This window comes from Pontibacter aquaedesilientis (genome assembly GCF_014773225.1).
GTDB classification, from domain to species: Bacteria; Bacteroidota; Bacteroidia; order Cytophagales; family Hymenobacteraceae; genus Pontibacter; species Pontibacter aquaedesilientis.
The window spans coordinates 1-57,671 of sequence record NZ_JACXAJ010000006.1 but is presented as its reverse complement, the minus strand read 5'-3'; the positions used below and the strand labels follow the sequence as shown (position 1 = coordinate 57,671).

The window sequence follows — 57,671 nt, the reverse complement described above, 5'->3', positions numbered from 1 at the left end:
CAGGCAGAGGCCATGGAGCATGCTGGCGTATTTTTCGGCAAAAGCCATCCCTACATAGCCCCCCATGGAGTGGCCTATGAGCAGACATTTCTTTATTTTCAGCTCGTCTAGTTTTGACTTGACAAAGTCGGCCATACCTTCCATACTGTAGTCGGCTATACCTTGGGTGTTGTCGCCGAAGCCGGGCAGATCCAAGGCAACGGTTCTGAATTTCTGCTGTAATGGTTTTGCAAACTCAGCCCACACGTCTTTGCTCTCGCAGAAGCCGTGCAGGAAAACAAGGGTGTCGCCAGAGCCATGGTCGGTGTATGTATGCATATTGTCAGAATCAGGATTTTCAGGATAAAAAAGAATTTTCAGGATTGAGTTACCTGGTACATTTCAGTAATGTTCGTCTGTAAGGACATCGTGACCGCTCCGCACGTTCTCTCAAAACTATCCGTATTGTGCACAAGTAATTCTTCTGTCTAAAATTAGGGTTTGAAAGGTGTATCGCAAAGGATAATTTCTGGTTTCATTTAATAGGCTATACCTCGTAGAAGTAAATCGCCATCTGTTCATACAAAGTATAAACAAAAACCCCGCAGCACCAGAGGAACTGCGGGGTTTTTCTTATTTCTTTTGTCAAAAAGTCCTTTGTCTTATACCTTCACCCTCACGCCGATCATCTCTCTTACGGTGTTCTCAATGGCGGTAGAGTCAAAGCCGGCGTCGCGGTGTAACTCCAGCTGTGAGCCGTGTTCGAAAATGGCGTCAGGTATACCGAGGCGCTTTACTTGTGCTGTATAGCCGTTATCGACCATAAACTCCAGCACCGCGCTTCCGAAACCGCCCTGCAGGCAGCCGTCTTCCACAGTGATCACTTTGCTATACTTGCTGAAAATGTGGTGCAGCAGTTCTTCGTCCAATGGCTTGCAGTAGCGCATGTCATAGTGGCCCGGGTTTATACCTTCGTAGCTCAGTTTCTGGCAAACATCCACAGCATAGTTACCGATGTGGCCGAATGTCAGGATTGCTACCTCTTCGCCTTCCTGCACCGTGCGGCCCTTGCCAATCTGCTGCAGCTCCAATGGGGTGCGCCAGTTTGGCATCACACCCTCCCCACGAGGGTAGCGGATCGTGAACGGTCCAGCGCCTTCCTGCGAGGCGGTATACATCATGTTGCGCAGCTCTTGCTCGTTCATAGGGGCAGCTACCACCATGTTCGGGATGCAGCGCATATAGGCGATGTCGTAAGCACCGTGGTGCGTCGGGCCATCAGCTCCGGCAAAACCGGCACGGTCGAGGCAGAACACCACATGCAGATTCTGGAGGCACACATCATGTACCACCTGGTCGTAACCGCGCTGCATAAACGTGCTGTAGATATTGCAGAATGGCACCAAACCCTGCGTGGCCAAACCAGCAGAGAACGTAACCGCATGCTGTTCGGCTATACCTACGTCGAATGCACGGTCGGGCATGGCCTTCATCATAATATTGAGTGAGCAGCCAGACGGCATGGCAGGCGTTACGCCCATTATTTTGTCGTTCTGCTCAGCCAGCTCCACCATGGTATGGCCAAACACATCCTGGTATTTAGGCGGCTGTGGCGTATCGTGGTGCTTTTTATAGATTTCACCTGTTATCTTATCGAACAGGCCCGGGGCATGCCACTTGGTCTGGTCTTTTTCGGCCAGGGCAAAGCCTTTGCCTTTGGTGGTGAGCACATGTAGAATCTTCGGCCCGGGTATACGCTTCAGGTCTTCCATCACCGACACAAGGTGGTTGATGTCGTGGCCGTCAATCGGGCCGAAGTAGCGGAAATTCAGACCTTCGAACAGATTGCTCTGCTTCGACAGCGTAGCCTTGATGCCGCTCTCTATCTTAGAGGCGATGTGCTGAGCGTTGGGACCAAACTTGCTGATTTTGCCGAGTACATTCCACAATTCGTCACGCAGTTTATTATAAGTGCGGGAGGTGGTGATGTCGGTCAGATATTCTTTGAGGGCGCCCACATTCGGGTCGATACTCATGCAGTTGTCGTTAAGGACTACCAGCAGGTTGGCGTTCGTTGCGCCGCCGTGGTTAAGGGCTTCAAAAGCCATACCGCCCGTCATGGCGCCATCGCCAATCACAGCGATGTGGTGCCGGTCGTCCTCGCGCTTATATTGCGAGGCCACGGCCATGCCCAAGGCCGCCGAAATGGAGGTGCTGGAGTGGCCTACACCAAATGTATCGTATTCGCTTTCTTTTCTTTTGGGGAAGCCGGAGAGGCCACCGTACTTACGGTTGGAGTGGAAATTGTCGCGACGACCAGTCAGGATCTTGTGCCCGTATGCCTGGTGGCCTACATCCCATACCAATTGGTCGTAGGGTGTTTCGAACACATAATGCAACGCGGTGGTCAGTTCCACCACACCCAGGCTGGCGCCAAAATGACCGCCGTGGATCGATACCACATCGATGATGTATTGTCTTAGCTCCTGGCTTACCTGCAGCAGTTGCTCTGGCTTAAGTTTGCGCAGGTCGGCAGGCGTGTCAATAGAGGCAAGCAGCTCTCCGGGTTTAATGATCATAGAAATGTCTTTATAGACTTCCAACAAATTTTTCCGGCAAAAGTTTGCTAAGTGCAAATGACAGTTGTCCGGACAAAACGTAAAGTTAGTAAAATTCAGAACACAAGCTGCTATTTCTATTCCCTGTCTTGTTGCGGCAGCCAACGTGAAAGTATGCTGGTAGTGGTGTAAGCGGCTGAAAGTCAAGCATGATGACTAGTGTTGGAACTTAACGGCTGGATCTCCACTTGATAATGATATCCTTATACAGTTGCCAGCCTGTTTTGTTCGGTAATCATGGGCCAGCAGGCCTTAACCGAGGCGGATACCCTGCTAATTCATCCGAATAAATTAGTATTTTTGTACATCTGTCGCGCTCAGCGCATTAACCTAAGGCCAGAGAAGTGAGTTTCGAAATAAAATTACCGTTGTTTGAGGGCCCGTTCGACCTGTTGCTCTTCTTTATTGAGCGTGACGAGCTGGATATTCATGATATTCCGATCTTCCAGATCACCAATGAGTTCATGGGCTACCTCCGGCAACTTGAGCAGCTTAACATAGAAGTAGCCAGCGACTTCATACTCACGGCTGCCACGCTTATGCGCATTAAGGCCAAGATGCTCCTGCCCCGCACCGAAAAGGATGAGCAGGGCAATGAGATAGACCCGCGCCAGGAGCTCGTGCAGCACCTGTTGGAGTACAAGCGTTACAAGGCGGTGCTAGGCGAACTGAGTCAGATGGAAGAGACCCGGTTGGCGCAGGAGAACCGTGGCAACATCAACGAGGAACTGCAGCAGATCGCCAATGCCAACCACTTTGAGTACGAGCTGCAGGACCTAAGCCTCTATAAGCTCATGCGCGTGTTCGATAAGGTGATGAACCGCTATGAAGAGGAGCAGAACCGTCCGAAGCATACCGTGCTTACCTATCCGTATACCATCGAAGACCAGCGCGATTACATTATGCGTACACTCGAGGGCAAGCAGCAGGTGGCATTCTCCGAAATCATCCAGGCTTTCCCGGATAAGATCGGCATGATCTTCAACTTCCTGGCCATTCTGGACATGCTGCAACTCAACCTGATTGGTATAGAAGTGGGCGATGGGTTCAACGATTTCACGATCACAGTAGCCGACGGAGAGGCTGCCCAGGTAACGCAGCTTATCCTGGAGTAAACGCTCAACTTCTAAAATCTTCAAAAAGCCCAACTGTTTCCGTCGAGTTGCCGAATAGTTAAGTAGTTTTGCACGTCAGCAACAAGGAGCACCCGCGGAGGAGCTAGGTTACAATAGCCTGCATGGATCAGAACAAGAAGACCATACTTAAGAACTTTAGTCCGATCAAGATCCTGATCCCGGTTTTTCTGGGCTTAGGGGCTACGGCATGGCTATTCATAAAAGATGACAAGCTGGACGACCTGAAAGGTATAACCGAGGCCAATTGGTGGTGGCTGTCGGCGGCGTTGCTGGTGCTTGTGATCCGTGACCTGGGCTACATGTACCGCATCCGAAGCCTGACTGATAAGTTTCTGAGCTGGCGCAACAGCCTCGACGTGATCATGCTATGGGAGTTTGCCTCAGCCATTACGCCATCGGTCGTGGGCGGCACAACCATTGCCACCATCGTCCTCAACAAAGAAGGTATACCACTCGGTAAATCGCTGGCCTATGTGATGCTCACGGCAGTGCTCGACAACATGTTCTTTATCTTAGCGGCCCCTATTGCGCTGTTGGCTACTCAGGGAGAGGTATTCCCAGACTTCGGGCTTTCTGCCGCTGACGTCAACGCACTCAAAACGGCTTTCTATGTTAGCTATTCTCTGATAGCAGTCTATACCTTTGTCATGATCTATGCCCTGTTTGTAAGGCCGCGTGCTTTCAAATGGATTCTACTGAAACTAACCGGAATTAAGTTTTTACGCAAGTGGCGTGTCAACGCCTTTCAGCATGGCAACGAGATCGTGTGGGCTTCACAGCAACTGCGGGGCAAAGACTTTAACTATTGGGCACGGGCCATCATCTCGACCATTTTTGTGTGGAGCGCCCGCTATTTCCTGCTCAACTGCCTGATCGCGGCTTTTACGGACGTAACCCTGAGCGAGCACATGCTCATCATCTCCCGCAACCTGATCTTCTGGATCGTGATGCTGGTAGCCATTACGCCAGGTGGTGCCGGTATTGTAGAGATGGCTTTCCCAAGCTTCTTCGGCCTGTTCCTGGGCCGCTTCAGCAATATTGTAGTGGTATTATACCGATTGATCACCTACTACCCCTACCTGGTGCTGGGCTCTATCTTCCTGCCCCGCTGGATCGCCAAGGTATTTGGCCGGCAGGCTGTGGAGGATGAGGTGAAGGTGTAAATTCAAGCACAAAATAATTTTGATGAAGGGTAAAATACTTTGAGTAGAAGAGGTGGTGCAAGGGAGATTCTTGTGCCACCTTTTTTGTTATCGGAGTATAAAAGAATGATAGCAGGTAGCGTATTATGAAAGCCATAGTCATAGGAGGAGGTATCGGGGGCTTGAGTGCCGCTCTGGCGCTTCAGCGGGGAGGTATAGACACCACGGTATACGAAGCAGCTCCCAAGTTCAAAGGACTGGGAGCAGGTGTTGCGCTGGCGGCCAATGCCATGCAGGGCCTTGCCAGGCTGGGGGTGGCAGATGATGTGGTGGCCCGGGGCAAGCAACTAGATGCGCTGGTTATCTTTGATGAGCATGGCCGCGAGATCAGCAACATGGATACCCGCCAGTTGAGCAACAAGTATGGTATCAACAACTTTGTGATACACCGCGCCGACCTGCACGAAGTACTGCTGAGCTACCTCCAGCCTGAGTCAGTAATACTGGATAAACGCTGCGAGACTGTGGAGCAAAACGGCGATCAGGTGCAGATTATGTTTGCCGACGGTAGCCACGCCAAGGCCGATTTGCTGATTGCCGCCGATGGCATCAGTTCGGTGGTGCGGCAGCAACTGGTACCCGAAAGCATACCCCGCTATGCCGGCTATACCTGCTGGCGAGCCGTCATCGACAATCCCAGTGTGGAAATCAATGACATGATTTCGGCTGAGACCTGGGCACCGCAAGGGCGGGTAGGTATAGCGCCGCTGCAGGATGGTAAGATTTACTGGTATGCCTGCATCAACGCCCCGGAGCGCGACGAGAAGATGCGCCGCATGACCCCCGAAAAGCTGGCCCGCCATTTCGAAACCGTGCACTCTCCCATAGAAGCCATACTAGCCTCCACTTCGCAAGACCAACTCATCTGGAATGACATTGCTGACCTGAAGCCCTTGAAGCATTTCGTGTATGGCCGCATTGTGCTGCTCGGTGACGCGGCGCATGCCACCACGCCCAACATGGGGCAGGGCGCTTGCCAGGCCATAGAAGACGCTGTGGTGCTGGCGCAATGCCTGCAACAGGAGCCGGTGCTGGCCAATGCCCTTAAAAAGTACGAGAAGCGCCGCAAAGTCCGTACTGCCAAAGTGGTCGAGATGTCGCGCAGGCTGGGCGAGGTGGCACACTGGCGCAACCCGCTGTTGGGGCGTGTTCGCAACATGCTCTTCCGGGCCATGCCCAAGTTCGTGACGCAGCGTCAGATGGAGGATCTGTATAAGGTGGATTTTTAAAATAATAGACTCACTTTAGGCTCTCCATTGCCTGTCTCGACTTTTGCTGCACCTTGGCGACTTAACAAAAAAACGGAAGCCCCATTCAGAGCTTCCGTTTTTTTGTTACAATCTTTGTCTAGTGTCTTTTCTTACACCAAGCCCTGCTTCACCAGATACTCAGCAATCTGCACGGCATTGGTCGCAGCGCCTTTGCGCAGGTTATCCGCCACGATCCACATGTTCAAAGTTCTAGGCTGGGTTTCGTCCAGGCGAACGCGGCCAACAAATACTTCGTCTTTGCCATGAGCGTCTTTCGGCATGGGGTATTGCAGGTTTTTTACGTCGTCTACCACTTTCACACCTTCCGTTTCGGCCAGTATGCGGTATACCTCGTCCAGCGTGAAGTCCTTTTCAAACTCCACGTTCACCGACTCCGAGTGGCCGCCCATAACAGGTATGCGCACCGCTGTGGCCGTTACCCGGATGGAGTCGTCACCCATGATCTTTTTGGTTTCGAGGATCATCTTCATTTCCTCCTTGGTGTAGCCGTTGTCCTGGAAAACATCGATGTGCGGCAGCACGTTCAGGTCAATGGTATACGGATAGGCTTTCTCGCCTTCTTTGCCGGCGCGCTCGTTCATGAGCTGCTCCACCGCCTTCACGCCCGTACCCGTTACCGACTGGTAGGTGCTCACCACAATGCGCTTCGCCTTCAGCTCCTCGTGCAGCTTGTTAAGCGCCACCACCATTTGGATGGTAGAGCAGTTTGGGTTGGCAATAATCTTATCTTCTTTGGTCAGCTCTTTGGCGTTGATCTCCGGCACCACCAACTTTTTGGTAGGGTCCATGCGCCAGGCTGATGAGTTATCTACCACCGTAATGCCAGCCTCAGCAAATTTAGGCGCCCACTCCGTAGAGGTGCTGCCGCCCGCCGAGAAAATGGCAATTTGCGGGGCAGCTGCAATGGCATCCTGCATCCCGATCACCTTTATCTGTTTACCCTTAAACTCCATCTGTTTACCAACAGATCTCTCAGAAGCAACCAACAATAATTCCGTTACCGGGAAGTCACGCTCCGCCAGTACTTTCAAAATCTCGCCGCCCACCAATCCGGTGGCGCCTACTACTGCTACTTTCATTGTTTAAGGTATGTATTTAATTGTTAAATGGTTGATTGCTAATTGATGCGGGTTGAAATGTTAAATTGTTAAATAGTTGGTGCATAATTCGGACAGGTCGCGACCTGTCCCTACAGTCGGTTATACCTTTATGCCTTGCCCAGAACGACGTTACGGTGTAATGTCGCTACATTTCAACTTCCTTAACTCTCAAACTTTTAAACTCCCTTAACTAACTGACTTATCGCGCGTAAAAGTTCTAAATTTTACAAAAGCAGTTAGTTTGCCCAGTCTCTTAAAATTTTTCAGGCCCGTGAGTGCCTTTGCGCTTGCTATTCCTGCTGCGGCTGCGAAGTTCGTAAGTTTTCACCACAATATCTGCGCATGAAACAAACTTTACGCCAAGCTATTAGCCAATTTCTTAATGCCTCTCTATACCTTATTCCCCTTCCTGTTTTAGCAACAGGAGCGCTTCTGCTATTTCCGCTGCTCGCCACCGCCCAACTGCAAGACAACTTCTCTGACGGCGACTTTACGCAAAATCCTGCCTGGTCGGGTGATGTGAGCAGTTTCCTTGTCAATGCCCAAAACCAACTCCAAAGTAACGGGCCCGCCATAACAGGTAGCACGCTATACCTGGCCACGCCCTCGCAGGCAGTGGTGGGCACGGTATGGGAGTTCTGGGCTAACCTGCGACTGGCAACTTCATCGAGTAACTACGCCGACGTCTTCCTGATCTCGGACAAACAAGACCTGAAAGCCGCTGACGTGAACGGCTATTTTGTGCGGATCGGGAATACGGCCGACGAGGTGAGTCTCTTCCGGAAAGATGCGGGTAAAACGCCCGTTATGATTATCAATGGGCAAGACAAATCAGTGGCGAGCTCCAACAACACGGTGCGGGTACGGGTAAGCAGGAGTGTGGAGCATGAATGGCAGTTGGAGATTGACGTGGCAGGCACCGGGCAGAGCTACGTCTCGCAGGGAAGTGTTACGGATGCAACTCACAGGCGCTCGGCCTATTTTGGCGTGCTGGTCAGGTATAGCTCGGCCAATAGCCAGAAGTTTTATTTCGATGATTTCAGGATTACCGACACAAACCCACCTGTGCTGGAGAACGCCCAGCCGCTGAGCACGCATACCTTAGAGCTGCGTTTCAACGAACCGCTGGCTCCAGAACAAGCCCAAAACATCGCCAGCTATACCTTAAACGGAAACATCAAGCCTGTCTCAGCGGAACTTACCGGAAGCGGCCTCGTGCTGCTCACCTTTGCGCAGTCGCTTCGAAACGGGGTCAATAAAATAGCAGTGGCAGGTATAGCTGACTTGTATGGCAACGCCTTAGCGAATCCTGTGGAGCTGACCTTTGGATATGCCCTGCCGCCTATGTTGCCAAGGTATAATGAGTTGCTCATCACCGAGATTATGGCCCGTGAGACGCCGACCGTAGGTTTGCCGGCGGTGGAGTACGTCGAGCTGCACAACCCCACCGAGAAGGTGCTGACATTGCAAGGTATACGCTACTCCGATGCCACATCTACCGCTATGCTGCCCAATGTGTTGTTGCAACCCGGCGAGTATGCGGTGGTGGTGCCCAATACACAGGTCAGTAATTTTACACAGTACGGCCGCGTCATCGGGATCAGCAATTTCCCGAGCCTGAACAACACGGGTGAGCTACTGCAACTGCACCAGCCCAACGGCCGCCTGATCTACGCTGTGAGCTACAACGACACCTGGTACCGCGACAATGCCAAACGCAACGGCGGCTGGAGCCTCGAGATGATAGACGTGACAAACCCCTGCGCCGGAGCTGCCAACTGGATCGCATCCAACGACCCGCGCGGCGGTACGCCCGCCCAGCCCAACTCCGTCGCTGCCTCCATACCTGATAACATGCCACCCAGCCTGCTCAGTGTCACTACCATGGCTCCTGACCGCTTACTGCTTCGGTTTAACGAGCGCCTGGACAGTGCGCAGGTGGCCGATGTGAGTCGCTACGCCTTGAACCCGACAGGTATAGGTATAGCTGCGGTACAGGTTATTTCACCCTTATTTGAAGAGGTTATTTTGCAGTTGGCTAGTCCGTTACAGGAAAAGCAGCTATATACCTTAACCGCTACAGGTATACGCGACTGCGCCGGCAACCTGAGTGCAGCGCCGCTTACGGCTATCTTCGCACTGCCCTCCGCGCCGGTTCCCGGGGATGTGGTGATCAATGAGGTGCTTTTCAACCCAAGGCCCGGCGGCGTGGATTTTGTGGAGCTGGTGAACCGCAGTGACAAGTACATCAATCTGCAGAACTGGCAATTGGCCAATATTAGCAATGATAGTGTAGCCAATCTGCGTGTGATCACCACAGCAACTTATGTGCTTTCGCCTGGGCAATACGTCGTGCTCACCTCCAACCCCGATAACATCAGGGCCAATTATCCGGCAGCCCGCGCAGAGGCCTTTCTGCGGATGGCTTCGCTGCCCTCCTACCCCGATGCCGCGGGTTCCGTGGTTGTCTTGCAGCCCGATGGCCGTCTGGCGGACCGCTTCGACTATACCGAGCGCATGCATTTTAGTTTGATGGATGATCGCAATGGGATTTCTCTGGAGCGGATCAGGCTAAAGGGCCCGACCACGGCTGACAATTTCCACTCGGCGGCTACCTCCGTGTCTGCAACACCCGGTTACCTCAACTCGCAGTCGCAGCCAGGTATAGCTGCCCAGCGGCTATTTACCATCGCCCCCAAAGTGTTTTCCCCGGATGGCGATGGCTACGAGGATTTTACCACCATCAACTACAGCACAGACCAAACAGGGTTTGTCGCCAATATCACGGTTTTCGATGCGCAGGGACGAGAGATCAGAAAGCTGGTACGCAACGAACTGCTCGCCGTCAATGGCTTCTTTCGGTGGGACGGCACCCGGCAGGATGGCTCGAAAGCAGGTATAGGTTCCTACCTGCTATACATCGAGCTCTTCGACTTGAGCGGACAGAAAAGCGTGCACAAAGAGCGGGTAGTCGTGGGAGGAAGGCTTTAGGAGTTAGAAAGTTAGAAAGTTTGGAAGTTTGGAAGTTAGAAAGTTAAGTTGTTGCTCAATTTGATGGGTATAGGTATAGGGTTTTGTGGGACAGGACGCGATCTGTCAGAACTTTGCACCCAATGATTCTCACTACTCGCCTTTTCTGTGGTTTCATTTAAGAAATGAGCTGTCCGGTGGAGGCAGTCGGGTTTTATCTGTGCCCATTTCATTCATTGGCAAAAGCGTTACCACATAATCGGTACCCGCAGAGCCCGATGAAAACAAGACATGGACACTGCCCTTTTAAACTAGGTGCGATGAATAGCTATTATTTTTGGAGTTAAGCTAAATGTGTTAGCAACTTTGTTGATAACTGCTACTTATCCACATGGGTTTGCTACATTCTTTAGAAATCCAACCAGTACTTCTATCAACAGATCAACTAAAGCCAGTTTCTATCGCTCAAGCAAAAAGTGTTTGCCTTAACTTAATTTTTAATTTCTAATTCTTAATTCTTCATTCGGCGCAGCCGCTACTCCCGCTGCATATTCCCCGCCGACCAGTAGAGCTGGGCTTTGGTTTTGGCGTACTTACTGCGCAGGTCATAGAGTTTGATCTGGGCCTCCAGTAATTTCTGTTCGCGGGCATTGATCAGGAAGATGGAGCTCTCGCCGCTCTGGAATTTAACCACCTCGCCTGCCTGCAGCACACGGGCATTCGCTACCATCTGCTCCTGCAGCGCAATTTGCTCTTCCAGGGCCAGCCATTCGTTATACACTATCTCCAGGCCATTTTCGATGTCACGCACCGTGTACGACTGTTGCAGTACCACGTCCTGTTGCTTGAGTTTGGTGAGTTGCAGTTTGCCGCGTTCCTGGCGTAGGAACAAGGGTTGGCTGAAACTTATTCCCAGCTTATAATTTTCGCGCATGTATGGTGTCCGAAATGCGTCGCCCGTCATGTAGAAATCGCTTTGCAGGAGGTTGTACTCCACATTGAGTTTGGGCTTGAGCTTGTCGGCGGCAAAGCGGCGCTCCACTTCCAATTGCTGGCCTTTCAGGTCGAGCTTAACAAGGTCTGGGTGGTTAGCTTTGGCTGCGGACAGGAGTTCCTGTAGGTCTTCGGGACTAAGCGGGTCCAGTTCGGTGCCAGCGGCAGATGGGATAACGTTAGGGGATAAGGCAAGGGGCTGGTTATCTTCTCCCCAGAGGTGCATTTCGATACGCAGTTTGCTGTTGTTGTACTGCTGCAGCGCCTGGCTCAAAAGCACACGGCGGTTCAAGGCCTCGGTGCGGGCCTCCACGGTGTCGATTGCTGCCAGATCACCCTGACGGGCACGCTCGTTTACGGCCGTGGTTCTAACCTCAGCCAGTGCCAACGCCTCCTGGTATACCCGAACCTCGTTATAATAGTAGAGCCAGTCCCAATAATCTTTGGCCACATCCAGTAAGAGCTTATTCACCAGTTTGAGACGTTCGGCTTCGGCCATGCGGGGCAATAACTGGGCTTGCCGCACAGTGGCGCGGCGCTCGTCTGTAAACAGGCCTTGCCCCAGTGGGATGGCTATACCTGCGTAACTGAGTCCGTTGGAAGGCGTGTTATTCTCCGGATTCAGGAATTGGCCGCGGTTGCGCTCAAAACCGCCGATCAGCTCAGGACCAAACCAAAGCGGCACGCGCAGGCTACTGTTCCAATAGGTATAGTAGTCTTTGCCCGTGTATTCCTTTTCGCCATACTTGCTGCTGATAACCGGGTCAAAACTGCCACGGGCCATGCGCAGTTCCTGGTCGGCCTGCCGAGCCAGCAAATCAGCCTGGGCCGCCAATGGGTGGTGGGCTAATACCTGCTCATACAGGGCATTCATGGTCAGTACACGCATCGAGTCGCCTGACTGGGCAGTAGCTGGCACGGCTATACCTGCCAGGTATAGCCACCACATAAACGGAATCACAAAAGAACGATACGTGTTCATTTTCAAACTAATATTCCTCCTTCGTTTGTGCCTTGGCTCCATCTACAGGTAGGTCGCCGGTATAGTCAGGCGGGAAGCCGTTGAGCTGTCGCCACAGTTCGTACCAGATCGGCACGGTATTGAGCATAGCCCAGCCCTGCACCCCAGAGCCTATCCGGATCGCCTCCGGCCATTCTTCCTGCTCTGGGTCCTGCACCACCAGCATACGGTATAAGCCGTTGGTAGCGGTGTTGTCGATTACGGCCACTTTGCCGCCAAAAGTACCGAAGCCCAGGTTTGGCCAGCCCGAGAAGACCAGTGCCGGCCAGCCATCAAACTGCAGTCGCACGGGTGCGCCGCGATAGAGCAAAGGCAGGTCCATGGGCTGCACGTAAAGTTCTACCGCCAGTTTCGGGTCATCAGGCATGATGGTCGCGATGGCTTCCCCTTCCTTGATGTTCTCGCCTATACCTGCCCGAAGCGTGCGCACAAGATAGCCGGTCTGTGGGGCCACTACCTGGTAAAAGCGGCTTCGTTCCAGGGTGCCGCTATACTCGCTGCGTAGTTTGGAGGTCTCCCCCATGGTGCTGTAGAGGTAGGCGCGGTTCGAGCTCAGTTCCGACTCGGCTTTGGCTAGTTTATCGCCGTACTCGGCCTGCAGTGAGTTCAGTTCAGTATAGGCGTTGAGCAACTCGGCACGGGAACTGGCCAATTTGTTTTGGATAGCCAGCAGCTTGGCCTGCGCTTCCTGCAGTTTCAGGCGGCGGGTCTCCAATTCTGTCAGGGACTTCAGCCCTTGTGCATACAGGGCTTCCTGTCGGGTAAACTGATTCTGGGCGATCTCTACTTCCATACGCTGGGCCACCACATCCATGCTGTCGCTTTGCACCTTCAGGCGGGTTTGTTCTATTTTATTCCGGCCTTTGGCCAGACTAAACTTTAACCCTTCCCGCAAAGCCTTTATCTGGTTTTCCAGCGCCACTGCCTTGGCTTCTGTCGCCTCTACGGCACCTTCCTTGGCTTCTACCTGCTCATTCAGTCGGTCCAATAGTTGCGGGTCGAAATACTTCTCTTTCACCTCCGATAAACTCACGATGGTGTCACCTTTCTGCACCAGTTGCCCTTCCTGCACATACCAGCGCTCAATGCGGCCGGCTATGGTGCTCTGCACGGTCTGCGGACGGTCCTGCGGATTGAGCGCGGTCAGCGTGCCGCGAGAGGCGATATTCTGCGTCCAAGGTAGGAAAAGGCACAAGATCAGGAACAGGACGATACCGCCAATCCAGTAAGCCAGGGTGCGCCCGAGTTGCGGTGTGCGCACCATCTCCATCGCATCCAGTTCTTTGCGCGACAGGTCCGGGGTATAAGGATCTTTCTCTTTCATGGCTATGTGGTTAGGTTGGCCAGTTGCCTGTAAGACTCGTTATGACGCACTTCCTCAAAGCTACCACTGGCAACCAGCTTGCCGTCTTTCAGTAAAAGCGTGCGGTCGCAGATGGCCATCACTTCGGGGTCGTTGGAGATGATGAGCAGCGTCCAGCCGAACTCCTGGGACGAGAGCATTTGGATAAGGCGTAGCTTTTCGTGCTTCTCCATACCTCCCCAGAAATCGTCGAGCAGAAGCATTTTGGGGCGCAGCACCAGGCAGCGGGCCATGATGATCTTGCGCGACACGCTGGCCGGCAGGCGAACGCTGCCGCCTGTCAGCTCAGTTTTCAGGCCCTCGGGCAGGGTATGTATAAACTTGGTGAGTCCCACGTTATCGGTGGCCCATACCACATCCTCTATCGGCACACCGGGTATGCCCAGCGTGATATTCTCCAGGATGGTGCCGTCAATTACCTGCTCTTTGGAAGTGTTATCCCCGATAAGGCGGCGCAGGCTGTTTTTTTCGAGGTCGCGCAACGAGAGGTTGTTGTAGGCGATGCTTCCCTCATAGTTATCGTATAGCCCAAGCAGCAACTGGCTCAGCGTAGACTTGCCCGAGCGGTTAAAGCCTGCAATGCACACTCGCTCCGAGGGCAGCACTTCAAACGAAATTCCATCGATGGCATTCTCATTGGCACGCGGGTAGCGGTACCGGAGACTGTTCACCTGTATTGAGAGGCCCAGGCCGGCGTTGTTGATGGCGACTCCGCTTTCGTCCTCCAGCGGCAGGTCTGTTACCTGCCCCAGTTTGTCGAGGCTGGTAAGGAGGTCATAAATGGTGTCGAGCTTGATGATGATCTTCTCCACCGCCGTCATAATCAGGATGATCACGATTTCGGAGGCCACAAACTGGCCAATGTTGATTTCGCGCTGTATCACGAGCACACAACCCAGCACCAGCAGGCCACCCGTGATAATGGTCTTGAAACCGACAAAGCTGAAGTACTGCGTCATCAGCACCCCGAAGTGCTGCTTGCGGGCCTTTAAGTAGCTGGTCACAAAGCCGTTGGTTTTCTCGGTTGGCAGACTTGACTGGCCGGCCAGCTTAAAGGTGTTCATGGAGCGGGCCATTTCCTGCAGCCAGGCCACCAGTTTGTACTTGTACTTCGACTCCGTAATGCTGGTGTCTATACCTTTGGGACTTGTGTAATACAGGATGGCAACCAGCACAATGACCAGGATCATGCCGAACACGATGAAGTAGGGGTGGTAGAACGAGAGCAGAATGAGGCCGAACACGATCTGGATCGCAGCAGAGGTGAAGTCGGTAAGCAACTTGGCCATAGACTTCTGCAGCGAGATGGTATCGAAGAAGCGGTTCATGAGCTCCGGTGGGTAGTACTTGTGCAGCGCCTCCAGTTGAAGCCGCGGTACCCGGAAGGCGAAGTCGAAGGCCGATCGGGTGAAAATGCGCTGCTGTATATACTCCACCAGCCAGAGTTGCATAATCTGCATGCCGCCTACAAGGAGCAGGCCCACCACGATCAGGGTAATCAGCACCACCACCGACACCGTCATTTGCCCACTCGACACAAAGGCAATGATGCTCTGTATACCCAAGGGAAGTGAAAGGCTGATAAGGCCGGCTACGATGGCATAGATATACAGGTATACAATCTCGCGTTTTTCGGCGGCCAGCAGCTGCCAGAAGCGCTGCATGGGGGTATAGAGTGCCTTTTGTTTATTTGGCTTGCTCATGGGTTCGGTTCAAGTATAAGTCTTGGGCCGGCATTGGCTATTTTATCAATTGCCGGGTATGTCAAATGTTTAAAAAAAATCGCGGTTACTCCGGAGCAGCTCAACAGTCAGCTTTTGGGGGGTGAACTGCCAAATGCCTGAGCAATCCCTTAAAAGACACTTCCCCTGTTAGCCCTGCGACCCCAGACGGTGCTTTTTGGTTAAGGGAGTATGGCTTTGGCAGGATTGCCACTATACCTGCGATTTTAAATTTTTATCACCTTTTAGCTGGCCACTCACCGCTTGCTAATGGTGCTGCAAAGTTACTGCAACTTCTTATACAATAGTAATACTATTAATTGAGTTTATTTTGCTTTTGATGCTCACCGGGTTTGAGGACGGAAGTTATGTGATTATCGTATAATCAGGTATAGCGTGCCTGTGCCCTTTGTGAAATTTATTTCTTGAAACGATGACTACTATCAACGAGATTGCTCCGGATGTCTACCGTATCAGCCTGTATGTGCCGGACTACAACATGCAGTTCAACCATTTCCTCATCAAAGACGAGGAGCCCATGCTTTACCATGCCGGTATGCGCATGATGTTCCCAATGCTGAAAGAAGCCGTTTCCAGTATTATGAAGATTAAAGATCTCCGGTGGGTGGGATTTAGTCATTTTGAGGTAGACGAGTGCGGCTCCCTGAATGATTGGCTTGCGGTGGCACCCCAGGCAGTAGCCGTCTGCAGCGAGATAGGGGCGATGGTGAACATGGGGGATTTTGCCATCCGCCCGGCCAGGGGGCTGGGTAAGGGAGACCTGCTCGAGACGGGCAAGTATAGCTACCGGTTTATACCTACGCCCCATTTGCCGCATGGCTGGGATGCCGGTGTGCTGTTCGAGGAAAAGAACAGGACGCTTTTCTGTTCTGACCTCTTCCACCAGGATGGCAACGGCATTGCCCTGACTGAGCATGATATTCTGGGTGAGGTGCGCGAAGCATTACGGGCGGGCCAGTCCTCACCGTTGCCTGATTATATGCCCTATACCCACAAAACCAAAGGCATGCTGCAGCAACTGGCAGATTTAAAACCGGCTACACTCGCGATCATGCACGGCTCCTCTTACCGGGGCAATTGTAGCAAAGCCTTGCAGGAGCTGGACGGCATCATGAAAGACGAGCTAGGGCCAGGGCAGCAAGTGGCGGAACAGCAACCGGCTATACCTTAGGTGAAACAGAAAAAGAAGCTGTACCTTTGCAACTCGCTGGGGCCTTACACATTGGTCAGCAGCCAACCAGTAACACAACACCATGAAGTTCGAAGACTACCGCATATCCGACGAAATCAAGAAGAGCCTGGACAAGCTTGGATTCCGGAAACCGACTGATATACAGTTCAAAGCCATCCCGCCCATCATGAAAGGGGAGGACGTGCTGGCGATTGCGCAGACAGGCACCGGTAAGACCGCCGCCTTTGCTATACCTATACTCGACAAGCTGCAGTTTTCCAAAAACCGCCGCCGAGAGGATGGCATTAAATGCGTCGTGATGGTACCCACCCGTGAGCTGGCGGTGCAAATCACGGAAGTCTTTGAGCAGATCGGGCGCCATACCCGTGTGAAAACTTTTTGTGTGTTCGGTGGTGTCGAGCAAGGACCACAGATTGCGAAGTTGGAGGCAGGTATAGATATACTGGTGGCCACGCCGGGCCGTTTATTTGACCTGGTTAGCCAGGGCCACATCCGATTGGAGCGCGTGGAGGTGCTGGTGCTTGATGAGGCCGACCACATGCTCGACCTCGGCTTCATCCACGACATCCGGCAGCTGATCACCAAATTGCCACGTAAGCGGCAGACACTGTTCTTCTCGGCCACCATCAACGAGAAGATAAAAGACCTGGCCTACTCGCTGGTGAACAAACCGGTGCGTATACAGATCTCGCCGAAAGACCCGGTTTCCAAAAACGTGGATCACTCGGTCATGTATGTGGAGATGGACGAGAAGCGCTTTTTCCTGGAGCGTGTCGTGAAGGAGAACCCTGATAAGAAGATACTGGCCTTTGTGCGTACGCAGGTTCGTGCCGAGCGTGTTGTGGCGGCCATGGAGCGTGTAGGTATAGAGGCCCTGAGCATACACGGCGGCAAAGAGCAGAAAGACCGCACTGACGTGATGAAGCGCTTCAAGAAAGGTGATGTGAAGCTGTTGATTGCCACTGACGTGAGTGCCCGCGGGATCGACATACCGCTCGTAGACTATGTGGTGAACTATGACTTGCCCGACCAGCCTGAAAATTATGTACACCGTGTGGGCCGTACTGGCCGAGGCACCGCCAAAGGTATAGCCGTCTCGTTCTGCAGCAAAGAGGAGAAACCCATCCTCGACGAGATTCAGACATACCTCACAAAAGACATTAAAGTGCTGGAGCTAGATCCTGAAGACCGCGAAGCCACCATCGACTTCAGTCCGGAGGCCAAGTTCGACTGGAAGGCATTGATCAAGGAGGCAGAAGAAACGGAAGCCAAGGTGAAAGCCGCCAAAGCCAAGAAGGCAAAAACGAAAGCGAAAAAGAAAAAGTAAGAAGCCCGCCTGTCTACCATATTAAATGAAGCCCTGTACGGATAATCCCTGCAGGGCTTTTTTTATAGATGATCATCCTTGGGCCACCATGGTGCACTTAATGCCTAGATTCAAGCCTTTTATTGTAAGATTTGCGTATAATATATTATAAATCAATAGTTTAACATGAATTCGGGGCGACCCGGTTACCATTTAATAGAAAGGAGTGAGTGAGATGAGACGACATAGAAGAGGCTACCTTTCAGGATTATTTTTTAATACTGGAAATTACGATGTAAGATCAGAGGAAAACAATTTTGGGTTTACCAGGCAGTTTTCCGAAGCCATTAACCAAGAGATGATGGATGATGAAAGGATGGAGCTTGAGCATAAAAAAAAGGCCGAGCTGAATCAGGAGAAACAGGGCGATCAGGTAAATGAAAACCCTTCACCAAGTCAGCCCGCGGCTTAATGTACTGTCGGATAAATTTTAAATCCGGTTTTATTATTAGCAACAATCAATCTGCATCAATAGCCCTAAAACATTAGCATCCATTGTTTAAACAGGAAGCCCCATTCTGTAAATGCAGAGCGGGGCTTCTTGTTGCTAGCAGCTATACCTTACCTGCAGAAAGCCGTTCCGGTAGAGCTTATTTTCGGTTGGGATCAGCTTTAGCTTGTGCTCATTGGCCTCTTCAGAAAACAAACGTATGCCTTTGCCCAAGATAATCGGGATATAGGTCAGAATGATTTCGTCGAGCAAACCGGCGTTGAGTACCACGGAGTTGAGTTGCCCGCCACCGATCAGCCAGATGTCCTTCCCCGGTTGTTCTTTGAGCTTCTCAATAAAGTCTACTACATCATCCTTTATGAAAGATACGCATGCCGTGTCCGCCTGCTCCGACCTGCTGAACACATAGTTTTTCAGGTCAGGGTAGGGGAAAGGCATGTCGAAGCCCATGACTTCCTTGTAGGTATTGTGTCCCATCAGAGTAGTGTCAATGGTCTGCAGGAAAGCAGTGTAGCCGAAGTCTTCATCAGGGATGTTGTATTTTTTGTCTTGAAGCCAGTCGATGTTGCCGTCGGGGCGGGCGATGAAGCCGTCGGTGCTGGCGGCAATGTAAAGGACGATTTTTCTCAAGGTGCTTTAAATAGTGGTGAACGGATTGGATCTTATAAAGCTATAAAATAAAAATCAAGTCTGAAGGGCCTTTAAGAAGCCAACCGGTAAAGACAGGCAGGTCTCGGGTTAGGCTTTTGTCATAGCACGGCGCTTTTAACCTTGTGGTGTGGGTGCACGGCACAGCCATTGTAGCCGATGGCGTGATTAGCAGGGCAGTAACGGAGCATGCCAGTTACGATCGGTATAAGCCCTAGCGCCGCCAGCCCTTTCAGGTTAAAATAGGCACCCACGCCGACTATAGCTATACCTGCCAGCACGCGCAACTTCTGTTCAGTTTGACCTACATTGCATTTCATCGCTCAGTTTCTTCCTCCAGGTTTTCATTCATCATACGTAAATCGTTTATGGGGTTGTTACCCGGACCAAGTGGATAGCCCGGCTAGATAATACTAACCATGTTTGCGGTTATCAGATAATTGACATAACTTATGTGAATTATGCCAGCATCTATGATACATCATGCAAGGCTTTTGCGAACAAACGGATTTCTGGAGGCGGTCTGTTGGGTGGTTGCCATTGTGCTGCTGGCGCTGATGAATCCGATGGAAACGCATCTTTTTAGCCTTTGTCCGTGGAGTTGGGTAACCGACGCGCGATGCCCCGGTTGCGGATTGGGACATAGCATCGCTTTCCTGTTCAGAGGGGAGTGGCGGGCTTCCTGGGAGGCCCATATACTAGGACTGCCGGCACTGCTTATACTTGGCAGGCGTATTTTTTCGCTGCTATGGCTGTGCAGGACACAAATTAGGAATCAACTAACCAATAATCATCATGCCAAACGTTTTTAATTTTATGCCGGAACTGGAGCCAGACGAGATGTCTTACCTGCAAGGCATCTTTAACAACATGTCCGACCAGGAAGCGCAGCAGTTTGCGACTATTTACCGAGCCCGCCGCCGTGACCCGCTGCTGATCCTTATAACAGCCGCAATCGGATTTTTTGGAGTGGCAGGCGTACATCGGTTTATCCTTGGCAGCATCGGCATGGGACTTCTATACCTATTCACCGGAGGCCTTTGCTTCATCGGCACCATTATCGATGTCGTCAATTACAAGCGCCTGGCCTTTGAGTACAATGTGAAAGAAGCACAACAGGTGCATGCTATGATGATGGGGCAATATGGTGGAACAAACGGGTACGGGGTTTAGCGATGCTATTTCCAAGCTCGTCTGACGCTCTATAACATCAGGTGCCCTGGTATATTCTAGTTGAACGAGTTAGCGTGTAATGTGTGAGTTTTTTAAAACAACCTTCATGCCCATGCATAATCTTGCATGGGTATAACAATGGATATGGGTATAGGCTAAGGGGTGATAAGGGGAGTTATCATGGGAATGCATCCTGCATTCAAACTAAATCTCATCTGCGCGGCTCTAAGCATACAAATTTACTCCGGATTTGAGGTTTCTGTGGTCAAAAACCTGGAAATTAGACGCATAGGAAGCTTTGAGAGACTTGTCAGGAAAGTTTCGGGGCGAAAAATTATTTACGAAGATTTTCATTTAAAGGTTTTGCGGTGTTTGTTTTCTCTCTATATTTGGAGAGAAAACTATTCTATTATCTAATCTTTTATCAACAACCTAACAAAACAAGTGTAGTTTATGAAGAAAGTATTACTACTTAACTTCCTGTTTTTGTTTGCGCTTTTGGGCCAAGTGATGGCACAAAGCAGGACAGTAACAGGTAAAGTTACGGGAGCAGGTGACAATTCGCCTCTTCCAGGAGTATCTGTAGTTGTGAAGGGTACCTCTACTGGTACGGCGACTAATGCAGACGGATCATTCAGTGTAAATGTACCAGCAGATGCTAAAGCATTAGTGTTTCGTTACATTGGATACGTGACTAAAGAGGCTGCTATCGGTTCAAACAGCAATATTAATGTTGTGCTTGATCTTGATAATAAGCAACTAGCTGAAGTTCTAATTCAGGTTCCTTACGGTACTGTTACAAAAACAGCCTTTACAGGTGCCGAGTCTACTATCAGTACAAAAGCAATTGAAAGACAGCAGGTAACATCTGTTACACGTGTGCTTGAAGGTCTTGTGCCAGGTATTCAGACTACCAATGGTGGTGGTGCTCCTGGCTCTAATGCTTCTGTGCGTGTTCGTGGTATCGGTTCAATCAACTCTAGCAGTGAGCCACTTTATGTTGTAGATGGTGTTCCTTTCAGCGGTACGCTTCAGTCTATTTCTACTGATGACATTGCGTCTGTAACAGTATTGAAAGATGCTGCTGCTGCTGCCCTTTACGGTTCGCGTGCTGCCAACGGTGTGATCATGATCACAACTAAAAGAGGTAAAACAGGCAAACCTAGCGTTGCTGTTAACCTGAGAAGAGGTGTTTCTGACCGCGCTATACCTGAGTACGAGCGTGTAAATGAGCAGGAGTACTATGAGTTGATGTGGGAAGCTATGCGTAATGCTAAACTTGGAGGAGCTCCTACTGCTGGTAAAGATATCGCTGGTGCAAACAAGTTCGCATCTGATAACATCGCAGGTGGTAACGGCCTTGTTTACAACCCATACAATGTGCCTGGCAATCAGGTGATTGACGCGACTACTGGCCGATTGAACCCAAATGCTCGTCTTCTATACAGCGATTCATGGGCGGATGAATTGTTCCAGCAGTCTAACCGTACTGACGTGAATATGAACGTTTCTGGCGGTGCTGAGAAAAGTGACTATTACCTGTCTGTTGGTTACATCAAGGAAGAAGGTGTTGCTAAATTCTCTGGATACGATCGTGTAAATGCACGTGCTAGCATCAATACACAAGTAACTAACTGGTTAAAGTCTGGTATCAATATCGCTGGTAACATGTCTGAGAACCAGGGTAACTACGCAACAGGTACTGCTACTTCTAACCCGTTCTATTATTCTCGCTACATGGGCCCTATCTATCCGGTTTGGCAGCGTGATGGCGAAGGTAAATTCGTGACTGATCCGACAACAGGTGATCGTGCACTGGACTGGGGTAATGCTAGTCAGATGGGTGCCAGACCATATGCGCCAAACTCTAACTTGTTAGGTTCATTAGCGCTTGACGAAAGATCTATCAGAAGAAGCGAAGCAACTGTGAATACTTTTGCTGAAGTGAAATTCCTGGAAGACTTTACTTTCAAGACTACTTTCGGTGGTAACTACTACAACGGTTTCGGAACTACTTTCCAAAACTCTCTATACGGTGACGCTCAAAACGTAAGCGGTCGCTCTACTAAGTCTGATACCAGAACAACTTCTTATACTTTCAACCAAGTGTTGACTTGGAATAAGCAGTTTGGAAACCATAGCCTACGTGCTTTGGCTGGTCACGAAAACTACGAATATGAGTCTAGAAACGTATCTGCTACCAAAACAGGTTTTGCGTTCCCTGGAACAAATGAACTTGCTGCAGCTGCTACTATTACAGACGGTACTTCAGGTTTCTCTGATCACAAGATCGAATCATATTTCTCTCAGTTAAACTACAGCCTTTCTGATAAATACCTGGCTTCTGCCAGCTTCAGAAGAGACGGTACTTCGCGTTTCTACAAAGATTCACGTTGGGGTAACTTCTACTCTATAGGCGCAGGCTGGAGAATTTCAGAAGAAGATTTCCTTTCTGCTGACTGGATCGATGAGTTGAAGTTAAGAGGTAGCTACGGTGAGCAAGGTAACGAAGCAACTGATAGCTATTACCAGTGGCAAGGTCTTTACTCTCTGGGTTGGAACAATGGAAATGCTCCAGGTGCGATTGTAAGCTCACTTCCTGCTCTTGACCTGATCTGGGAATCTAACGCTAACTTCAACGTGGGCGCTGACTTCAGATTCTTCAACAAAGTAGAGGGTACAGTAGAATACTTCCAGCGTATCTCTAGCAACTTGTTGTTCGCGGTTCCTACTCCTTATTCAACTGGTGGTCTGGAAATGTGGCAGAATATTGGTACGATGTCTAATAATGGCTGGGAATTGCAGTTAGGTTACAATGCAATTAACACAAGTGATTTCGACTGGAGAATGGACCTTAACCTGACAAGCTACAAGAACAAGATTAAGGAAATGCCAAACGGTGACCCGATCATCAACGGCACCAAGCGTCTTGCAGAAGGAAAGGACATCTATGCTTTCTGGCTGCGTGAGTATTACGGTGTAGATCCTAACAATGGTGATGCCCTGTACCGCACAGACAAAACTTTGTACAACCCAGCTTCGTCGGCTTACCAGATCATCGGTCAGGATACAGTAACGAACAACATCAACAATGCAACCTATGCTTACCGTGGATCTGCTATTCCTGATCTGATCGGTGGTTTCTCTAACTCATTCCGCTACAAAGGATTTGACCTTGCAGTTTTGATGACATTCCAAGTGGGTGGTAAATTCTACGACGGTAACTATGCTGGTTTGATGCATAGAGGTACTTATGGTACACACTTCAGCAAAGATATACTGAACCGCTGGACACCAGAGAACACCAATACCGATGTGCCAAGACTACAGCAAGGAATTGCTAGTCAGGATGGTGCTTCTACTAGATGGTTGTTCGACGCGTCTTACCTGAATGTTAAGAATATCAACTTAGGTTATACACTGCCAAACACGTTGACTTCAAGAATTGGTGTAAACAACATGCGTGCATTCGTATCAGTTGACAATGCCAAAATCTTCACTAAAAATGAAGGTATGGACCCACAGCGTAGCTTCACCGGTACTTCAGACTTCTCTTATCCGGTAATGCGTACTTTCACGCTTGGTCTAAACGGTAACTTTTAATTAAGAATATTATCAGTATGAAAAATATAGTTAAAAAACTAGCTCCGCTGGCACTGGCAGTATTAGTGCTGACCGGTTGCGACAAGGAGTACCTGGATACAGCGCCTTCATCTTCAGTGCCAAATGAAATGGTGTTTGGTACAACCGAAGGTGCTACTGTAGCGCTCAATGGTATCTATCGTTCTTTGTGGACAAGTATGGATAACCACGGAAACTATGGTCAGAAGTCATATGACCTGACAATGGACATGATGGGTAATGACGTTATTACTCCTGTGCGTGGTTATGGTTGGTTCGTAGCGGAGTATAACCACTCAGCTTACGCGACAGCTACTACAACATCCCGTTCTGGTGTTGCTTGGAGATACTACTACAGAACAATCAACAATGCTAACCTGATCATTGCCAATGTTGACAATGCTACAGGAACACAGGCACGTAAAGATTATGTTAAAGGGAATGCTTTATTCCTGAGAGCACACTCTTATTTCTACCTGATTAACATGTTCCAGCATACCTACAAAGGACATGAGAATGCTCCAGGTGTGCCTTTGTATACAGAGCCAACAACAGAAGGTAAAGGCCGTGGCACTGTACAAGAAGTGTACAACCAGATTATTGCCGACCTGGATGCTGCTGAAGCTCTATTGGAAGGTAAAACAAAAGACCTGGTTTCTCACATCAACCAGAAAACTGTTAAAGGTCTTCAGGCTCGTGTAGCTTTGCAGATGGAAAACTGGGAGAGAGCTCGCATGAAAGCGAACGAAGCTCGTCAAGGTTATTCTCTGATGAATGCCACTACTTACAAGGCTGGATTCGGTGTAGCTAACAGTGAGTGGATGTGGGGTCTTCAGATTCCAAACGACCAGTCTACAATATATGCGTCTTTCTTCTCGCACATGTCAAACACAGCGGGTGGTTATGCAGGACTTGGTAGCAAGAAGCTTATTACAAGAGAACTTTATGAGAAAATGTCAGCAACTGACGTTCGTAAAGAAATTGTTCAGGCTCCTGTGGCCGACAACAAAGGAACTCAGCCAAACTATACTTCTTTGAAATTCCGTCTACCGGGAGCAGGTTCATGGGCAGCTGACTACGTGTTGATGAGAGCTTCTGAAATGTATCTGATCGAGGCGGAAGCACTAGCCAGACTAGGCAGAGCACCAGAGGCAGTTGCATTACTGGAAACTCTTGTAAGATCCAGAGATGCTGCCTATGTAGCGCCAGCTATTTCCGGTCAGGCACTTATTGAAGAGATTCTGATCCAGAGAAGAATTGAACTTTGGGGAGAAGGCTTCTCTATACTGGACCTTAAGCGTTTGAACAGACCTGTGAAGAGAATCACTGGTACTGCTGCAAATGGTGAGCACGTTGAGGCCCTTATCTTGGTAAAAGAGCGCTCTATCACAGATCCACAAATCCTTTTCAGAATACCTCAGGATGAGATCAATAACAACAAAGCGCTTTCAGCTTCAGATCAAAATCCTTAATAGTAAATTAAGTCTATAGACTTATAAAAAAACCGCCTCGTGCTTAGCATGAGGCGGTTTTTTTTATGTTTTCTCCAAAGGGACAAAGTAGAGATAGTGCATGACCTTGAGACAGATTACAGCTTTAGAATCTAGTGGAAATTGCAAAAGAATGAGTAACTTATAAGCTTTAATTAACCTAATACATAAAGGATAGATGGGGAAAATTGGTACATATGCAATTCTAGGTATTACCGCATTTACAACAGGTGCATTCGTCTCTAAACTGGCAGACGACAAGATAACTGCAGGTATACTTCGAAATGCCCAACAGGTGATCGGACTACAGTTTAATGACGCACAACTGGACTCTGCCACAACTAACCTAACAGAATTCAGGAAAAGCTATCAGTCTATCAGGCAACAGCCCCTGACGAATGATGTAGCACCAGCGCTGCAGTTTAATCCTATACCTGTTGGCTTTCGCTTTGAAGAGAAGCGTGAGAAATTTGAGGTAGAGCGGAAGAAAGGTATAAAGCTTCCTCAGAATCGAGATGATCTGGCTTTTTACACCGTGCCCCAACTGGCAGAGTTGCTGCGCACAAAACAAATCAGCTCTGAGGAACTGACCAAATTTTTTCTGGCCAGATTAAAGCAACATGGCCCCACGCTGCAATGCGTGACAAGTCTCACGGAAGAACTGGCGTTGGAACAGGCACGCCGGGCAGACCAGGAAATAAAGGCCGGGAAGTATAAAGGGATACTGCACGGTATACCTTATGGCGTGAAAGACCTGCTGGCAACAAAAGGTTATAAAACCACTTGGGGATCGGTGCCTTACAAAGACCAGCAACTCAACCTCGATGCCACCGTTGTGGAAAGGCTGGAGCAGGCAGGAGCAGTACTAGTCGCCAAACTGACATTGGGCGAACTGGCGATGGGCGATGTTTGGTATGGCGGAAAAACCAGGTCGCCCTGGGATATAACAAAAGGATCGAGCGGCTCATCAGCAGGGTCTGCTGCTGCAGTAGCGGCTGGTTTGCTTCCTTTCGCGATCGGCACGGAGACGCTGGGTTCTATAGTTTCGCCTTCCACGGCATGTGGCACCACCGGACTGCGCCCCACCTATGGCAGGGTGAGCCGACATGGAGCAATGGCCCTGAGTTGGTCGATGGATAAGATCGGGCCGATTGCCCGCTCGGCTGAGGACTGCGCCATTGTGTTCAATGCGATTCACGGTACAGATGGCAAGGACTTGACAGTAGTAGATGCTTCTTTTAACTATAACAAGAACATTAACCCCAAGAAACTAAGAGTCGGCTATCTGCACAAAGACTTTGACCGCGATTATCCATTTAAAGATAACGACAAAGCTACACTGGAAGCCCTGAGGCAAGCAGGTATAGAGCTGGTGCCGATTGAGTTGCCTAACTTGCCTGCACGCGACCTGACCCTGACCATTTCTGTGGAAGGGGCTACGGCCTTCGACGAATTGACACGTAGCGGTCGTGATAGCCTCATGGTGCAACAGCACAAAAATGCCTGGCCCAATATCTTTAGAGCGGCCCGCTTTGTTACCGCAGTAGAGTATTTACAGGCCCAGCGCGTGCGTACCCTCATAATACAGCAAATGCACGAGAAGCTTAAAGGTATAGACGTTTACATCAGCCCTTCTTTTGCAGGAAGCAACCTGGTGATGACTAATCTGACGGGCCATCCTTGCGTTGTGCTGCCAAACGGTTTTCAGAAGAATGGCATGCCGACCACCATTACGTTTATGGGGCAGCTATACGGCGAAGCAAATGTGCTTGCCCTGGCCAAGCTTTACCAGGATCTGACCAATTTCGATGAACAGCATCCGCCGATGGCGTTAAGCAATGCTAAATTGAAGTAGACGAAGCTGATGCCAATCTGCTGGCAGGAGATAATTTGGCATATTCAGGAAGAATCGCTTATTTTCAGGTACAAACATCTATCTAATCAAGACAACCTATTTAATTATGCTTCTTAAGAAGAGAGCCGTGCTGCTGATGTCGTGGCTGATGCTGGCCGGAACAACAGTGCAGGCCCAGCAGGATAACACCAAACTGAGCGTGGAGAAGATCATGCGCGACCCAACCTGGATCGGCACTTCACCGAGCAACGTATTTTGGTCCGAAGACGGCAAAAAAATCTATTTCAACTGGAACCCGGAAGCGAACCGGAAGGATTCCCTGTATAGCGTGTCGGCCGACGGGAAAAATATCCGGAAGGTGAGTCCGCAGGAACGACGCTCACTGCCTAGTCCATTCGGCAGGTATAACCGGGCACAGACCCAGAAGTTGTTTGAAAAGAACGGCGATATTTACCTGCTTGACCTGAAGAGCGGCAAAACCCAGCAGGTAACCAACACGGTGGAGCGTGAAAGCAGTCCTTCTTTTACCCACGACGAGAAAAAAGTAGCTTACATTAAAGATGGGAACTTATACCTGTGGACCATCAGCAGCGGGCAGGTCGCGCAACTCACGGATTTCAAAAAAGGAACAAAGGCTGGTAACGGAGACGCCAAAGATCCGCAGCGCGACTGGTTGAAAGAACAGCAGCTGGCCTTGTTGCAGATCGTGCGGGAACGTGAAGCGGATAAGGCCGCTGCCCAGAAACAGCAGAAGGCAGACAGTCCTTCTCGGCCCAAAGAAATATACCTGGGGGAGAAATCCGTGGACAACATGGTGCTTAGCCCGGATGAGCGGCATATTACTTACCGTCTGGTCACGCGGCCCAAAAACGCCAAAGTAGCCATCGTGCCTGATTTTGTGACTTCATCGGGTTATACTGAAGACATCAACACCCGCACCAAAGTAGGCGATGCACAGGCTACCTACGAGTCCTTTGTGTACGATATCCGACGCGATACAACTTATGCCCTGCAAGTCAAAGATCTGGAAGGTATAAATGATCAACCTGCCTACCTGCTGGATACGGACACAAAAGCCAGTGCGGCAAAAGAGAAGGCCGCGAAACCTGCCAAGCAGGAAATGCGCAGCGCAGTGCTTTTCGGCCCAATCTGGTCTGATAACGGTAAACACGCTGTCATGGTGGCCCGTGCCACTGACAACAAAGACCGATGGATCCTGAAGCTCGATCCGGCTACAGGCAAACTAACCACGCTCGACCGCCAGCGCGATGAGGCTTGGATTAACGGACCAGGTATAGGCTATGGTACGGGTGATATTGGCTGGATGCCGGACAACGAGCATGTATGGTTTCAGTCGGAAGAAAGTGGCTATTCGCACCTGTACACCGTCAATGTGAGCAACGGCAACAAAAAGGCCCTGACCAGCGGCAAGTTTGAGATTTCAGGACCACAACTGTCGAAGGACAAGAAAAGCTGGTACTTCACGGCCAACAAAGTACATCCAGGCGAAAAGCATTTCTATAAAATGCCTTTACAGGGCGGTGAGTTGACGCAACTGACCACCGGAACAGGAGCGCATGAAGTGGCTTTGTCTCCAGATGAAAGGACCCTGGCTATACGCTACTCTTACAGCAACAAGCCCTGGGAACTTTATGTGCAGGACAATAAAAAAGGAGCCAAGGCAAAGCAGATTACGGAGTCATTGACGGATGAGTTCAAAGCCTACAACTGGCGTGAACCAGAGGTAGTATCCTTTAAGGCAAGCGATGGGGTAGATGTGTATGCCCGTCTGTATCAGCCTAAGAACAAAGTGGCCAATGGCCCGGCTGTGATTTTCGTGCACGGAGCAGGTTACCTGCAAAATGCGCACAAATGGTGGAGCTCTTACTTCAGAGAATACATGTTCCACAATTTCCTGGCTGACAACGGCTATACCGTACTCGACATTGACTACAGAGGCAGCGCCGGCTATGGTCGGGACGTGCGTACAGGCATCTACCGCTTCATGGGAGGTAAGGACCTGAGCGATCACGTAGATGGAGCCAAAATGCTTGCGGATAAGTATAACGTAGATCCTAAGCGAATCGGCATCTATGGCGGCTCATATGGCGGCTTTATTACCCTGATGGCCATGTTCACTGAGCCCGATGTATTTGCGGCTGGCGCAGCGCTCCGTTCGGTAACCGACTGGGCGCATTACAACCATGGCTATACCTCCAATATCCTGAATGTTCCGCAACTGGATAGCTTGGCATACGCCAAGAGTTCTCCTATCTACTATGCTGAAGGTCTGAAAGGGGCACTGCTGATCTGCCACGGTATGGTGGATACCAATGTGCACTTCCAGGACGTGGTACGCCTCACGCAACGGCTTATTGAGCTGGGCAAGGACAACTGGGAACTGGCTGTTTATCCTGTAGAGGACCATGGTTTCACAGAGCCAGCCAGCTGGACGGATGAGTACAAACGAATCTACAAACTCTTTGAGGAAAACCTGAAAAAGTAACAAGAGCTGATTTAAATGAAAAAGCGTGTGGCATTGAATTGTCACACGCTTTTTTTGTTAGAGTGCTATACCTGAAGGAATAGCATGATCAGAAAGTATAGTTGAGATTTACGGCTTGGAAGGCAGGCCCAATATCCGTTGGAATAAGGGTGGGATGAATAGATAATCCTGTTCTGTTGCTTTTCTTATGCAGCTGCGGCACTAATATACCGACGCTTGCCCCCAAGGTATAGCCAATGATATTATCCGTCAGAAAATGCTTGCCGGCCCTAAGTCTCAAATAACCTACTGTGGCTGGTGTAATGGCCGCTGCCGCCCAAACAAAATGCCGGGCAGGAGAGTCGGGGTTAAAATCGTGGAAAACCTTGGCGGCAAAGAAAGTGGCTGTAGCGGTAGCAGCAGTATGGCCGGCAAAGAAGGAATTGGTGGCGTACTTGTGCAGCCTCGCTTCCAAAGGTGCATCGGTAGCATACACATTCGGCCGTTTTCGTTCGGTAAGCCCCGCCGTCATGCTGAACAGGCCACCAGTAATCGACATGGCCTGTGCGTACAGCAGGTATACCTGCGGAGCCTGCAAGCGCACGTCATCATCCAACAACAGGAACAGGGGAGCCACAAAAGAACCATAAAACGGGAAGTCACTGGCCTGCTCCGCCGATGCGCTATAGTTGCCTGCCGCAAATCTATCGAACCTGTTCACATCGGCTATGCGGATGATCTGAAGATCTGCTTCTGTCAGCCGGTCCTTGTTGAGCAGGATAGTGCTTCCCACGACCGTCAGGCCTATACCGCCTGCCGTGATGGCCCCATCTTTTACCCAGTCTGTTTTGTAAGGGAAAACAGACTGGGCCTGACAAGTTATTGACAGGCCCAGGTATAGGACAAAGCTCAAACTTAGCAGCGACCCTTTCATGGTACTGATTAGAAGGTATAGCTCACGTTAGCCCCTTGCGACGCCATGCCGTTGAAGGTCGGAATGATGGTGGGATTAATAGAGAAACCTGAGTTGTTGCTTTTCTTGTGCAACTGCGGCACCAGTATGCCGGCAGCGGCTCCCATGGTATAGCCAATAAGGTTGTCACTAAGGAAGTGCTTTCCAGCTTTCAGTCTGTAGTAGCCTACCACAGCAGGCACTGCTGCGGCACCTGCCCACACATAAGGCCGAAGCGGCGAATCAGGGTTGAAGTCATGGAAAACCTTGGCGAAGAAGAAACTCGCGCTTGCCGCCGCAGCCGTATGGCCTGCATAAAAAGAGTTTCTGGCATTAGCGCGTGTTTTCTCAGAAAGCTCCACATCCGGGCTGTACACCAGAGGTCTGATGCGCGGGTTAAGTCCATTGGTCATTGTGAAGAGGGCGCCTGTCACGGCCATGGTCTGCACATAGAGGCCAAATACCTGGCCCGCATTGCTTCTTACGTTGGCATTGCTGATGAGCGAGAACGGTAGAAGGAAAGAGCCATAGAACGGGAAATCACTTATAAATTTGGCACGCTCTGAATCGTAGCCTGCCGAAAAACGGTCGAAGCCGTTCACATCGTTCCTGTTAAGCCTGTTGACTTCTTCCTCTGTCAGTCCGTCTTTGTCCTGCATGAGCGTCAGGCCATAGTAGCTAAGGCCCATGCCTGCCGCCGTAATCGGGCCGTCTACTTTGAAGCTAGTTTTATAAGGGGATTCGCGTTGTGCTTCTGCCACTCCTGTAACGAAGGTCAGGCACCATATCATCATGATAAACTTTTTCATATGTCTGATTTAAAAACGTGCAATTTTTATGATAGAAACGCTGCTATATATAAAAGGTTTTCTATTCCTATTTTCCCGAAGCAACGCCTTTATTGATGTCTTTGAACCACAAGGTCTTTGAAATGAGCAGTAAAATATTTATGTGTTAAATGCAAGAATGTGCTAACTTGCGGAGAGCGAAACTTCCTTTTCAGTCTTCTGCAGGCGATCGTTTTTAAGTGTGCAGGAATTGCCGTAGCTTTGCAGGCGCTGTAGTTTCCTGCAGCAGGTTTATACTTTGTACCTAAACCCACTATTGTAATGCCATATTTGTTCACATCCGAGTCTGTATCAGAAGGACACCCGGACAAAGTAGCGGATCAGATCTCTGATGCCCTCTTAGATGAATTTTTGAAGCAAGACCCACAGTCTAAGGTGGCTTGCGAAACACTGGTAACGACAGGACTAGTTGTGCTGAGCGGCGAAGTGAAGACCGAAGCATACGTGGATGTGCAGAAGGTTGCCCGTGAAGTGATTAAGCGTATTGGCTATACCAAGTCAGAATATATGTTTGACGCCGACGCATGCGGTGTCATATCTGCTATACACGAACAGTCCAGCGATATCAACCAGGGTGTGGAACGCGCCAATCCAGAGGACCAGGGCGCTGGCGACCAAGGGATGATGTTTGGCTATGCTACAAGCGAGACAGACAACTACATGCCATTGGCACTCAGCATATCGCACCTTTTACTGCAGGAACTTTCGGCTATTCGCAAAGAAGGCAAGGAAATGACTTACCTGCGCCCTGATGCCAAGTCGCAGGTAACCATTCGTTACAGCGATAATCATGTGCCTGAGAAAATCGATACAATCGTGATCTCTACCCAGCACGATGAGTTTGTGCTGCCGGAAGGAGACAGCAACGAGGCCAAGCTGGCTGCTGAGAAGCAGATGGTGCAAAAGATTAAAGAGGATGTGGACAGCATTCTGATGCCACGCGTATTACAGCAATTGCCAGAGCGTATCCAGAAGCTGTTCAATAACGAGATTGTATACCACATTAACCCAACTGGCAAGTTTGTGATTGGTGGGCCACATGGAGACACTGGACTGACCGGCCGTAAAATCATTGTGGATACCTACGGTGGCAAGGGAGCGCACGGTGGTGGTGCTTTTTCAGGCAAAGACTCGTCTAAGGTGGACAGGTCTGCTGCTTATGCGGCGCGTCATATTGCCAAAAACCTGGTGGCAGCCGGAGTATCTGATCAAGCACTGGTGCAGGTGGCCTACGCTATTGGTGTAGCCAAGCCAGTTGGCCTGTATGTTACAACTTATGGCTCCACAAAAGTGAAAGACGCCAATGGTAACATCATGAGTGACGGTGAGATCGCGGAGAAAGTGAATAAGCTGTTCGATATGCGTCCATACGCGATTGTGCAGCGCTTCGGTCTTCAGAACCCGATCTTCTCTGAGACGGCGGCTTATGGCCACATGGGCAGAACACCGGGCATCAAGCGAGTAGAAATGACTTCCAATGGTCAGACCACTGTGAAAGAGTTTGAGACGTTCACTTGGGAAAAGCTGGACTACGTAGATAAAATTAAAGAAGAGTTCGGTTTATAACTGACCAAATTCGCTTATAAAAAAGGCCTGCTGGATTTCAGCAGGCCTTTTCTTATGAATATCACCTTACAGTGAGGTGTGTTTTTCGGCTTAATGATGCGCCATCTGCTTGTCTTTGAACTTTTTGAGCTGTCGGCGCATAGCCTCTACTGCGGCATCGGCGGCGGCTTCAAAGGACGGGGCTTCTTCTTTGGAGAAGAGGGTGCTGCCCGGTACATAAAGCTTTATCTCTACTGTTTTGGTCTCGGTTCCGTTATTATTATGTTTAAGAAACACTTCTCCTTCCACTACACGGTCGTAGAATGTTTCCAGTTTATCTACTCTCTGCTGGATGAAATCGGTCAGCTGTCTGTCAGCCTCGAAGTGAATTGAATGCATTTGTAGCTTCATAATCGTAACATTTTATGGTTAAACTTATGCTTTTGGGTGAGCCTTCTCAAAAATCGATTTGAGTTTCTCTATTGAATTGTGAGTATATACCTGCGTGGCCGCCAGACTGGCGTGCCCGAGTAGATCCTTAATGGCATTGAGGTCAGCACCTTTGTTGAGCAGGTGGGTTGCGAAGGAGTGTCGCAGCACATGCGGGCTGTTATGTTCGGAGGTAGTAACCAAGCTGATGTACTTTTTTGCGACGCGATAAACGAATTTCGGATATAGCGGACGTTCCTTATTAGTAACGAGTAGCTTTTCTGAATTGTTATTGCCAAACTGGCTTTTCTTGTACGCCAGGTAGTGTTTGATGGCGGCAACCAGGGTGTCGTTCAGGGGAATGATGCGCACCTTGTTGCCTTTGCCCAGTACGCGCACTGTGCCTGCGTGCAGGTCTACATCTTCATGAGCTATACCTATCAATTCGGAAAGACGGATGCCGGTACCATACAAAAACTCCAGAATCAGCCTGTCTCGTTGCCCTTCAAAGCTGTCTTCAAATGTAAAGCTGTCCAGGAAATGATTGAAAGGTTCTTCGGCCACAAAGGCAGGGAGTTTTTTTGACACCTTGGGCGCTTTGATGCGCAGCATCGGATTAGCCGCGATACGCTGCTGGCCCAGCAGGAATCTGTAGTAGGAGCGGAGGCAGGCGATTTTCCTGTTAACGGAACGGGCCTCCAGGTTTTTGTGCACGAGTGTCAGGATCCAGGACCGGATGATGGAATGGTCTGCCTCAGCGGGATCGGTAATCTGGTAGGTGTCCTGCAGGTATTGCGCGAACTGTCCCAGATCGGTGTGGTAAGAAGTAAGGGTGTGCGGGCTGTACCGCTTCTCGTATTCGAGATACTTAAAAAATAATTCCATACATTGGTATACCTGATGTGTGTCTCAGATATACTAATGTATGGAAAAATAAAATATCTTTAAAGAAAGACTAGTAATTATCGTTCGCGAAAAGCTGCTGCTTGTACTTCGCTCTTTCTTTTTGCTTTCTCTTAGAAACAGATGGTTTTTCGAAGAACGTTCTCGCTCTCAGTTCTTTCAGAACACCAGTTCTCTCGAATTTCTTCTTGAATCTCTTCAAGGCACGGTCTACAGACTCGTTATCTTTTACGTTTACAATAATCATATTTTTGCTCGCTTCTTCTGATATTTAGGGTTGCAAATTTACTTAATGTTTTAATTAAAAATCAACAGATTGGGAAAATATTTACGCAATCTTCTGAAAAAAAGGCTTCTGCAGGGTATAAAATTGCCTGCAGGCACATTTTGATGATCTTTAAAAGGCAATTATTTTAAGATTGCTCTTGAGATCACAAGCTTTTGTATCTCACTCGTTCCTTCACCAATGGTACAGAGTTTGGCATCGCGGTAGTACTTCTCGGCTGGGTAGTCCTTCGTAAAGCCGTAGCCACCAAAGATCTGAACTCCCTCGTTCGCCACTCTTACCGATACCTCTGAGGCATAGAGTTTCGCCATGGCCGACTCCTTGTTCACATTCAGGCCGCGGTTTTTCATATCGGCCGCCTGGTAAGTGAGAAGCGATGCCGCCTCAATCTCCGTTGCCATGTCTGCCAGTTTAAAAGAAATACCCTGGAAGCTGGAGATGGGCTTGTTGAACTGGCTGCGTTCCTGCGAGTAGGCCAATGCTGCCTCAAAGGCACCCTGCGCTATACCTAGCGATAGAGCCGCAATAGAGATCCGCCCACCATCCAATACTTTCATTGCCTGAATAAAGCCTTCGCCCACATTACCCAGCATTTGGTCTTTGTGCACACGGCAGTCTTCAAATATCAGCTCTGTGGTTTCGGATGCACGCATGCCCAGTTTGTCCTCTTTGCGTCCAGCGCTGAATCCTGGTGTGCCCTTCTCTATCACGAAAGCTGTCATTCCGTGAGAATCACCTACTTCGCCCGTGCGAACAATTACCACGGCCACATTGCCGCTTTTACCGTGCGTGATAAAGTTCTTAGCCCCGTTGATCACCCAGTAGTCGCCGTCCTGCACAGCCACGGTGCGCATGTTGCCGGCGTCAGAGCCTGTGTTCGGTTCCGTCAGTCCCCAGGCACCGATCCATTCGGCGGTAGCCAGCTTAGGCAGGTATTGCTTCTTCTGCGCCTCGTTGCCGAACTGCAGGATGTGACCCGTACAGAGAGAGTTGTGTGCTGCCATTGACAAACCGATGGAACCGTCTATTTTAGACAGCTCTGCGATGGCCGTCACATACTCCAGGTAGCCAAAGCCCGAGCCACCGTATTCTGTAGGCACCAGTACGCCCATCAGCCCCAGTTCTCCCAGTTTCTTAAATACCTCAATCGGGAACTCCTGGCTCTCGTCCCACTCCATCATTTTTGGTTTGATATGCTTCACGCCAAAGTCCCGAATCATATCGGCAATCATGCGCTGGTTTTCTGTGTAGTTAAATTCCATCTAAGTTTAGTTTTTTATAGTCGAGTGTTATACCTGAATAACCGGTAACTATTGATAAAGGGTTTACAAATCTAACCAAATAAGGCCGCTTGGCAAATTCAAAGTTTAATTTTGATTTAATTGATGTTCAAACAACAAATAGATTGGCCGCATATGCTATTGGCTACTATGACGGACAGCTAAGTCCAGTAGTCTCCGTATCGCTTTTTCCAGTTGTCTCCATTTGGCCTTTTCATATACAAACCGGTAACGGCTTCGTTTATTTTGATAGCGTGCAATTATTGCGTTATTTTGATGTTGCGTTGTTGCGTTTGGCAATGTTGGTGTTAGGTGCCGTGTACGTACGGTTTAAATAGGCAAATGATAAAGTTTTTCCAGAATTTGTTTGGCAGGGAAGAAGTGCAAGTTGAGTCGCTGAATATACTCGGCGTGGACATGCACTCACACATTTTGCCAGGTATAGACGATGGTGCCGCTACAGTGGAGGAGTCGCTGGAACTGGTGCGCGCCATGAAGGAAATGGGCTATCGCAAACTCATCATGACGCCGCACATCATGAGCGATTTCTATCGCAACACCCCTGAGATAATTCGGGAGCGCCTGCAGGTGCTGCAGGAGGCCGTAACAGCCGAAGGTATAGACATAGAGTTGGCTTGCGCCGCCGAGCATTACCTGGATGAGGCTCTTTTGCAGAAGCTGGAGGACAAGGAGGAGTTACTCACATTCGGAGATAATTACCTGCTGTTTGAAACGTCCTTCCTGAACGAGCCGCTCAACCTGCGCGAGGCCATTTTTCGAATGCAGTCGCTGGGCTACAAGCCGGTGTTGGCCCATCCAGAGCGCTATACCTATTTCTATGGCAAGTTCGATGATCTGGTGAGGCTGCGCGAACAGGGCGTACTGTTACAGCCAAATCTCAACTCACTTACAGGTTACTATTCACCGGGCGCTAAAATGGTGGTCGAAAAACTGATAGACGCCGGACTGGTAGACTTTCTGGGTTCCGATGCCCACAGCCTGAAGCACATCGCCAACATGCAAAAAGTACTTTACTCTAAGTACCTCGTGAAGGCGCTGGAACTCCCACTCCTCAACAGCAAGCTATAATCCACTAATCACCTTTACTCATGGCCACAGTTTTCGTGACAGGCGGCAGCGGCCTGATTGGCAGCTACCTTATACCGGCACTTCTGGCGCAGGGGCATCAGGTGCGTGCGCTGTATCGTGGGCGGGTACCTGCCATTCAAGGCACGGATCGGGTAGAGTGGGTTGAAGGAGACATACTGGATGTTGCCCTGCTGCGAAAATCATTGAAAGGGATCAACTATGTGTTTCACAGTGCTGGCTTGGTGTCGTATGCGCCACAGGACGCCGGACTGCTTCAGCAGGTCAATGTAGAAGGCGCTGCCAACATAGTAGATGCCTGCCTTGAGGCCGAGGAGCCTATTAAATTATGCCATGTCAGTTCTATCGCCGCCATAGGACGCGGCAAAGGTATGGATGTGCTGAATGAAAACAGTAAATGGGATGCAGGCGAGAAGCAATCAGTCTATGCCGAGTCGAAGCATTTTGGTGAGCTAGAGGTATGGCGAGGTATAGCCGAAGGCCTGCAAGCCGTGATCGTGAACCCATCGGTTGTGTTGGGGCCGGCCAATTGGAACCGCAGCAGTACACGCTTGTTTAAATATGTATACCAGGAACGTGCTTTCTATACCGGTGGCACTGCCAATTTTGTGGACGTGCGCGATGTGGTAGAGGCTATGTTACAACTCACTTTCTCGGAAATATCCGGCGAAAGATTTATATTGAATGCAGGGCAGCTTACCTACAAGGCATTCTTTGAAGAGGCCGCCCGGTGCTTTGGCAAAAAAGCCCCGTCCTTCAAGGTATCTCCGGCGCTGGCCGAGGTCGTATGGCGGTTGGAGCATGTCCGGGCCTGGCTAACGGGAGGCCGCCCGCTGATCACCAAGGACACAGCCCGTGTATCAGCCAAAAGCCACTTATTTGACAGCCAAAAGGTTAGTAAATCAGTGGGGCTGGCCTTCAGGCCACTCACCGAAACCATTGCCTGGACGTGTGATGGATTACGGCAAATAGCACAGGATCAGAGTGGTCTGGAAGTGGCCCGTTCAAACTAAACTATTTGCAGTTTATAAATGTAGTAAGAAGACAAAAGCTGCTTTTCGCAGTTTGTGGGATATAGGAGATGAAAGAGAATTTTGACGAGCACAGCGAGGATTCTGAACTGATTATAAGGTTCGAACAGATGCTGGGAACAAACGAGACCGTTTTTTTTGACCTGACCGATTTTGAATATATCATAGACCACTATACCGCCAACTTTGACTATAAGAAGGCATTGCTGGCCTGTGATTCTGCCATCGCACAATATCCTTTTTCGACCGGGCTTCAAATAGACAAGGCGCAGTTGCTGGCGATGTCCGGCAACTTCGAGGACGCCATGGTGCTGATCGATCAGGTGGCCGAAGTAGAGCCGCAGAACCCTGACGTGCTCCTGACTCGTGGCATTATCTTTACGCAGCGTGGCGAGTACCGCGACGCCGTAGACCATTTCAAAAAAGCGCTGGCCTTTGCCGAGGACCGCGACGATATCTATTTTAACATAGGATTGACGTACCAGAGTTGGGGCAAGTTTAGCTCGGCCATCAAGTATTACAAGAAATGCATTGAGCTGAATGTGGAAAACGAGGCGGCCATGCAGGAGATCATCTATTGCATGGAGATAACAGGCTCTATGCGCGAGGATTTGCCCTTTTTTCAGGCTTTTATCGACAAAGACCCTTACTCGTATGTAGCGTGGTTCAATTTGGGCAACGTCTATAACAAGCTGGGGTCTTATGACAAAGCCATCGCCGCCTACGATTATGCTACTATCATCAAGCCTGACTTTATCACAGCCTATAACAACATGGCCAACGCCTATGTGTTTTTGGGTGAATATACCAAGGCGGTAGAGGCGTTCAATGCCATGCTGGAGCACGGTTCCCCGTCGGCGGAGGTGTTTTGTAACATAGGGGAATGCTACGAGAAAATGCAGCAGTGGGACCTGGCCCGCCGCTACTACCAGAAATCCATCGACCTTGATCCGGATATGGATGAGGCTTGGTTTGGTATTGGCGTGGTGCTGGATGCGCAGGGCAAATGGTATGAGGCCGTGCACTTCTTCAAGAAAGCCGTGAACCTGTACGACGACAGTGTAGACTACTGGGTAGCGCTGGCTTCGGCGGAGTATCATGTGGGCCATGTGGTGTCGGCACTCGAAAGTTACGCCCGTGCCGCCGAGATTCAGCCAGAGGACAAGGACATCTACCTGAACTGGTCGATCATTCTGTATGAGCAGGGCAATTTTGAGGAAGCCACCGATATTATTTTAAACGCGATAGAACTGCAGCCTGACGAGGCAGAGCTGTATTATAGAGCGTGCGCCTACATGCTTTCGGCAGGAAAATACCGGGAAGCTTACAATTATCTGGAAAATGCTTTAATTTTGGACTTCGACAAACACAAGCTGCTGTTTGAGTTCTTTCCAGAACTGGAGTCGCAGCGTGCATTATCCCGATTAATTGACCAATACCGCAAATAATGATCAACAACTATAATCTGAACAGCCTGCCAGAGCGTGAGGCGAAGCCGCGTGAGCGTGGTTTTACCATGGCCATGGATAAAGGCTTGAGCATCCGTGAGGTAGAAGATTTCCTGGAAGTAGCAGGTGACTACGTAGATATCGTGAAACTGGGCTGGGCCACTTCTTTTGTGGTGCCTAACCTGCAGAAAAAGCTGGACGTGTACAGAGCAGCAGGTATACCGGTATACTTTGGTGGCACTTTGTTCGAGGCTTTTATTGCCCGCAACCAGTTCGACGACTACCGCCGCGTGCTCGACAAGTATAACATGACCTTTGCCGAGGTGTCTGACGGATCGCTGGAGATGTCGCACGAGAAAAAGTGCGGCTATATTCAGACGCTGGCTGAGCAGGTGACCGTATTGTCCGAGGTTGGCTCCAAAGACGCTGAGAAGATCATCCCGCCCTACATGTGGATCAGGCTGATGCAGGCCGAGTTGGACGCCGGTGCCTGGAAAGTGATCGGGGAGGCCCGTGAAGGCGGCAATGTCGGCTTGTTCCGTTCAACCGGCGAGGTGCGCAGCGGCCTTGTAGAAGAGATTCTGACGCAGGTGCCCTTTGAGAAGATACTATGGGAAGCACCGCAGAAAGCACAGCAGGTATGGTTTATCAAGCTGCTGGGTGCGAACGTGAACTTGGGCAACATTGCGCCAAGCGAGGTTATTCCGCTCGAGACGATCCGTTTGGGCCTGCGCGGCGATACCTTTTCACACTTCCTCAACAACGGAGCACCCATTATTGACGCTTAATACGTCCGGAAAACATTGAATTGCCCGTCAGCAAAACTGAGGGGCAATTTTTTTGTGCTTATCCAAAATCAGATCAAAAAAGCATGAAACGAAGATCTTTAAAAGAGTACCTGCTGCTTTTCTCCAAAGGTATGGGCATGGGAGCGGCCGATGTTGTACCGGGTGTGTCCGGTGGTACGATTGCCTTCATCACCGGTATTTACGAAGAGCTGCTTGACTCCATTCGCTCCGTCAACGGCGAGGCGTTGCGCCTGCTGTCCCGCTTCGACTTAAAAGGTTTCTGGAGCCATATCAATGGCACGTTCCTGGTCGTACTGGTCACTGGTATTCTGTTTTCCATCGCTTCCCTTTCCAGGTTGGTGCTGTTCCTGTTGGAAAACTACCCGATCATGCTGTGGGGCTTCTTCTTCGGCTTGATCGTGGCTTCGGCGCTGGTTGTTGGCAAGAAAATAACCAAATGGCGGCCCATCGTGGTGTTGGCAGGGTTGGCAGGTATAGCCGTTGCCTACTGGGTGACGATTGCCGTGCCGATGCAGACGCCGGAGGCCTATTGGTTTGTATTCCTTTCCGGCGCTATCGCCATCTGTGCGATGATTCTGCCCGGCTTGTCTGGCAGCTTCCTGCTTTTGTTGATGGCCAAGTATGAATTCATGATGAATGCGCTCAAGGAGTTTAAGGTTGATATGATTCTGGTGTTCGCTGTGGGTTGTGTGACAGGTCTCCTGTCCTTTTCGCACGTGCTCAACTGGATGCTCAAGAACTATTACAACATCACGGTGGCCCTGCTGACGGGCTTTATGGTAGGCTCCCTGAACAAGGTATGGCCTTGGAAACAAACCGTGCAGACCTACACCGACCGCCATGGCGTGGTGAAACCGCTGATTCAGGAAAACGTCTCTCCGGGCACCTACGCGCAGCTAACAGGTCAGGAGCCATACCTGCTCTACGCCATCGGCTTGGCTATTTTCGGCTTCCTGCTGGTATACCTGATCGACCGCCTGACCGACGACAACACAGCCGAAAGGGTATAGGTATGCGCAGGTTCGGACTCATCGGCCAAAAGCTCGGGCATTCCTTCTCAAAGCGCTACTTTACCGAGAAGTTCGAGACGGAAGGCATAGCCAACGCCAGGTACGAACTCTACGAACTACCTGAGATCACGGCTTTTCCTGCTTTACTGGCTCGCGAACCTGAGTTGGTTGGGTTAAACGTGACCGTGCCCTACAAGGAGGCGGTTATACCTTATCTGGATGCGCTCGATGAAAGTGCTGCGCAGATCGGGGCCGTCAATACCATTTGCGTTTCGGGTGGCAAGCTCAAAGGCTACAATACTGACTTCATTGGTTTTCGGGATACCCTGCAACAATTCTATCCGATTGAAGAACTGAGCAAGGCGCTGGTGCTGGGTACTGGCGGGGCAGCCAAAGCGGTATGGGCTGCCCTGAGTTCATTGGGTATAGGCTATACCTGCGTTTCAAGAAATCCTTCTGAAAATGAGCTGGCTTATGCGGCTATAACACCGGAAGTACTGCAGGCTTATCCCTTGATTATCAACACGACACCCTTGGGCATGGCCCCTGATATAGAGCGGGCTCCTGCCATACCTTATGAGGCGCTGACCGAGGGGCATTTCCTTTATGATCTGGTGTACAACCCCGAGGAGACCTTGTTCCTATCCAAAGGCCGTGTAGCCGGTGCCAGGACGATCAATGGCATGCCGATGCTGTATGCCCAAGCCGAGGCTTCCTGGGAAATCTGGAACAACGAGCGGCTGTTCTAATATATTGCGGTTATATTCTGTTGCGTGCAACATTATGATGGGGACTTTGCGTAAGGTATAGCAAACGCACGCCTTACCCTAATACCCATGATGCAGTTGACTTACCTACGCCAGAAGGCGCATGAGATGAATGCAGAGATATATGCCTTGTACCTGTCTGCCCGCCACCCGGAGGTAAGATGGTATGTCCCATTTCTTTTAGCTGTTGTGATCGGGTATGCAATCTCTCCAATAGACTTCATACCTGACCTGGTGCCCGTTTTCGGTTTTATAGACGACGTGGTGCTGGTTGCATTGGGGCTGCATATGGCCTACCAGCTGGTTTCCAAAAATGTGTTAGGGCAGGCAAGACTAAAAGCCTATGAAGTGCTGAGCCATGAAAGCGACGCTGCTACAAAAGCTTATCAAGTCATAGGTTATGCCTGGGTGCTGGCGGCGGCGGCAGTGGCCATTCTGTTCTACAAGCTACTGTTCATTTCAATTTTGTAACGAATTTCTCACCTCAAATATACCAACGAAGGCCTTTCCATTGTGGAAGGCCTTCATTGGTTTCAGGCCCATGCCACCATGCCCTCCTGGCGTTAGTGGTCCCATTAAGTGCCCAATCCCAAATAGGTAAGGATTGTCATGTTCAAACACTAAATTTTACTAGCTTTACCTGGCAGGTAACTTGTTCATGCTTCAGGGCACCTGCTGAGAGCGCCTTAAAAAATATTTTATAGGGCTTGCAACCATTGCCTGTCTATGGGACTCATAGAGGTGAAGCTAACAGAAAAGGCGTTTGAAGCTTTTTACAAAACCTAAGTCAGACGAGGATAAACTCATAGAGGGGTGCATGGCCGGCAAGCGGGACATGCAACGGCTCCTGTATGACCTTTATTCCAAGAAGATGATGGTGGTTTGTCTGCGCTACGCGCCTACCAGCTTTGAGGCAGAGGATATGATGCAGGAGGGGTTTGTGAAAGTGTTCGCCAATATTCAGAATTTCAAGCGGGACTGTCCGCTGGAGTTTTGGGTACGGCGCATCATGATCAACACGGCCCTGAAACAACTGCGCCAAAAGTCGCTTATGACCGTTTCACATGAAACGGAAGAGGCGGGCAATATCGCATCGGCAGATGTCAACCTAACCGGCTACTCCATGGATGAGTTGCTGGGCATGATCCAAAGCCTCGCCCCACGTTACCGCATGGTGTTCAACCTGTACGCCATCGAGGGTTACAATCACAAAGAAATAGGGGAGATGCTGGGCATTTCCGAAGGAACCTCCAAATCACAATATTCACGCGCCCGTGTCATACTGCAAGGTATGCTCGAGCGCCAGGATAAAATATATCAAGAGCATGTCATCAGCCAATAACCAAAAGCGCCATACCCTGGAAGAGGAGTTCCAGCGCCGCCTGTTCGACGCTGAGGCCAATCCTGCCCCAGACCTGTGGGCCCGTATAGACCACGACCTGACAGTGCAGGAAAATAAGGGCTACAAGAAGAGCGCACAATTCTACCGTCAACTCGCGGCGGCCTGTTTCGTTTTGTTTGCCTTAACGGGCTCCCTGCTAGCCTTCTACTACAACCGCAACCTGCCTATGGGTGCTTCGCCGCAAGGTATAGCCGCCCGGCCTGAAGCAGGCCAAGCCTCCCTGGCACCGGTAACGCCAGAAGCGGCCATGCAAGCTTACCTGGAACAGCGCGCGGAGCCGGCAGGCGCTGCGCAGCCCCAAACTGCTCAGGCCATACCAAAGCCCGGCACACGTGGTGTTGCAGGCTCCGAAGCCAGGCATTCAGCTCAGGCAGTTGCCATAACAGGCGGGCAAGGCGAAATGGGTACGTACTACAACGCCGGAGCCGGGTATAGCCCCTTTCTGGGATACAGCGTGGCGCCTACAGCCAGGCAGGGCAAAGGTTTTGTGTCAGGCGGTGTTCCGGGTAGTATAGGCTCAGGTATAAACGGGCCCTGGGCTACAAGCGGCAACAGGTATAGCCAAATCATAAGTTGGGAGCGCATCACCATTACCTTCGGCATCGAATCTAATGCAGGGCAATCAGTACCGCAGCGTAACAGTGGCCTGGCAGCCGAGTCCAGGTCTTTTGTGGAAATGAGCGAGCAGCAAAATGCCGTGCGCCAGCAGCAGAGTCAGCAGCAGGCAACGGTGCTTGCCAGCACACTCAACAAAGAGAGCGACAAAGCAGCAGCGCATAACAGCCGCGACAATCGCTGGAGCCTGAGCCTGGCCTATGCGCCAGGCTATTTTGAGCAGAACATCGGTTTACCCGAGCCATCCCGAGTGAGCTCCAGCAGAATGGGGATTGCTTCTTCCTCCTCCGACGTGAATGCCTCTCAGGAGTCGTTCCGGAACATGAGTGCGGCTCGCAATGAGTATCAGGACATGACTGCGCCTGCCTTCTCTTATACCATGGAAGTGAAGACTGGCTTCAAGCTCAAAGAAAAGCTCAAACTCCTGACTGGTATTGGGTATAGTGAGAACACGGCCCGTACTAAATCAAATTATGTGGTGCGCCAGTTCTGGTTTAAGCCGCGTACCAAAGAGCAGTTCGAGATGAGCCCTTCTACCATCTTTCTTTCCTCTCTTAAAAACGATTTTGCGTCCGACTCGATCAGTGTGGCCAGAACCGGTGAGGCGTTTGACGTGGATTACAAGTACCGTTACCTGTCCATACCTGTCGGCTTGCAGTATGAGCACGGCATTGCCAGAGACTGGTTTGTGTATGTGGCAGGCGGCGTAGCGGCCAATTTTATGCTGGAGTCCAGTGTGTCCGCATCGACCAATGAGGTGCAGGCGGTGAATTACTCGCCCAAAGATGAGGAGTCTCCCTTCCGTCAGGTGCAGATGTCAGGCAATGCATCGGTGGGCATAGGCAAGCGGCTGACGCCAAACCTGACGCTGGCGCTCGGCCCTGAGGTGCGAAACTACTTCAGCACGCTTGTAGCCGATCCCGAAAATGCCATGGCCCCTCAAGGCAGACCATACGCGCTGGGCTTGAATGTGGCGCTTAACTATCAATTGGGAGCCGGCAGAAAATAATTGTTTTATTTTTCCATGGGCTTGCAACCCTTTGGCGCAATTAAGAATCATGTAATTGTAAAAAGATTGATTTTTAAAGCGCTATGCAAATGATGCTGTTCATGAGATCCGTTCTTCAATCGTTGATGGCCTTTGTGGCCGCTGGCCGGGAAAACTTATCGGGGTGGTATGTATTGCTGGCGCTTTTGCTCCTGTCAGTCATATTGTCCGGTTGCTCGGGCTTGGTGGTTGGTTCTTAAACGCAGCGTTTTTTCATGGTTATGAAATCCAGAATAGGGCTAGTGGTGCTGGCCGTTTCCTTTGTTGGGCTGACGGCGGGTTGTAACAAAACAGACGAAGACATGCAGCCGATGTTTGAGGAAATGGAAATACAGCAGGCCGTGCAGGGCAAATGGCGCATCGAGAGGGTTAATAACAGGTTGTGCAGAAGCGGCAACTGTGTTTCGGTTGTGTACTACGGGACAGATGACGATTACTTCGAGTTTAAGGCAGACAGTGCTTTTCTGCAGCGCAGGAGCACACAAAGTGCAAACAGTTTATACCGCGACAGTTTCAAGGCGGACTATACCCGCTTAAAAGGAGGCTTTGTACTGCGCAATTTCGGATGGTCTGCGCAGGTCCGGCTCATGCAGCGCCAGGGCAACAAGCTGGTGCTGGAAAGTACCTACAGCGGAACGGAACCTAGCGCCGTGTTCACCGATACTTATTTTTTATACAAGTAAACCAGACTTTCCAAACACAGGGTATATGGAGCTTGCCATGCAGAAGACTGCTACCGCATGGCATCGCACAAAATCGGTACCCTGCTGTTAGGCTGTTACAATCATAATAAAGTTCACCAGTACAATCTACAACTATGAAAAGCACCTTGTGTATCGCCATACTCTGTCTGCTGCTGTCGCTGCTTGCGGTGAGTTGCACAGAGGAGGAGGCGGTGCCTTCGTGCGTGCAGGTGGAGGTAATAGGACCTGACTGTGCAGGGGGCTGGGTTGTACTGAAGGTGCTTGGAGATGAAACAGCACCCGGTCAGCGCAGCAAGGAGTACGTGGGCCAGCTGCAAAGCGGGTTCGTTACGACCGATAACCTGCCTTTGGAGTTACGTAAAGCCGGTCTGTTATTGCACCTTTCACTGGAACGGAACGGCGATTACGGCCCTTTTTGCGCCGCCATATATATGATGTACCCACCCGTCAGAGTAAAGCAGGTATGCCCTGCCAACACGGTGGGGCACTAAGGTTTTGAATGTTTTTGTTAGGAATAGTTAGACGTACAAAGACCTGCTTTCAGAGCAGGTTTTTTGTTTTTCCATACCTTGGCTTTTCCAGCTTTAATATCAACAAAAGCTAAACTTCCAGTTCATTTTTCATGTTATAGTATATCTTTACATGTCGTAAAACCATCGAATGGATTTTAAGCTAACATCAGAATTTCAACCAACCGGCGATCAGCCGAAAGCGATAGCCCAACTCACGAAGGGTATACAGAGCGGAGAACCCGCACAGGTGCTGCTTGGCGCCACGGGTACGGGCAAGACCTTCACGATGGCTAATGTCATCAAGAATGTGGGCAAACCGACCTTGGTGCTGTGCCACAACAAGACCCTGGCGGCCCAGCTCTACGGAGAGTTCAAGCAGTTCTTCCCCGACAACGCGGTAGAATACTTTATCTCTTACTACGACTACTACCAGCCCGAGGCTTACATTGCGTCGTCGGATGTATTCATAGAAAAAGACCTGCAAATTAACGAGGAGATTGAGAAACTGCGTCTACACACGACGTCGGCCCTGCTGTCGGGTCGCCGGGATGTGATTGTGGTGGCGTCGGTGTCTTGTATCTACGGTATCGGTAACCCGGAGGAGTTTGGCAAGAACGTCGTATACCTGGCGCCGGGCCAAAAGTATAGCCGCAACAACCTGCTCTATACCTTTGTGCAGATTCTCTACAGTCGCACTGAGGCGGAGTTCACACGTGGAACATTCCGGGTGAAGGGCGACACGGTCGACATCTTCCCAGCTTATGCAGATTTTGCTTATCGCCTGTACTTCTTCGGCGACGAACTGGAGCAGATACACCGCATCGATCCGCAATCTGGCAAGAAGCTAGCCGACGAGAAAACCATCACACTGTACCCGGCTAACCTCTTCGTGACCGGCAAAGACACGCTGCAGCAGGCTATCCATGAGATACAATACGACATGGTGGCCCAGCACGACTATTTCCTGAAAGAGGACCGACCGGTGGAGGCGAAGCGCATAAAGGAGCGGACCGAGTTTGACCTGGAGATGATCCGCGAATTGGGTTATTGCTCAGGTATAGAGAACTATTCCCGCTACTTCGACCGCCGTGCCCCAGGTGCGCGCCCATTCTGCCTGCTCGATTATTTTCCGGATGATTTCATGATGGTGATTGACGAGAGCCACGTAACCGTACCGCAGGTACGCGCCATGTGGGGAGGCGACCGCTCGCGCAAAGTGTCGCTGGTGGAATATGGCTTCCGACTGCCTGCCGCCATGGATAACCGACCGCTCACGTTCAACGAGTTTGAGAGCCTGATGCATCAGGTAGTGTTTGTGAGCGCCACGCCGGGCGACTATGAGATTCAGAAATCAGAAGGTGTGATTGTAGAGCAGATCATTCGCCCGACCGGCCTGCTGGATCCGGAGATTGAGATACGGCCAAGCGCCAACCAGGTCGATGACCTGCTGGACGAGGTGGACGAACGCATCAAACGAAACGAGCGCGTGTTGGTGACCACACTGACCAAACGCATGTCCGAGGAACTGGCCAAGTACATGGACCGCCTCAACATAAAGGTGAAATACCTGCACTCCGAGGTAAAAACCCTGGACCGTGTGGAAATATTGCGGGAACTGCGCCTGGGTATTATCGATGTGCTGATCGGTGTGAACCTGTTGCGCGAGGGACTTGATTTGCCGGAAGTGAGTTTGGTGGCCATCCTCGACGCTGACAAAGAAGGCTTCCTGCGTGACCAGCGATCCCTTATCCAGACGATGGGGCGAGCTGCCCGTAACGAGCAAGGGCGCGTGATCATGTATGCCGACCGCATTACGGGTTCTATGCAGCGTGCCATCGACGAAACCACCCGCCGCCGCGCCACCCAGATGGCCTACAACGAGGAGCATGGCATTACGCCGCGCACAATCCTCAAGACCAAGGACGAGATATTTGAGCAGACATCGGTTGCTGACTCCAAGAAAAAAGAGGTGAAGATGTACGCCGGTCCGGAGGATGTGTCGATTGCGGCTGAACCGGTGATCCAGATGATGAAGCGCGACGAGCTCGAAAAGCTCATCAAGAAAACCGAGAAGCAGATGGAAGCCGCCGCCAAAGACCTCGACTTTCTGCAGGCTGCCAAGTATCGGGATGAACTCGCTGAGCTGCGGCAGTTACTCAAATCGAAGCGGGATTAAGGTATAGGCAGGTATATGATTTAGAGGCACCCAGGGCTCAGGCTATGGGTGCCTCTTTGCATGATAATTTCTGATATGGCCTTCAAATTTGTAGCTTGCAGCTCAATCAAGGTGTCACTTCGAACCGTAATAACATGGAAACCAAAGACAGCAACGGCAACATCCTCAACGACGGCGACTCCGTGCACGTGGTAAAAGACCTGAAAGTGAAAGGGATGTCTACCACCCTGAAGCGAGGCAACGTGATCAAGGGCATCCGTTTGACAGGCAGCCCCCATGAGGTGGAGTGCCGGATGGGCAAGAGCACAGTGGTGTTAAAGACGGAATTTTTGAAAAAGGCATAAGGGAGCATTACAGGTATAAAAAGGAAAAGGCGCCTCAAAAGCGCCTTTTCCTTTTTACAGTCTTATTTTAGAACTTGAATTTTTAAATCCCAACTTACAGCAACAACAAGCCCTTCTCCCGCAGCTCAAACCAGACCGGCGAGGCCAAAAACTCTACGAAATTCATATGCGCGTCTGGTGGGTAGGTCGCTTCCAATTGCTGTAGCGTTACAGATGGAGCCTCTTCCGTGCTCAACAAAGTCAACTGCTCCAGTAGCCACTGGCCGATATTAGCCGTGGTTTTGATCTGGAAATCTTCGGCTTTCTCGTAAAACGTCAGGACGCAACGCTCAATGGTTTGACCTTTCTTTGCATACATCATAAAGTCGATCTCGGGCACGTTACCCAGCCAGAACACGCGGGCCAGCTTGCGATCGCTGTCCGGTTTGGCGGGTTCCTGTATGGCTTTGGCGATCAGGTTACGGTCGGTGGTGACACGCGGCACCTTAAAATCAAACCAGAAGGAAAGTGGCTCTTCCAATGCAACACCGTGCATGTAGTTGTAAATGGCTTTCGCCAGACCCGGACCGAACATCTCGTGGTCGGTGCCCTGCGGGTCGTCGTGCCAGAGGTCATTGTTGGCAAAGTCACCTTCCGGTGGTCCCACTCTTACCACACCAAACTTCTCGGGGTGCTTGCCCACCGGACTGTGCGCCGTCATGCTGAAACGGTGCCAGTAGCCGGACTGGATTACGCCATTCAGGAAAAGTTGCCGCACCACTTCCAGCGAGTCAATCGTCTCTTGTGCCGTTTGCGTCGGGAAACCATACATGAGGTAGGCATGCACCATGATGCCGGCCTGGGTAAAACCATCTGTCACGCGGGCCACTTGTGCGATGCTCACGCCTTTTTGCATCAGGCTAAGTAAGCGGTCAGAGGCTACTTCCAAACCACCCGATACAGCAATGCAACCCGAAGCGGCCAGCAAGCGGCAGAGGTCAGGCGTAAAGGTTTTCTCGAAGCGGATATTGCCCCACCAGGTGATCTTGACACCACGTCGGATCAGCTCAATGGCCAGGTCGCGCAGGGCAGCAGGCGGTGCGGCTTCGTCTACAAAATGGAAACCAGTTTGACCTGTCTGGGCGATGATCTGCTCGATGCGGTCGACCAGCAAGGTGGCAGGAGCCGTTTCGTAGCGAGAAATATAATCAAGGGTGATGTCGCAGAAAGAGCAACGCTTCCAGTAGCAGCCGTGCGCCACGGTGAGTTTGTTCCAGCGGCCATCGCTCCAAAGGCGGTGCATCGGGTTGATCACGTCGATCACCGACAGGTAATCCTGCAGTGGCAGGTCGCTGTAGTCGGGTGTGCCGACCTCGGTGTGCGGAATGTCCTTGTCCAGGCAGCCGTTTATAAACTCCACTTTACCATCCTGCAGCATAAAAGTGCGCTGCAGAAAATCCACCTGGCGCTCGCCTTGTAGGTATTCCAATAGTTTCAGCCACGGGCCTTCGCCGTCATCCAATGTCACAAAATCAATGTATTGGAACAGGCGCGGCTCACGCAAGCTGCGCAGCTCTGTATTTGGGTAGCCGCCTCCCATCAGGGTATGGATGTGTGGATAATTTGCTTTAATATACTGGGCTAGCCTCAAGCCACCGTAAAGGTTACCCGGGAAAGGTATAGAAAAGCCCACGACATCCGGTTTCACTTCTTGCAAGCGCTCTTCCAGCAACTCCAAAAGCATTTGGTCCACCAGGTTGGGTTCCGTCTGCAAGGCTTCTTCCAGCGGGTCAAACGAGGTAGCCGACATGGCCAGTTTATCGGCGTAGCGGCTGAAGGCGAAGTAAGGGCAAATGGTCTCTTTGATCAGGTCGCCGAGGTCTTCCAGGTATAGCGTGGCCAGGTAGCGGGCCCGGTCAGTAATACCCATACTGCCGAATGCCCAATCGATGTCTTCCACCTGGTCGAAACGGGAGGCTTCGGGTAGGTAGCGGCTGTAGCTGATCTGTTGGGCCAGGGTATTGTCCTTGTTCTGCAGAAAATGGATGACCGGTTCGATCGTGTTCAGGTATTCCCGCTTAAGGCGCACCATGCGGCGGCTATTGTCCGATAGCTCGAAGGCACCTGCTTCGATCGCCTCGAAAATTCTGCCCAGGCCCGCCTTCGTGAACATACGCAGCACCAACTCAATGCCAAAATCGGCTTGCGTGAGGGTATAGCCTTGTCCCTGCAGGAAGCCTTTGATATAGGCGGTAGCAGGGTATGGCGTGTTAAGCTGCGTGAGCGGCGGCGTAATAAGCAGTATAGTTGGTTTCTTCAAGTCTGAGGATTCTTATAATAACAGGCACCTGAATAAGGCGCGGACTACAAAACTACTGATTCTGCAGCGCTTTCGAAATAAATACTGCCCCTTCAACAGTGCCGAGTCGAGGCGGGTTCAATTGTTAGATACTGGTGATGAGCGGCTTATATTAAGTTGACAGGAAGGGGAGAGAGAATAATGCACTTTAATCATATTTATTGATATAAATCAATCTAAATATTTATATATTTGTATTATAATCATCAAAAGTTGAATGCTTCAGGGCTGGTGAAATAGTCTAAGTTTGGTTAGAGCTTTTTCAGGTCGCGGAATGCGGCGCAAAAAAAATCGCCTGAAGCAGTGGCTTGTGATGGTGTAAGTGTTTCAATTGTTCCCGATATGAGAAAGGCCCGTGATGTTGTCACGGGCTTTTCCAGTTTAAAAACTTACCGCAGTAGCTTCTATAGTTTGTTAACGAGGTAGTTGACGCCCGGCACAATAGCGAGCACGGTGGTGCCCACCAGTATAAACAGCACCGAAAACATACGAAACCAGTTCAGGAAGAAGTTGTCGGCGAACCCAAAAGTATAGAGTTGCAGGGCTGATGCCGAGAACAGGCAGAGCAAAAAGATAACCAGCAGCTTGCGCTTAACGGACGGCTTCAGAATAGCTTTTTTCATAAAAAAAACGTGAAGCCGCAAAGGTAAGGTATAGCGGCGTAGCTTACTATCAGGCATGGCCTTTTTGTGCCTCTGCGTCAGAACTGTCGTCTTTTGTGTTTGTAGGATCATTTTCGCCGGTGCCCTGCGGTGGTGGCGATTGCTGTTGTCCTTTTACCTTGTTTACATCCGTGGACATCTCCTTGGTTGTTTTTGGGGGCTGGTGCTTATCTTGTTTCTTTTCCATAGCGTGATTCATTAGTCTTGTAGAATCATACGTTGAGCAGGGTTGTTGCAGTGTTTTTTCAACTCAATTTGTGGGCTGGTCGTACATTATCATGCGAGCTGCCGAAGGAGTGCTCCGCTATTAAAACCGTAAAACGAATCAAACTATGAAATCGATAAAGAAGAAAGCCTACCTGTTTGCCATAGCTCTGTTAGGTGTAGGTATGGCCGCCTGCAGCACAGGCACCGACCCAGGCGAAACCAATGTAGAGCGCAGCGATATTGAGGAGACCGAAGAAATGGACCGTACCGGTAGATACAGTGATACCACTGCGGAATATGAGGAAATATATGAAGGCAGAGAAGAAACCGCCATTGGCGACAGCGCCTACAACCAGGAGGGCAAACGCGATAAACGCTACGACAAAAACCTGAACCAGAACCCTAAGAAACAATAAGGGAACAGTATAAACCAGAACTGCCCGGCTTCCGCAAAGAGGCTGGGCAGTTCTGGTTTCAGGTATAGCTAAATTAGGGTATAAGCCTAGCGGAAGACAAAGCCGTTGGGAGCAATCCCCACCTGAAAAGAATCGACTGCTGCGCCGCTTTGGTTGTTGTAGCGCACCACCCAGCCATTTGAAGTAAAGTTCGGGGCTTTTCCTGCGTAGATCATACCTGAGCCCGGGTCTATACCCAAGCCGTTGAAGCCATAAGGCACATAAGTGCCACGGTCGATGAGCGGCTTGGTTGCTAAGGAGTTGCTATTCACCTGCTGCTCATATACCCTGTTATTGTACACATAGTAAAGCTTATCGCGGCTATCGTTAACCGTCAGTTTGCTTGGAGAAGGCGCATTGCGCGAAAAAGTCAGGACACTGCTAACCGAATTGTTGCCAGGATTGATTTTGGTAAGTGTACCAGGGGTGCTGTTCTCCTCGCTCACGGACCAGTCTGCCGGGTTGTATACTTTCTTGCCTCGGCTGCTCACCCACAGCACATTGTTGCGGTCCAATGCCAAACTGTTTGGGCCCTCATTCACCGTGACGGAAGTCTCCACAGCATCGGTTGCCGTGTTGATTACCGATACGGTACTGCCGCCACTGTTAGCAACAAACAATTTACCACCGCTGATGACCAATTGCTCCGGCTGCACGCCTACCGTGATCGTACGGGAAACCGTGAGTGTTTTCAAGTCGATCACCGCTACCCGGCCGTTGCCATACGCATAAGTCACTGGGTCGTAATCCAGCCACTCGGTTACATAGCCTTTGTCTTCGTTCAGGGCCGTGAAGTAACGCGGCGCGTTTAAACCCGTGATCTCGCCCTCGGCTTTCAGGGTGTTGGCGTTGGCCACGGTCACTTTGCCACTGTTATTCATCACCAGGAAAGCCCGATCGCCGTGCACAGACAGGTGCTGCAAAACATCGCCCAGCACCAGCGGGTTGTTCACCTTCTTGAAGGCCTCATTCTCAACCGAACGGCTATCATGGCTATAAAAACTAACCGAGGCATTTGATTTTGTAAAGGCTCCCTCGTTAGAGATCAGCACGCCGTTGCGGGCATACTCGCCTGTCGGTCCGTCGGAAGCTTTATCGCAACTGGCAAAAACTACGGCACAGGAAGCAAAGGCAGCGGAAAAAAGCAGGCTGCGGAAGCGGGTAATCTTTTTCATGTTTATATGTTTATTGAAATATGGTTAGAGTATGATAAAGCGAAGACTGGCTGCAAAACTGCGGGGTGGCATGGGCATGTTTTCCAGGACATGGTAATCGGTGTTGGTGGCATTGTCGGTGCGTAGCGAGGCAATGAGTTGGTATGGACCAACACCAAATTTCTTGTTCAGTGCCAGGCTCAGCAAGGTATAGGCCGGCAGACTGGAGGTGTTGCTGTTGTTGGTATAGCGTAAACCGTTGTAAGTAATATTGCCCAGCAAAGTCCAGGAACGGAAAGCCACATCAGTGCCTAGTTGAGCCTTGTGCAGCGGGACATGCGCCAGCTGTTGATGCAACTCTTCGGGACCTTCATAAGCCTTCACCTGCTCGGAGGCGGTATAGGTATAGCCGGCGGTGGCTGCGAGATCAAACTCGCCTAGCTTCTGGCTGGCACGGCTACTCATTTCTATACCTTGTGACCGCACTTTTTGTAGGTTGCGGGGCGACCAGTAACCGGATTCGAGGGGCATCCACTGCACCCAGTTGTCGACGAGCATGCGGTACAACGATGCTTCCGTTTCTATCAGGATGGTGCCCTGGGAGTATACATGCCGCAAGCCGCCTTCGAAGCTCCAGCCTTGTTCGGGTTTGATGTCGGGGTTGCCGCCCGGTCGCCAGAAGCGCTCGTTCAGCGTCGGCACCCGGTAGCTGCCCGAAATGTTGCCTTTCAGGTATAGCCGATGATCGCCTTGTTCCAGCATGAGCCAGTTGGCACCGAGGGTTGGGGCAGGAATGGGGTTATAGCCTTTCACAAAAGCCTGCCGCAGATTCAGGCTCAGATCCAAGCGACGAGCCGGGTCAAATCGGAAAAGCAGGAAAGCGGCGGCCCGGTCTTCGGTCACCTTTCTGCCATAGCCCTGCACATCGGCGGCAAAGTGCTGCAGGTTCACGCCACCGCGCAGACTCCAGCGACTGGCGTAGGAATAGGTTTGCTCTGTCTGCAGTTGAAAAGTGTTGATATCGGTGACGGAATGGTTGCTGTTGTCAGTGAAGCGGAGGTAGTCGGAGAACCAAGCGGCCTTCACACTGGTCTGGCCCCAACGGCTGTCATGCCCCAAGTCGGCCATCAGGCGCAGGTTCTTATCGAGTTGCTGGGCATTTGTGCTGGCGGCGCCCAGCGCTGACTGCACTTCGCGGTCGGCATAGGTATACCAGCCGTGTAGTGCAAGGCGCGTTTTTTCAGTTAGTTGCCAGGTCACATCCTGCGTGAAGCCGTGTTGCTCCACCCGGGCCTGCTCCTGCCGGCGGGTAGGTGCTCCGAAGCTGCCGTAGTCGCGGTAAGGAAAATCGTTTTCAGCCGCCAAGCGGTAACCACTCAGCCCTACGGAAATTTTCTGGCCACCATACCTTGCCCCGGCGCTGGAAAAGTAACGCCCAAAACTGCTAAGCTCCTGTTGCAACTCTGCCCCGAAGCCGGGTTCATTTAAAGTGGGTGAATGCAACAGGATGGCTCCGCCAATGGCACCGCTGCCATAGGTAGCGCCAGCGGCACCGTGCTGCACGGCCACCTCTCCTAAACTTGTGACTGGCAGGGTGGAAAAATCGCTTTGGCCCAAGGCAGGCGAACTAATGTTGAGTCCGTTCCAGAGCACGGCGGTGTGGGTGGCGCTGGTTCCCCGGAAGGTAGGGGTGGCAATGCCGCTGGCTCCGTAGGTTTTCAGGAAGATGGGGGTACGGGCCTGCAGCACATCGGCCAGCGAACCGGAAGCATAGGTTTTCAGGAAGCTGCTGTCCAGGCTGCTCACGCGACTACCCGCTGCAAAGACTTCGGCGGGTTTGCCAAAGACCTCCACTGTTTTCAGTTGATACACAGCTGTATCCTGCTGCGCCAGGGCTGCCGGGGTTATACCTGCCAAAAGGGACAGGCAACAAAAAAGACGGTAAGATAAAGGTACCACGTATACGCTTGCTTAAATCCCGAAGCATGCCAGCAGATATAGGGCAGGAACAGCGCGCGCAGGTATAGCGAAGGCCGTGCAGCTTTTTACCCGAAAGCATACGACTATGTGTTGTCGGACTGGCAGGTCTCCTGGCTCTCTTCAGTCAGCCGGCCTTCCCATGCAGCGAATGCTGCACAGTGGCGTTGGTGTTGGCTAACCCTCTATCGAAGATCACAGTTGCGGGAACAGCATAGGTCTTACACCTATTTCCCTTTTAAGGCATTTACCACGAAAGCAGTAAAGGCCACCAATCTGGCGTAAAGATAATGACTATTTATGAATGCGTCACGAATAATGCATGATTATGAGTAGAGGATGAAAGCGTGGTACATATACCTGTCTTTCTCCGTAATATATTATTTGTGAATCAACTGTACCACTCATTACACAATAACCAATATTCATCACGTGAAGCTCGAAAAATCATTCTATACCCGCCCCGATGTCGTGCAGGTCGCGCAGGATTTGTTGGGGAAGCACCTGTACACGCAGCATAACGGTATCCTGACCGGGGGCATCATTGTAGAGACGGAAGCCTATTCGGGGGTAGGGGACAAGGCTTGCCATGCGCATCTGAACCGACGGACCAAGCGTACCGAAATCATGTACCACGAAGGCGGTGTGGCTTATGTGTACTTGGTGTACGGCATGTATAACCTGTTCAACATCATCACCAACGTGGAAGGCCAGGCCGATGCCGTGCTGGTGCGGGCTATCGAGCCCACCGAGGGGATAGAGGAAATGCTGCTGCGGCGCAACATGGCCAGCCCAAAGCCCAATCTTACGGCCGGCCCCGGCGTGCTGAGCATCGCCCTGGGGATAGATCGGAAGCACTATGGCACACCGCTTACCGGCGACACAATTTGGGTAGAAGATAGAGGTGTAGAAGTGCAGGCCGAAGGTATAGCTATTGGCCCGCGCATAGGGATTGACTATGCCGGAGAGGATGCCCTGCTGCCCTGGCGCTTCTGGCTGAAAGGCAACAAGTGGGTGAGCCGTAAGAAATAAAGCCTACCGGATGCGCTGGCTGCTTATTCCTTGCACCCAGCGCATGCGATAGGCGTTCATGGCTGTGTTGCCCAGTTTGTTGATGAGCCTGTAGTTGACCACCGCGCCAATCGGAGCCCCAATAATAGGTATAAGCTGTGCCATTTTAGCCAGATCGATGTAGTCGCGGTACTCCTGCTGGAAGGTGCGCCAGTCAAACTGGTGAATGTCCTGCGGCAGGTGTTGGGCCTGAACTTCCCAATTTTCGAGGAGCTGGTATACCTGTCGGCGCTGTTCCTGGCTACTGAAAGCCAATTGGAAGATATGCAGCAGGTATAGGCGCTCCCGGTAGTCGTCGGCTGAGTAGCCGTAGAGCGCGGCTATCTCGAAAAGCATTTTTAGCTTGAGGCCCAACAGCAACGGAAAGTCCGCGAAGCCCAGCAGAATGCCGCCTGCTCCGATAATGCCGCCTTCTGCCGCTGCCGCTCTTTTGTAAAATTTTATACGTTCCTGAATCAGCGCCTCGGTAAGCTGCAGCGAGGTAAAAGGGTGGGGCTTGCGGGTAGTCAGTTCGGAGCCGAACAGCACGGCCCGCACCATTTGCTTGATGGTGCCTGTGATCGCCTGGTGTACCTTCTCTGGAATGTAACTGTTCAGTTTTCGCTGCGCTCTCATGGCCAGCGTGTTGGCAAAGGAGGGGGACCTTTGCATTTGGTGCTGCCAGATTCTTAACTCCTGTGTCGCGTATTCTTCGTATGCAGTCATGGTGCGCTCAATCGATACTGGTTGAAATGAATCTGGTTAAACTGCAGGCATCTGCAGGATTGTCTTCTAAATATAAGGTAAAAATTAGGTTGTGGTCTACAATGTATGATGCGGGAATAAGTATGGCAGCAAGGGTGTTTACAGGAAGTTATGTGCGAGATAACTATCCAGGTAAATTGCCCCTACTGCCACAGTATGAAGGTAGTAAAA

General features: G+C 50.7%; 51 protein-coding genes and 1 riboswitch (1 of these 52 running past the window's edge). Of the genes, 31 read left to right on the top strand and 20 right to left on the bottom strand.

All coding sequences use genetic code 11. From position 1 onward, the window contains the following. Together H9Q13_RS12610 and dxs are read right to left on the bottom strand one after the other, a co-directional pair. A protein-coding gene (locus tag H9Q13_RS12610; RefSeq protein ID WP_191184171.1) for an alpha/beta fold hydrolase crosses the window boundary here: on the bottom strand, positions 1-318 show its start. Its footprint begins 453 nt before the window's first position; the window shows 318 of its 771 coding nt (coding positions 1-318); the start codon lies at positions 316-318; its stop codon lies off the left edge, out of view. 323 nt (positions 319-641) lie between these two features. Next, the gene (gene dxs / locus H9Q13_RS12605) at positions 642-2,558 is read right to left on the bottom strand and encodes a 1-deoxy-D-xylulose-5-phosphate synthase (RefSeq protein WP_191184170.1); all 1,917 of its coding nucleotides are present in this window, start codon (positions 2,556-2,558) and stop codon (positions 642-644) included. A gap of 383 nt (positions 2,559-2,941) precedes the next feature. Between dxs and H9Q13_RS12600 the strand changes: the two genes are divergently transcribed. The 3 genes from H9Q13_RS12600 to H9Q13_RS12590 all read left to right on the top strand — a co-directional run bounded on the left by H9Q13_RS12600 (position 2,942) and on the right by H9Q13_RS12590 (position 6,164). Continuing rightward, complete coding sequence (locus H9Q13_RS12600) at positions 2,942-3,712, top strand: segregation and condensation protein A (protein ID WP_317173901.1); 771 nt, start codon at positions 2,942-2,944, stop codon at positions 3,710-3,712. Positions 3,713-3,834: 122 nt separating this feature from the next. After that, positions 3,835-4,896 carry a lysylphosphatidylglycerol synthase transmembrane domain-containing protein gene (locus H9Q13_RS12595; RefSeq protein ID WP_191184169.1) on the top strand — a complete coding sequence of 354 codons (1,062 nt, stop codon included), beginning with the start codon at positions 3,835-3,837 and terminating at the stop codon, positions 4,894-4,896. Between the two features lie 125 nt (positions 4,897-5,021). After that, complete coding sequence (locus H9Q13_RS12590) at positions 5,022-6,164, top strand: FAD-dependent monooxygenase (RefSeq protein ID WP_191184168.1); 1,143 nt, start codon at positions 5,022-5,024, stop codon at positions 6,162-6,164. 131 nt (positions 6,165-6,295) lie between these two features. On the opposite strand, the gene H9Q13_RS12585 is transcribed toward H9Q13_RS12590, so the two are convergent. After that, complete coding sequence (locus H9Q13_RS12585; RefSeq protein ID WP_191184167.1) at positions 6,296-7,285, bottom strand: aspartate-semialdehyde dehydrogenase; 990 nt, start codon at positions 7,283-7,285, stop codon at positions 6,296-6,298. Between the two features lie 363 nt (positions 7,286-7,648). Here H9Q13_RS12585 and H9Q13_RS12580 point away from each other — a divergent pair, with 363 nt between their 5' ends. Beyond that, the gene (locus H9Q13_RS12580; protein WP_191184166.1) at positions 7,649-10,297 is read left to right on the top strand and encodes a lamin tail domain-containing protein; all 2,649 of its coding nucleotides are present in this window, start codon (positions 7,649-7,651) and stop codon (positions 10,295-10,297) included. A 514-nt stretch (positions 10,298-10,811) separates the two neighbouring features. On the opposite strand, the gene H9Q13_RS12575 is transcribed toward H9Q13_RS12580, so the two are convergent. From H9Q13_RS12575 to H9Q13_RS12565, 3 genes are read right to left on the bottom strand one after another with little or no spacing between them, the layout of a single operon-like run. Further along, positions 10,812-12,251 (bottom strand): TolC family protein, encoded by a 1,440-nt coding sequence (locus H9Q13_RS12575; protein WP_191184165.1) that lies wholly within the window; start codon positions 12,249-12,251, stop codon positions 10,812-10,814. Between the two features lie 7 nt (positions 12,252-12,258). Next, positions 12,259-13,614: an HlyD family secretion protein gene (locus H9Q13_RS12570; RefSeq protein WP_191184164.1), complete on the bottom strand. Its 1,356-nt coding sequence runs from the start codon at positions 13,612-13,614 to the stop codon at positions 12,259-12,261. Positions 13,615-13,616: 2 nt separating this feature from the next. After that, positions 13,617-15,356: a peptidase domain-containing ABC transporter gene (locus tag H9Q13_RS12565; protein ID WP_191184163.1), complete on the bottom strand. Its 1,740-nt coding sequence runs from the start codon at positions 15,354-15,356 to the stop codon at positions 13,617-13,619. Between the two features lie 451 nt (positions 15,357-15,807). On the opposite strand from H9Q13_RS12565, the gene H9Q13_RS12560 reads away from it, so the two are divergent. From H9Q13_RS12560 to H9Q13_RS12550, 3 genes are all read left to right on the top strand, one after another. Then, complete coding sequence (locus tag H9Q13_RS12560) at positions 15,808-16,566, top strand: oxygen-binding di-iron domain-containing protein (protein WP_191184162.1); 759 nt, start codon at positions 15,808-15,810, stop codon at positions 16,564-16,566. An 82-nt stretch (positions 16,567-16,648) separates the two neighbouring features. After that, complete coding sequence (locus tag H9Q13_RS12555; RefSeq protein WP_191184161.1) at positions 16,649-17,914, top strand: DEAD/DEAH box helicase; 1,266 nt, start codon at positions 16,649-16,651, stop codon at positions 17,912-17,914. Positions 17,915-18,128: 214 nt separating this feature from the next. After that, positions 18,129-18,365 (top strand): hypothetical protein, encoded by a 237-nt coding sequence (locus tag H9Q13_RS12550; protein ID WP_191184160.1) that lies wholly within the window; start codon positions 18,129-18,131, stop codon positions 18,363-18,365. 135 nt (positions 18,366-18,500) lie between these two features. Here the strand turns inward: H9Q13_RS12550 and H9Q13_RS12545 are convergent, their stop codons facing one another. Together H9Q13_RS12545 and H9Q13_RS12540 are read right to left on the bottom strand one after the other, a co-directional pair. Beyond that, positions 18,501-19,034 carry a dihydrofolate reductase family protein gene (locus tag H9Q13_RS12545; protein ID WP_191184159.1) on the bottom strand — a complete coding sequence of 178 codons (534 nt, stop codon included), beginning with the start codon at positions 19,032-19,034 and terminating at the stop codon, positions 18,501-18,503. Positions 19,035-19,153: 119 nt separating this feature from the next. Continuing rightward, the gene (locus tag H9Q13_RS12540; protein ID WP_191184158.1) at positions 19,154-19,372 is read right to left on the bottom strand and encodes a YgaP family membrane protein; all 219 of its coding nucleotides are present in this window, start codon (positions 19,370-19,372) and stop codon (positions 19,154-19,156) included. A 141-nt stretch (positions 19,373-19,513) separates the two neighbouring features. On the opposite strand from H9Q13_RS12540, the gene H9Q13_RS12535 reads away from it, so the two are divergent. The 6 genes from H9Q13_RS12535 (at position 19,514) to H9Q13_RS12510 (ending at position 29,697) form a co-directional block, all read left to right on the top strand. Beyond that, complete coding sequence (locus H9Q13_RS12535) at positions 19,514-19,864, top strand: DUF2752 domain-containing protein (RefSeq protein WP_317173900.1); 351 nt, start codon at positions 19,514-19,516, stop codon at positions 19,862-19,864. Further along, on the top strand, positions 19,848-20,225 hold the full coding sequence (locus tag H9Q13_RS12530) for a TM2 domain-containing protein (RefSeq protein WP_191184157.1): 378 nt from the start codon (positions 19,848-19,850) through the stop codon (positions 20,223-20,225). Before H9Q13_RS12535 ends, H9Q13_RS12530 begins: the two co-directional genes overlap by 17 nt. Positions 20,226-20,678: 453 nt before the next feature. Continuing rightward, on the top strand, positions 20,679-23,828 hold the full coding sequence (locus H9Q13_RS12525) for a SusC/RagA family TonB-linked outer membrane protein (RefSeq protein ID WP_191184156.1): 3,150 nt from the start codon (positions 20,679-20,681) through the stop codon (positions 23,826-23,828). Between the two features lie 17 nt (positions 23,829-23,845). Continuing rightward, entirely contained in the window at positions 23,846-25,318 is a 1,473-nt protein-coding gene (locus H9Q13_RS12520) for a RagB/SusD family nutrient uptake outer membrane protein (RefSeq protein ID WP_191184155.1), read from the top strand. A gap of 196 nt (positions 25,319-25,514) precedes the next feature. Next, positions 25,515-27,191, top strand: coding sequence for an amidase (locus tag H9Q13_RS12515; RefSeq protein WP_191184154.1), 1,677 nt, complete (start codon positions 25,515-25,517; stop codon positions 27,189-27,191). A 106-nt stretch (positions 27,192-27,297) separates the two neighbouring features. Then, positions 27,298-29,697 (top strand): prolyl oligopeptidase family serine peptidase, encoded by a 2,400-nt coding sequence (locus H9Q13_RS12510; protein ID WP_191184153.1) that lies wholly within the window; start codon positions 27,298-27,300, stop codon positions 29,695-29,697. A gap of 88 nt (positions 29,698-29,785) precedes the next feature. On the opposite strand, the gene H9Q13_RS12505 is transcribed toward H9Q13_RS12510, so the two are convergent. Beyond that, positions 29,786-30,610 (bottom strand): phosphatase PAP2 family protein, encoded by an 825-nt coding sequence (locus H9Q13_RS12505; RefSeq protein ID WP_191184152.1) that lies wholly within the window; start codon positions 30,608-30,610, stop codon positions 29,786-29,788. An 8-nt stretch (positions 30,611-30,618) separates the two neighbouring features. Next, positions 30,619-31,437, bottom strand: coding sequence for a phosphatase PAP2 family protein (locus tag H9Q13_RS12500; protein ID WP_191184151.1), 819 nt, complete (start codon positions 31,435-31,437; stop codon positions 30,619-30,621). A 300-nt stretch (positions 31,438-31,737) separates the two neighbouring features. Between H9Q13_RS12500 and metK the strand changes: the two genes are divergently transcribed. After that, complete coding sequence (gene metK / locus H9Q13_RS12495) at positions 31,738-33,042, top strand: methionine adenosyltransferase (RefSeq protein ID WP_191184150.1); 1,305 nt, start codon at positions 31,738-31,740, stop codon at positions 33,040-33,042. 90 nt (positions 33,043-33,132) lie between these two features. Here metK and hpf read toward each other — a convergent pair whose 3' ends face one another. The 4 genes from hpf to H9Q13_RS12475 all read right to left on the bottom strand — a co-directional run bounded on the left by hpf (position 33,133) and on the right by H9Q13_RS12475 (position 35,901). Beyond that, complete coding sequence (hpf, locus tag H9Q13_RS12490; protein ID WP_191184149.1) at positions 33,133-33,432, bottom strand: ribosome hibernation-promoting factor, HPF/YfiA family; 300 nt, start codon at positions 33,430-33,432, stop codon at positions 33,133-33,135. A 24-nt stretch (positions 33,433-33,456) separates the two neighbouring features. After that, positions 33,457-34,335, bottom strand: coding sequence for a tyrosine-type recombinase/integrase (locus H9Q13_RS12485; protein ID WP_191184148.1), 879 nt, complete (start codon positions 34,333-34,335; stop codon positions 33,457-33,459). Positions 34,336-34,405: 70 nt separating this feature from the next. After that, the gene (rpsU, locus tag H9Q13_RS12480; RefSeq protein ID WP_191184147.1) at positions 34,406-34,600 is read right to left on the bottom strand and encodes a 30S ribosomal protein S21; all 195 of its coding nucleotides are present in this window, start codon (positions 34,598-34,600) and stop codon (positions 34,406-34,408) included. Between the two features lie 161 nt (positions 34,601-34,761). Further along, positions 34,762-35,901 (bottom strand): acyl-CoA dehydrogenase family protein, encoded by a 1,140-nt coding sequence (locus H9Q13_RS12475; RefSeq protein ID WP_191184146.1) that lies wholly within the window; start codon positions 35,899-35,901, stop codon positions 34,762-34,764. Between the two features lie 89 nt (positions 35,902-35,990). Here H9Q13_RS12475 and H9Q13_RS12470 point away from each other — a divergent pair, with 89 nt between their 5' ends. The 14 genes from H9Q13_RS12470 to H9Q13_RS12405 all read left to right on the top strand — a co-directional run bounded on the left by H9Q13_RS12470 (position 35,991) and on the right by H9Q13_RS12405 (position 48,892). Further along, positions 35,991-36,257, top strand: coding sequence for a hypothetical protein (locus H9Q13_RS12470; RefSeq protein ID WP_191184145.1), 267 nt, complete (start codon positions 35,991-35,993; stop codon positions 36,255-36,257). Positions 36,258-36,261: 4 nt separating this feature from the next. Further along, the gene (locus H9Q13_RS12465) at positions 36,262-37,008 is read left to right on the top strand and encodes a tyrosine-protein phosphatase (RefSeq protein WP_191184144.1); all 747 of its coding nucleotides are present in this window, start codon (positions 36,262-36,264) and stop codon (positions 37,006-37,008) included. A gap of 20 nt (positions 37,009-37,028) precedes the next feature. Further along, positions 37,029-38,039, top strand: a complete 1,011-nt coding sequence (locus tag H9Q13_RS12460) for an NAD-dependent epimerase/dehydratase family protein (protein ID WP_191184143.1) — start codon at positions 37,029-37,031, stop codon at positions 38,037-38,039. Between the two features lie 68 nt (positions 38,040-38,107). After that, positions 38,108-39,505: a tetratricopeptide repeat protein gene (locus H9Q13_RS12455; protein ID WP_191184142.1), complete on the top strand. Its 1,398-nt coding sequence runs from the start codon at positions 38,108-38,110 to the stop codon at positions 39,503-39,505. Continuing rightward, a complete protein-coding gene (locus tag H9Q13_RS12450; RefSeq protein ID WP_191184141.1) occupies positions 39,505-40,293 on the top strand; it encodes a phosphosulfolactate synthase in 789 nt (262 codons plus the stop codon). The genes H9Q13_RS12455 and H9Q13_RS12450 overlap by 1 nt, the downstream gene beginning before the upstream one ends. A gap of 83 nt (positions 40,294-40,376) precedes the next feature. Continuing rightward, complete coding sequence (locus H9Q13_RS12445; RefSeq protein WP_224744267.1) at positions 40,377-41,324, top strand: DUF368 domain-containing protein; 948 nt, start codon at positions 40,377-40,379, stop codon at positions 41,322-41,324. A gap of 2 nt (positions 41,325-41,326) precedes the next feature. Beyond that, on the top strand, positions 41,327-42,073 hold the full coding sequence (locus tag H9Q13_RS12440) for a shikimate dehydrogenase family protein (protein ID WP_191184140.1): 747 nt from the start codon (positions 41,327-41,329) through the stop codon (positions 42,071-42,073). Between the two features lie 87 nt (positions 42,074-42,160). Continuing rightward, positions 42,161-42,562: a YkvA family protein gene (locus H9Q13_RS12435; RefSeq protein ID WP_191184139.1), complete on the top strand. Its 402-nt coding sequence runs from the start codon at positions 42,161-42,163 to the stop codon at positions 42,560-42,562. Between the two features lie 292 nt (positions 42,563-42,854). Further along, positions 42,855-43,433: an RNA polymerase sigma factor gene (locus H9Q13_RS12430; protein WP_191184138.1), complete on the top strand. Its 579-nt coding sequence runs from the start codon at positions 42,855-42,857 to the stop codon at positions 43,431-43,433. Then, a complete protein-coding gene (locus tag H9Q13_RS12425) occupies positions 43,417-45,117 on the top strand; it encodes an outer membrane beta-barrel protein (protein ID WP_191184137.1) in 1,701 nt (566 codons plus the stop codon). The genes H9Q13_RS12430 and H9Q13_RS12425 overlap by 17 nt, the downstream gene beginning before the upstream one ends. Before the next feature lie 260 nt (positions 45,118-45,377). Further along, a complete protein-coding gene (locus tag H9Q13_RS12420; RefSeq protein ID WP_191184136.1) occupies positions 45,378-45,839 on the top strand; it encodes a hypothetical protein in 462 nt (153 codons plus the stop codon). Between the two features lie 134 nt (positions 45,840-45,973). After that, the gene (locus tag H9Q13_RS12415) at positions 45,974-46,351 is read left to right on the top strand and encodes a hypothetical protein (RefSeq protein ID WP_191184135.1); all 378 of its coding nucleotides are present in this window, start codon (positions 45,974-45,976) and stop codon (positions 46,349-46,351) included. Positions 46,352-46,520: 169 nt separating this feature from the next. After that, entirely contained in the window at positions 46,521-48,548 is a 2,028-nt protein-coding gene (gene uvrB / locus H9Q13_RS12410) for an excinuclease ABC subunit UvrB (protein ID WP_191184134.1), read from the top strand. 134 nt (positions 48,549-48,682) lie between these two features. After that, positions 48,683-48,892 carry an alkylphosphonate utilization protein gene (locus tag H9Q13_RS12405; protein ID WP_191184133.1) on the top strand — a complete coding sequence of 70 codons (210 nt, stop codon included), beginning with the start codon at positions 48,683-48,685 and terminating at the stop codon, positions 48,890-48,892. Between the two features lie 94 nt (positions 48,893-48,986). Here H9Q13_RS12405 and H9Q13_RS12400 read toward each other — a convergent pair whose 3' ends face one another. The 3 genes from H9Q13_RS12400 to H9Q13_RS12390 all read right to left on the bottom strand — a co-directional run bounded on the left by H9Q13_RS12400 (position 48,987) and on the right by H9Q13_RS12390 (position 52,079). Then, positions 48,987-51,191, bottom strand: coding sequence for a B12-binding domain-containing radical SAM protein (locus H9Q13_RS12400; RefSeq protein WP_191184132.1), 2,205 nt, complete (start codon positions 51,189-51,191; stop codon positions 48,987-48,989). Positions 51,192-51,634: 443 nt separating this feature from the next. Continuing rightward, positions 51,635-51,853: a DUF2798 domain-containing protein gene (locus tag H9Q13_RS12395; protein ID WP_191184131.1), complete on the bottom strand. Its 219-nt coding sequence runs from the start codon at positions 51,851-51,853 to the stop codon at positions 51,635-51,637. Positions 51,854-51,902: 49 nt separating this feature from the next. Then, the gene (locus H9Q13_RS12390) at positions 51,903-52,079 is read right to left on the bottom strand and encodes a hypothetical protein (RefSeq protein ID WP_191184130.1); all 177 of its coding nucleotides are present in this window, start codon (positions 52,077-52,079) and stop codon (positions 51,903-51,905) included. Positions 52,080-52,224: 145 nt separating this feature from the next. Between H9Q13_RS12390 and H9Q13_RS12385 the strand changes: the two genes are divergently transcribed. Beyond that, positions 52,225-52,515 (top strand): hypothetical protein, encoded by a 291-nt coding sequence (locus H9Q13_RS12385; protein ID WP_191184129.1) that lies wholly within the window; start codon positions 52,225-52,227, stop codon positions 52,513-52,515. Positions 52,516-52,601: 86 nt separating this feature from the next. Here H9Q13_RS12385 and H9Q13_RS12380 read toward each other — a convergent pair whose 3' ends face one another. Together H9Q13_RS12380 and H9Q13_RS12375 are read right to left on the bottom strand one after the other, a co-directional pair. Then, positions 52,602-53,729 (bottom strand): DUF5074 domain-containing protein, encoded by a 1,128-nt coding sequence (locus H9Q13_RS12380; protein ID WP_191184128.1) that lies wholly within the window; start codon positions 53,727-53,729, stop codon positions 52,602-52,604. 24 nt (positions 53,730-53,753) lie between these two features. Further along, positions 53,754-55,667, bottom strand: a complete 1,914-nt coding sequence (locus H9Q13_RS12375; protein ID WP_317173899.1) for a TonB-dependent receptor plug domain-containing protein — start codon at positions 55,665-55,667, stop codon at positions 53,754-53,756. Positions 55,668-55,771: 104 nt separating this feature from the next. Beyond that, a riboswitch (cobalamin riboswitch) is annotated at positions 55,772-55,976 on the bottom strand. 141 nt (positions 55,977-56,117) lie between these two features. Here H9Q13_RS12375 and H9Q13_RS12370 point away from each other — a divergent pair. Then, the gene (locus H9Q13_RS12370) at positions 56,118-56,717 is read left to right on the top strand and encodes a DNA-3-methyladenine glycosylase (RefSeq protein ID WP_191184126.1); all 600 of its coding nucleotides are present in this window, start codon (positions 56,118-56,120) and stop codon (positions 56,715-56,717) included. A 3-nt stretch (positions 56,718-56,720) separates the two neighbouring features. Here H9Q13_RS12370 and H9Q13_RS12365 read toward each other — a convergent pair whose 3' ends face one another. Next, on the bottom strand, positions 56,721-57,461 hold the full coding sequence (locus H9Q13_RS12365) for an EcsC family protein (protein WP_191184125.1): 741 nt from the start codon (positions 57,459-57,461) through the stop codon (positions 56,721-56,723). 26 nt (positions 57,462-57,487) lie between these two features. Here H9Q13_RS12365 and H9Q13_RS18055 point away from each other — a divergent pair. Next, the coding region (locus tag H9Q13_RS18055) for a hypothetical protein (protein WP_224744266.1) at positions 57,488-57,671 on the top strand (184 nt) is incomplete at its 3' end.

What these genes read in the sequence shown, in the direction of transcription:
- H9Q13_RS12585 (WP_191184167.1), bottom strand. Translation starts at nt 7,285, where the DNA reads ATGAAAGTAGCAGTAGTAGGCGCCACCGGATTGGTGGGCGGCGAGATT.
- H9Q13_RS12380 (WP_191184128.1), bottom strand. Translation starts at nt 53,729, where the DNA reads ATGAAAAAGATTACCCGCTTCCGCAGCCTGCTTTTTTCCGCTGCCTTT.
- rpsU (WP_191184147.1), bottom strand. Translation starts at nt 34,600, where the DNA reads ATGATTATTGTAAACGTAAAAGATAACGAGTCTGTAGACCGTGCCTTG.
- H9Q13_RS12420 (WP_191184136.1), top strand. Translation starts at nt 45,378, where the DNA reads ATGAAATCCAGAATAGGGCTAGTGGTGCTGGCCGTTTCCTTTGTTGGG.
- H9Q13_RS12550 (WP_191184160.1), top strand. Translation starts at nt 18,129, where the DNA reads ATGAGACGACATAGAAGAGGCTACCTTTCAGGATTATTTTTTAATACT.
- H9Q13_RS12540 (WP_191184158.1), bottom strand. Translation starts at nt 19,372, where the DNA reads ATGAAATGCAATGTAGGTCAAACTGAACAGAAGTTGCGCGTGCTGGCA.
- H9Q13_RS12575 (WP_191184165.1), bottom strand. Translation starts at nt 12,251, where the DNA reads ATGAACACGTATCGTTCTTTTGTGATTCCGTTTATGTGGTGGCTATAC.
- H9Q13_RS12460 (WP_191184143.1), top strand. Translation starts at nt 37,029, where the DNA reads ATGGCCACAGTTTTCGTGACAGGCGGCAGCGGCCTGATTGGCAGCTAC.
- H9Q13_RS12390 (WP_191184130.1), bottom strand. Translation starts at nt 52,079, where the DNA reads ATGGAAAAGAAACAAGATAAGCACCAGCCCCCAAAAACAACCAAGGAG.
- H9Q13_RS12505 (WP_191184152.1), bottom strand. Translation starts at nt 30,610, where the DNA reads ATGAAAGGGTCGCTGCTAAGTTTGAGCTTTGTCCTATACCTGGGCCTG.
- H9Q13_RS12440 (WP_191184140.1), top strand. Translation starts at nt 41,327, where the DNA reads ATGCGCAGGTTCGGACTCATCGGCCAAAAGCTCGGGCATTCCTTCTCA.
- H9Q13_RS12445 (WP_224744267.1), top strand. Translation starts at nt 40,377, where the DNA reads ATGAAACGAAGATCTTTAAAAGAGTACCTGCTGCTTTTCTCCAAAGGT.
- H9Q13_RS12455 (WP_191184142.1), top strand. Translation starts at nt 38,108, where the DNA reads ATGAAAGAGAATTTTGACGAGCACAGCGAGGATTCTGAACTGATTATA.
- H9Q13_RS12525 (WP_191184156.1), top strand. Translation starts at nt 20,679, where the DNA reads ATGAAGAAAGTATTACTACTTAACTTCCTGTTTTTGTTTGCGCTTTTG.
- H9Q13_RS12500 (WP_191184151.1), bottom strand. Translation starts at nt 31,437, where the DNA reads ATGAAAAAGTTTATCATGATGATATGGTGCCTGACCTTCGTTACAGGA.
- H9Q13_RS12555 (WP_191184161.1), top strand. Translation starts at nt 16,649, where the DNA reads ATGAAGTTCGAAGACTACCGCATATCCGACGAAATCAAGAAGAGCCTG.
- H9Q13_RS12580 (WP_191184166.1), top strand. Translation starts at nt 7,649, where the DNA reads ATGAAACAAACTTTACGCCAAGCTATTAGCCAATTTCTTAATGCCTCT.
- uvrB (WP_191184134.1), top strand. Translation starts at nt 46,521, where the DNA reads ATGGATTTTAAGCTAACATCAGAATTTCAACCAACCGGCGATCAGCCG.
- H9Q13_RS12435 (WP_191184139.1), top strand. Translation starts at nt 42,161, where the DNA reads ATGATGCAGTTGACTTACCTACGCCAGAAGGCGCATGAGATGAATGCA.
- H9Q13_RS12515 (WP_191184154.1), top strand. Translation starts at nt 25,515, where the DNA reads ATGGGGAAAATTGGTACATATGCAATTCTAGGTATTACCGCATTTACA.
- H9Q13_RS12485 (WP_191184148.1), bottom strand. Translation starts at nt 34,335, where the DNA reads ATGGAATTATTTTTTAAGTATCTCGAATACGAGAAGCGGTACAGCCCG.
- H9Q13_RS12595 (WP_191184169.1), top strand. Translation starts at nt 3,835, where the DNA reads ATGGATCAGAACAAGAAGACCATACTTAAGAACTTTAGTCCGATCAAG.
- H9Q13_RS12590 (WP_191184168.1), top strand. Translation starts at nt 5,022, where the DNA reads ATGAAAGCCATAGTCATAGGAGGAGGTATCGGGGGCTTGAGTGCCGCT.
- H9Q13_RS12395 (WP_191184131.1), bottom strand. Translation starts at nt 51,853, where the DNA reads ATGAAAAAAGCTATTCTGAAGCCGTCCGTTAAGCGCAAGCTGCTGGTT.
- H9Q13_RS12560 (WP_191184162.1), top strand. Translation starts at nt 15,808, where the DNA reads ATGACTACTATCAACGAGATTGCTCCGGATGTCTACCGTATCAGCCTG.
- H9Q13_RS12570 (WP_191184164.1), bottom strand. Translation starts at nt 13,614, where the DNA reads ATGAAAGAGAAAGATCCTTATACCCCGGACCTGTCGCGCAAAGAACTG.
- H9Q13_RS12475 (WP_191184146.1), bottom strand. Translation starts at nt 35,901, where the DNA reads ATGGAATTTAACTACACAGAAAACCAGCGCATGATTGCCGATATGATT.
- H9Q13_RS12535 (WP_317173900.1), top strand. Translation starts at nt 19,514, where the DNA reads ATGCCAGCATCTATGATACATCATGCAAGGCTTTTGCGAACAAACGGA.
- H9Q13_RS12565 (WP_191184163.1), bottom strand. Translation starts at nt 15,356, where the DNA reads ATGAGCAAGCCAAATAAACAAAAGGCACTCTATACCCCCATGCAGCGC.
- H9Q13_RS12365 (WP_191184125.1), bottom strand. Translation starts at nt 57,461, where the DNA reads ATGACTGCATACGAAGAATACGCGACACAGGAGTTAAGAATCTGGCAG.
- H9Q13_RS12425 (WP_191184137.1), top strand. Translation starts at nt 43,417, where the DNA reads ATGTCATCAGCCAATAACCAAAAGCGCCATACCCTGGAAGAGGAGTTC.
- H9Q13_RS12530 (WP_191184157.1), top strand. Translation starts at nt 19,848, where the DNA reads ATGCCAAACGTTTTTAATTTTATGCCGGAACTGGAGCCAGACGAGATG.
- H9Q13_RS12510 (WP_191184153.1), top strand. Translation starts at nt 27,298, where the DNA reads ATGCTTCTTAAGAAGAGAGCCGTGCTGCTGATGTCGTGGCTGATGCTG.
- H9Q13_RS12465 (WP_191184144.1), top strand. Translation starts at nt 36,262, where the DNA reads ATGATAAAGTTTTTCCAGAATTTGTTTGGCAGGGAAGAAGTGCAAGTT.
- H9Q13_RS12520 (WP_191184155.1), top strand. Translation starts at nt 23,846, where the DNA reads ATGAAAAATATAGTTAAAAAACTAGCTCCGCTGGCACTGGCAGTATTA.
- dxs (WP_191184170.1), bottom strand. Translation starts at nt 2,558, where the DNA reads ATGATCATTAAACCCGGAGAGCTGCTTGCCTCTATTGACACGCCTGCC.
- metK (WP_191184150.1), top strand. Translation starts at nt 31,738, where the DNA reads ATGCCATATTTGTTCACATCCGAGTCTGTATCAGAAGGACACCCGGAC.
- H9Q13_RS12450 (WP_191184141.1), top strand. Translation starts at nt 39,505, where the DNA reads ATGATCAACAACTATAATCTGAACAGCCTGCCAGAGCGTGAGGCGAAG.
- H9Q13_RS12415 (WP_191184135.1), top strand. Translation starts at nt 45,974, where the DNA reads ATGAAAAGCACCTTGTGTATCGCCATACTCTGTCTGCTGCTGTCGCTG.
- hpf (WP_191184149.1), bottom strand. Translation starts at nt 33,432, where the DNA reads ATGAAGCTACAAATGCATTCAATTCACTTCGAGGCTGACAGACAGCTG.
- H9Q13_RS12385 (WP_191184129.1), top strand. Translation starts at nt 52,225, where the DNA reads ATGAAATCGATAAAGAAGAAAGCCTACCTGTTTGCCATAGCTCTGTTA.
- H9Q13_RS12405 (WP_191184133.1), top strand. Translation starts at nt 48,683, where the DNA reads ATGGAAACCAAAGACAGCAACGGCAACATCCTCAACGACGGCGACTCC.